This is a genomic window from Streptomyces sp. NPDC091282 (genome assembly GCF_044757385.1).
GTDB classification, from domain to species: domain Bacteria; phylum Actinomycetota; class Actinomycetes; order Streptomycetales; family Streptomycetaceae; genus Streptomyces; species Streptomyces gramineus.
The window spans coordinates 1-57,368 of the sequence record NZ_JBIVUX010000017.1; the positions used below are offsets into that span (position 1 = coordinate 1).

At 72.7% G+C, this 57,368-nt stretch carries 48 protein-coding genes (1 of these 48 running past the window's edge); 10 read left to right on the forward strand and 38 right to left on the reverse strand.

The annotated features are described in order from the left end of the window. Positions 1-1,396: 1,396 nt before the first annotated feature. From ACIQOE_RS41030 to ACIQOE_RS41050, 5 genes are all read left to right on the forward strand, one after another. The gene (locus tag ACIQOE_RS41030) at positions 1,397-1,849 is read left to right on the forward strand and encodes a hypothetical protein (RefSeq protein WP_401417170.1); all 453 of its coding nucleotides are present in this window, start codon (positions 1,397-1,399) and stop codon (positions 1,847-1,849) included. 29 nt (positions 1,850-1,878) lie between these two features. Further along, positions 1,879-2,361: a hypothetical protein gene (locus ACIQOE_RS41035; protein WP_401417171.1), complete on the forward strand. Its 483-nt coding sequence runs from the start codon at positions 1,879-1,881 to the stop codon at positions 2,359-2,361. 57 nt (positions 2,362-2,418) lie between these two features. Further along, the gene (locus ACIQOE_RS41040) at positions 2,419-2,886 is read left to right on the forward strand and encodes a hypothetical protein (RefSeq protein WP_401417172.1); all 468 of its coding nucleotides are present in this window, start codon (positions 2,419-2,421) and stop codon (positions 2,884-2,886) included. 98 nt (positions 2,887-2,984) lie between these two features. Further along, positions 2,985-3,467, forward strand: a complete 483-nt coding sequence (locus tag ACIQOE_RS41045; RefSeq protein WP_401417173.1) for a transcriptional regulator — start codon at positions 2,985-2,987, stop codon at positions 3,465-3,467. A gap of 95 nt (positions 3,468-3,562) precedes the next feature. Then, positions 3,563-3,859: a hypothetical protein gene (locus ACIQOE_RS41050; protein WP_401417175.1), complete on the forward strand. Its 297-nt coding sequence runs from the start codon at positions 3,563-3,565 to the stop codon at positions 3,857-3,859. A gap of 111 nt (positions 3,860-3,970) precedes the next feature. On the opposite strand, the gene ACIQOE_RS41055 is transcribed toward ACIQOE_RS41050, so the two are convergent. Together ACIQOE_RS41055 and ACIQOE_RS41060 are read right to left on the reverse strand one after the other, a co-directional pair. Continuing rightward, positions 3,971-4,507 carry a flavoprotein gene (locus tag ACIQOE_RS41055; protein WP_401417274.1) on the reverse strand — a complete coding sequence of 179 codons (537 nt, stop codon included), beginning with the start codon at positions 4,505-4,507 and terminating at the stop codon, positions 3,971-3,973. Positions 4,508-4,509: 2 nt separating this feature from the next. Next, complete coding sequence (locus ACIQOE_RS41060) at positions 4,510-5,748, reverse strand: helix-turn-helix domain-containing protein (RefSeq protein ID WP_401417176.1); 1,239 nt, start codon at positions 5,746-5,748, stop codon at positions 4,510-4,512. A 78-nt stretch (positions 5,749-5,826) separates the two neighbouring features. Here ACIQOE_RS41060 and ACIQOE_RS41065 point away from each other — a divergent pair, with 78 nt between their 5' ends. Further along, positions 5,827-6,291 carry a hypothetical protein gene (locus ACIQOE_RS41065; RefSeq protein WP_401417177.1) on the forward strand — a complete coding sequence of 155 codons (465 nt, stop codon included), beginning with the start codon at positions 5,827-5,829 and terminating at the stop codon, positions 6,289-6,291. Then, positions 6,288-6,692, forward strand: a complete 405-nt coding sequence (locus ACIQOE_RS41070) for a restriction endonuclease (RefSeq protein ID WP_401417178.1) — start codon at positions 6,288-6,290, stop codon at positions 6,690-6,692. Before ACIQOE_RS41065 ends, ACIQOE_RS41070 begins: the two co-directional genes overlap by 4 nt. 197 nt (positions 6,693-6,889) lie before the next feature. On the opposite strand, the gene ACIQOE_RS41075 is transcribed toward ACIQOE_RS41070, so the two are convergent. The 8 genes from ACIQOE_RS41075 to ACIQOE_RS41110 all read right to left on the reverse strand — a co-directional run bounded on the left by ACIQOE_RS41075 (position 6,890) and on the right by ACIQOE_RS41110 (position 13,707). Next, on the reverse strand, positions 6,890-8,119 hold the full coding sequence (locus ACIQOE_RS41075) for a hypothetical protein (protein ID WP_401417179.1): 1,230 nt from the start codon (positions 8,117-8,119) through the stop codon (positions 6,890-6,892). Then, the gene (locus ACIQOE_RS41080; protein WP_401417180.1) at positions 8,119-8,502 is read right to left on the reverse strand and encodes a hypothetical protein; all 384 of its coding nucleotides are present in this window, start codon (positions 8,500-8,502) and stop codon (positions 8,119-8,121) included. The genes ACIQOE_RS41075 and ACIQOE_RS41080 overlap by 1 nt, the downstream gene beginning before the upstream one ends. 136 nt (positions 8,503-8,638) lie before the next feature. Continuing rightward, positions 8,639-9,136, reverse strand: a complete 498-nt coding sequence (locus ACIQOE_RS41085; protein WP_401417182.1) for a hypothetical protein — start codon at positions 9,134-9,136, stop codon at positions 8,639-8,641. Next, entirely contained in the window at positions 9,133-9,945 is an 813-nt protein-coding gene (locus ACIQOE_RS41090; protein WP_401417183.1) for a ParA family protein, read from the reverse strand. The genes ACIQOE_RS41085 and ACIQOE_RS41090 overlap by 4 nt, the downstream gene beginning before the upstream one ends. Positions 9,946-10,183: 238 nt before the next feature. After that, positions 10,184-11,716 carry a 3'-5' exonuclease gene (locus ACIQOE_RS41095; RefSeq protein WP_401417184.1) on the reverse strand — a complete coding sequence of 511 codons (1,533 nt, stop codon included), beginning with the start codon at positions 11,714-11,716 and terminating at the stop codon, positions 10,184-10,186. Then, positions 11,713-12,264 (reverse strand): hypothetical protein, encoded by a 552-nt coding sequence (locus tag ACIQOE_RS41100; protein ID WP_401417186.1) that lies wholly within the window; start codon positions 12,262-12,264, stop codon positions 11,713-11,715. Before ACIQOE_RS41100 ends, ACIQOE_RS41095 begins: the two co-directional genes overlap by 4 nt. Positions 12,265-12,463: 199 nt before the next feature. Further along, positions 12,464-12,667 carry a hypothetical protein gene (locus ACIQOE_RS41105; RefSeq protein WP_401417187.1) on the reverse strand — a complete coding sequence of 68 codons (204 nt, stop codon included), beginning with the start codon at positions 12,665-12,667 and terminating at the stop codon, positions 12,464-12,466. After that, complete coding sequence (locus ACIQOE_RS41110) at positions 12,667-13,707, reverse strand: hypothetical protein (RefSeq protein ID WP_401417188.1); 1,041 nt, start codon at positions 13,705-13,707, stop codon at positions 12,667-12,669. The genes ACIQOE_RS41105 and ACIQOE_RS41110 overlap by 1 nt, the downstream gene beginning before the upstream one ends. 423 nt (positions 13,708-14,130) lie before the next feature. Here ACIQOE_RS41110 and ACIQOE_RS41115 point away from each other — a divergent pair, with 423 nt between their 5' ends. Then, on the forward strand, positions 14,131-28,506 hold the full coding sequence (locus ACIQOE_RS41115) for a hypothetical protein (protein ID WP_401417189.1): 14,376 nt from the start codon (positions 14,131-14,133) through the stop codon (positions 28,504-28,506). A gap of 63 nt (positions 28,507-28,569) precedes the next feature. Here the strand turns inward: ACIQOE_RS41115 and ACIQOE_RS41120 are convergent, their stop codons facing one another. From ACIQOE_RS41120 to ACIQOE_RS41170, 11 genes are all read right to left on the reverse strand, one after another. Further along, positions 28,570-29,538 (reverse strand): recombinase family protein, encoded by a 969-nt coding sequence (locus ACIQOE_RS41120; protein ID WP_401417190.1) that lies wholly within the window; start codon positions 29,536-29,538, stop codon positions 28,570-28,572. Then, complete coding sequence (locus tag ACIQOE_RS41125; RefSeq protein ID WP_401417191.1) at positions 29,531-29,887, reverse strand: hypothetical protein; 357 nt, start codon at positions 29,885-29,887, stop codon at positions 29,531-29,533. The genes ACIQOE_RS41120 and ACIQOE_RS41125 overlap by 8 nt, the downstream gene beginning before the upstream one ends. A gap of 325 nt (positions 29,888-30,212) precedes the next feature. Then, on the reverse strand, positions 30,213-30,650 hold the full coding sequence (locus ACIQOE_RS41130) for a hypothetical protein (RefSeq protein WP_401417192.1): 438 nt from the start codon (positions 30,648-30,650) through the stop codon (positions 30,213-30,215). Between the two features lie 122 nt (positions 30,651-30,772). Then, entirely contained in the window at positions 30,773-31,372 is a 600-nt protein-coding gene (locus ACIQOE_RS41135) for a DUF4913 domain-containing protein (RefSeq protein WP_401417193.1), read from the reverse strand. Then, positions 31,362-33,101 carry a type IV secretory system conjugative DNA transfer family protein gene (locus ACIQOE_RS41140; RefSeq protein ID WP_401417194.1) on the reverse strand — a complete coding sequence of 580 codons (1,740 nt, stop codon included), beginning with the start codon at positions 33,099-33,101 and terminating at the stop codon, positions 31,362-31,364. Before ACIQOE_RS41140 ends, ACIQOE_RS41135 begins: the two co-directional genes overlap by 11 nt. Beyond that, positions 33,098-34,696: an ATP-binding protein gene (locus ACIQOE_RS41145; RefSeq protein WP_401417195.1), complete on the reverse strand. Its 1,599-nt coding sequence runs from the start codon at positions 34,694-34,696 to the stop codon at positions 33,098-33,100. The genes ACIQOE_RS41140 and ACIQOE_RS41145 overlap by 4 nt, the downstream gene beginning before the upstream one ends. A 16-nt stretch (positions 34,697-34,712) precedes the next feature. Further along, complete coding sequence (locus ACIQOE_RS41150; RefSeq protein ID WP_401417196.1) at positions 34,713-36,161, reverse strand: PrgI family protein; 1,449 nt, start codon at positions 36,159-36,161, stop codon at positions 34,713-34,715. Next, positions 36,158-37,711, reverse strand: coding sequence for a hypothetical protein (locus ACIQOE_RS41155; protein WP_401417198.1), 1,554 nt, complete (start codon positions 37,709-37,711; stop codon positions 36,158-36,160). Before ACIQOE_RS41155 ends, ACIQOE_RS41150 begins: the two co-directional genes overlap by 4 nt. Then, entirely contained in the window at positions 37,708-38,508 is an 801-nt protein-coding gene (locus tag ACIQOE_RS41160) for a hypothetical protein (RefSeq protein ID WP_401417200.1), read from the reverse strand. Before ACIQOE_RS41160 ends, ACIQOE_RS41155 begins: the two co-directional genes overlap by 4 nt. Before the next feature lie 13 nt (positions 38,509-38,521). Then, a complete protein-coding gene (locus ACIQOE_RS41165) occupies positions 38,522-38,809 on the reverse strand; it encodes a hypothetical protein (protein ID WP_401417202.1) in 288 nt (95 codons plus the stop codon). A gap of 8 nt (positions 38,810-38,817) precedes the next feature. Beyond that, positions 38,818-39,297, reverse strand: a complete 480-nt coding sequence (locus tag ACIQOE_RS41170; protein ID WP_401417203.1) for a hypothetical protein — start codon at positions 39,295-39,297, stop codon at positions 38,818-38,820. A 505-nt stretch (positions 39,298-39,802) separates the two neighbouring features. Here ACIQOE_RS41170 and ACIQOE_RS41175 point away from each other — a divergent pair. Beyond that, positions 39,803-40,864, forward strand: a complete 1,062-nt coding sequence (locus tag ACIQOE_RS41175) for an NlpC/P60 family protein (RefSeq protein ID WP_401417204.1) — start codon at positions 39,803-39,805, stop codon at positions 40,862-40,864. A gap of 67 nt (positions 40,865-40,931) precedes the next feature. Here ACIQOE_RS41175 and ACIQOE_RS41180 read toward each other — a convergent pair whose 3' ends face one another. From ACIQOE_RS41180 to mobC, 3 genes are read right to left on the reverse strand one after another with little or no spacing between them, the layout of a single operon-like run. Beyond that, on the reverse strand, positions 40,932-42,068 hold the full coding sequence (locus tag ACIQOE_RS41180) for a hypothetical protein (RefSeq protein ID WP_401417206.1): 1,137 nt from the start codon (positions 42,066-42,068) through the stop codon (positions 40,932-40,934). 17 nt (positions 42,069-42,085) lie between these two features. Next, positions 42,086-43,855, reverse strand: coding sequence for a relaxase/mobilization nuclease domain-containing protein (locus ACIQOE_RS41185; protein ID WP_401417208.1), 1,770 nt, complete (start codon positions 43,853-43,855; stop codon positions 42,086-42,088). Then, positions 43,852-44,244 (reverse strand): plasmid mobilization relaxosome protein MobC, encoded by a 393-nt coding sequence (gene mobC, locus ACIQOE_RS41190; protein ID WP_401417210.1) that lies wholly within the window; start codon positions 44,242-44,244, stop codon positions 43,852-43,854. The genes ACIQOE_RS41185 and mobC overlap by 4 nt, the downstream gene beginning before the upstream one ends. A gap of 287 nt (positions 44,245-44,531) precedes the next feature. On the opposite strand from mobC, the gene ACIQOE_RS41195 reads away from it, so the two are divergent. Then, positions 44,532-44,903, forward strand: a complete 372-nt coding sequence (locus tag ACIQOE_RS41195) for a hypothetical protein (protein WP_401417211.1) — start codon at positions 44,532-44,534, stop codon at positions 44,901-44,903. Between the two features lie 61 nt (positions 44,904-44,964). On the opposite strand, the gene ACIQOE_RS41200 is transcribed toward ACIQOE_RS41195, so the two are convergent. From ACIQOE_RS41200 to ACIQOE_RS41265, 14 genes are all read right to left on the reverse strand, one after another. Then, the gene (locus ACIQOE_RS41200) at positions 44,965-46,635 is read right to left on the reverse strand and encodes a hypothetical protein (protein WP_401417213.1); all 1,671 of its coding nucleotides are present in this window, start codon (positions 46,633-46,635) and stop codon (positions 44,965-44,967) included. A 425-nt stretch (positions 46,636-47,060) separates the two neighbouring features. Further along, positions 47,061-49,583, reverse strand: coding sequence for a DUF6248 family natural product biosynthesis protein (locus ACIQOE_RS41205; protein ID WP_401417215.1), 2,523 nt, complete (start codon positions 49,581-49,583; stop codon positions 47,061-47,063). A 205-nt stretch (positions 49,584-49,788) separates the two neighbouring features. After that, complete coding sequence (locus tag ACIQOE_RS41210; protein ID WP_401417216.1) at positions 49,789-50,388, reverse strand: hypothetical protein; 600 nt, start codon at positions 50,386-50,388, stop codon at positions 49,789-49,791. Between the two features lie 250 nt (positions 50,389-50,638). Continuing rightward, a complete protein-coding gene (locus tag ACIQOE_RS41215; protein WP_401417218.1) occupies positions 50,639-51,058 on the reverse strand; it encodes a hypothetical protein in 420 nt (139 codons plus the stop codon). A 67-nt stretch (positions 51,059-51,125) separates the two neighbouring features. After that, a complete protein-coding gene (locus ACIQOE_RS41220; protein WP_401417219.1) occupies positions 51,126-51,728 on the reverse strand; it encodes a hypothetical protein in 603 nt (200 codons plus the stop codon). 97 nt (positions 51,729-51,825) lie between these two features. Next, the gene (locus ACIQOE_RS41225) at positions 51,826-52,401 is read right to left on the reverse strand and encodes a hypothetical protein (protein WP_401417221.1); all 576 of its coding nucleotides are present in this window, start codon (positions 52,399-52,401) and stop codon (positions 51,826-51,828) included. A gap of 87 nt (positions 52,402-52,488) precedes the next feature. Beyond that, positions 52,489-52,707, reverse strand: a complete 219-nt coding sequence (locus ACIQOE_RS41230; protein ID WP_401417222.1) for a hypothetical protein — start codon at positions 52,705-52,707, stop codon at positions 52,489-52,491. Between the two features lie 86 nt (positions 52,708-52,793). Further along, positions 52,794-53,105 carry a hypothetical protein gene (locus ACIQOE_RS41235; protein ID WP_401417223.1) on the reverse strand — a complete coding sequence of 104 codons (312 nt, stop codon included), beginning with the start codon at positions 53,103-53,105 and terminating at the stop codon, positions 52,794-52,796. A 530-nt stretch (positions 53,106-53,635) separates the two neighbouring features. Further along, positions 53,636-55,102, reverse strand: coding sequence for a DUF2637 domain-containing protein (locus tag ACIQOE_RS41240; protein ID WP_401417224.1), 1,467 nt, complete (start codon positions 55,100-55,102; stop codon positions 53,636-53,638). Between the two features lie 146 nt (positions 55,103-55,248). Next, positions 55,249-55,506: a hypothetical protein gene (locus ACIQOE_RS41245; protein WP_401417225.1), complete on the reverse strand. Its 258-nt coding sequence runs from the start codon at positions 55,504-55,506 to the stop codon at positions 55,249-55,251. Next, positions 55,503-55,802 (reverse strand): DUF6247 family protein, encoded by a 300-nt coding sequence (locus ACIQOE_RS41250; protein WP_401417226.1) that lies wholly within the window; start codon positions 55,800-55,802, stop codon positions 55,503-55,505. Before ACIQOE_RS41250 ends, ACIQOE_RS41245 begins: the two co-directional genes overlap by 4 nt. Next, entirely contained in the window at positions 55,799-56,146 is a 348-nt protein-coding gene (locus ACIQOE_RS41255; protein WP_401417227.1) for a hypothetical protein, read from the reverse strand. Before ACIQOE_RS41255 ends, ACIQOE_RS41250 begins: the two co-directional genes overlap by 4 nt. Before the next feature lie 69 nt (positions 56,147-56,215). Next, the gene (locus tag ACIQOE_RS41260) at positions 56,216-56,794 is read right to left on the reverse strand and encodes a hypothetical protein (RefSeq protein WP_401417229.1); all 579 of its coding nucleotides are present in this window, start codon (positions 56,792-56,794) and stop codon (positions 56,216-56,218) included. A 26-nt stretch (positions 56,795-56,820) separates the two neighbouring features. Next, a protein-coding gene (locus ACIQOE_RS41265; RefSeq protein ID WP_401417231.1) for a hypothetical protein crosses the window boundary here: on the reverse strand, positions 56,821-57,368 show its 3' portion. Its footprint extends 13 nt past the window's final position; the window shows 548 of its 561 coding nt (coding positions 14-561); its start codon lies off the right edge, out of view; it ends in the stop codon at positions 56,821-56,823.

Genomic DNA, 57,368 nt, shown 5'->3' on the forward strand with positions numbered 1-57,368 from the left:
GAGAGAACACAAAAGCGCCTTGCGGCGCGTGCGCCGCTGGTGACGCCCGGAGGGCTAGCTACCGGTAGTAGCGCGCGAGCGTGCGTGAGGCGGCTCCGCCGCGGCCGACGGCGCCACGGCGCCGAACCAGTTCGCTCCTCCCCCGAAGAGATCCACCCGGCGGCCGGTGGCCGCGGACCAGCTCGTCACCGAGCGGGCCTCGGTGGGCATCCGCCCCCCTCGACCCCCTAACAGGCCGATGCGCCCGCCGTCTCCAGGACCTCTCTCCCCGGTACGAGAGAACACAAAAGCGCCTTGCGGCGCGTGCGCCGCTGGTGACGCCCGGAGGGCTAGCTACCGGTAGTAGCGCGCGAGCGTGCGTGAGGCGGCTCCGCCGCGGCCGACGGCGCCACGGCGCCGAACCAGTTCGCTCCTCCCCCGAAGAGATCCACCCGGCGGCCGGTGGCCGCGGACCAGCTCGTCACCGAGCGGGCCTCGGTGGGCATCCGCCCCCCTCGACCCCCTAACAGGCCGATGCGCCCGCCGTCTCCAGGACCTCTCTCCCCGGTACAGGGGCTCATGGCACCCTCACCGCCGTTGCCGGAGGGGACCCCCCGACGTAGAAAGCGCAGGTCATGACCGCAACCACGGTGAAAGCCGCAGGCTCATGACAAGCGGAGCGACGGCGCAGCGCCGCTCTCGGGCGCCTGGGCCTGTTAGGGGTTAGAGGAGGGGGGCGCGGGCCCGTCACCCGTTGGGGTGAAGGCCGGTTCCGGGGTGACGGCATCGTCGTGGCTGAGGTGATGACGGGCCCGCGCCGTGGGTGGCTGGCCTGAGTGCGTACGTGCAGGTCAACCCATAAATAGGACGCCCCTCCGGGGCGACTCAACGCAGCCCAATCGGCTCCGCCGGGGGCGCCACGGGCGCCCCCGACTCCACCGATGGGACAGCGGACGCCCTACGGGCGGCGACCAGAAGAGGGAGTCGGCGCGTCCCTGAGCGGTCCTGTGCGGCTCTCAGGGCTTGATCGGCACTCCCGGGCCTCCGCGCCGGGAACGGCGCCCCTGACCCCCGTCAGGCCCGTTCTCGGGGGCCTTCCGTGGCGAGGGGGGCGGGGGGTTCCGTCCGGCCGGTGCGCCGCTCCCCTCCCCGCGACGTCCACCGCCCCGTCCCGCCGGCGGACCATGCACCGGTGGATCACAGAGTCCGGAAGTCACGGAGTGCCGTACTAACGGACTCCCGGACTCTGTGATTTCGCGCATAAATATGCAGCTCAGAGGGCCTGCGCGGTGACGACCGCAAAGAATCTTGAGGCGCCTTCTTGTGGGGGTGTACGGAAGTCCGTACATTTCTAGGTGTACGAAGTCCCGTACAGCAGACCGGAGGAGAAACCGTGACTGTCGCTCTCTTAACCGCCGTGATCGCCGTCCTCGGCACCCTGCTCGGCTCCGTGGTCACCGGCCACTTCCAGCAGCGGGCCACTGAGCGCGGCGAGGCAGGGGCCCGCCGGCGCGAACTGCGCAAGGAGCACCTGACCGCCGTCACCGCGCTCGCGGAGGCCATCAGCGCCCACCGCAGCATGATGTGGCGCCGCGGCGACGCGAAGTTCAAGGGCGACCTCGACCGCTACGAGGAACTGCGCGTCCGCTCGCACGACACCCGCGCCGCGGTGACCGCGCCCCTGGTCGGGCTGCGCATCCTCATCACCGACCCGGCCGTGCGCGCCGCCGCGGACCGCATGGTCGACACCACGTTCGGCATGCGCCACCAGGACACCGACGCCGACACCCTCAACGAGGCCCGCGTCGCGGCCCTGACCGCGCACGACGAGTTCGTGGACGCCGCCGCCCGCTACATGCAGACGGTCTGACCCCGCCCCGGCCAGTGAGGGAGAGCACCATGCTGTTCGGCAAGTCCCGCGCCAAGAGCGCCGCCCGCCCGGCCCCCGCCCCCTTCCCGCGCGTGGAGTACGTCCCGATGAGCCTCGCCGAACTGGCGGCGTACGAGCGGGTCATGCTGCACGCCGCCGACCGCGTGGCCGCCCGGCGCCCGGACATCGGCTACCGCAGCCACCACCAGGACGTGATCGGCAACCTGTACCGCAGCGCCGGGGCCGCCTCGGTCACCGAGTCCGACCCGGAGAAGGTGCGCATCCCGATCCAGAAGGCGGACTTCCTGTCGCTGGAGCACGCGATCTGGGACATCCAGACGTACGGCGGCAACCCGGAGATCGCCCAGGTGGCGCGTCACCTGCTCAACCGCTTCAACGCCCTGCTGGGCCAGCAGCGCGCCGTGGTCCACATGGGCGGCACGCCCGTGTTCGACCCCGACGCCCCGGCCCCCGTCCCCACCGACCACCCGGCGCTGCCCGGCTGGCAGTGACCGCCCGCCCGCCAACCACACCCACCCATCGCACGACACCGAGGGAGCACGCACCCGATGAACGCCAAGGACCCGATCGCCTTCGTCCCGTCCAAGGAATCCCGGCTCGGCGGCGGTGACATCGTCATCAGCCTGACCCCCGAGCAGTCGCAGAAGCTCGGCATGGACGTCGGCATGCTGGCCGACTGGTTCCACAGCGCGCTGTGGGCCCTGGCCACGCTGCGGAGCACCGACCCGGCCGAACAGACCGTCTCGCCGAACAGCTGGCACACGATGATCAACGACGTGGACCACCGGCTCCTGCCGCGCCTGGAGGGCATCCGCGACGCCCTGATCCGCGCCCACGCCGCCAACGGCGGCAGCGTCGGCGACCTGGCACTGGCGATGGACGTGGCCCGCAGCACGGCGCAGTACCGCCGTGACGTCCTGCGCAACGCCAACCCGGGCACCTTCGAGCAGTGGGCCGTCGGTGGCGGCCCGCAGCGCGGCGGCGAGGCCGCGCACGACGACCGCGGCGGCCAGTAGCCGCCGCGCACCCGGGAGGGCGGGCCGGTCCGCCGGCCAGCAAGAGCGGCCCGTCCCCCGGGGCTCACCCATCCATCAGGGACAGGAGAACCCCCATCATGAACCAGCTCGACACCGCCGCCGTCTTCGCCGCCGTCTTCGTCACGCTGTACGTCGCGCACAGCGTCGGCGACCACTGGGTGCAGTCCAGCTGCCAGGCCGCTACCAAGGGCCTGCCCGGCTGGACCGGTCGCCTCGCCTGCGGCCGCCACGTCCTGGGCCTGACCATCACCAAGGGCCTGGCCCTGGTCCCGGCCGTCTTCGTGCTGCACCTGCCGGTCACCGCCCTGGGCCTGGTCCTCGGCCTCGGGATCGACGCGGCCACGCACTACTGGGCCGACCGGCGCACCACGCTCAAGGGGCTCGCCGACCGGTGCGGCAGGGCGGAGTTCTACTCGCTGGGCACGCCCGCCCACGCCGGGCACCCGGTGACCGCGAAGGGCGAGTACGCGCCCACGCTCGGGACCGGGGCCTATGCGCTCGATCAGAGCTGGCACATCCTGTGGCTGTTCGTCGCGGCCCTGCTGATCGCCGCCGTCTGACGGCCCCGTGTGCTGCTGTGCCCGGGCCGCCGCCCGGGCACAGCGGCGCGCAGGGCCGGACAGCCCGGCCGCGCTCGACCGACCGAAGGGGCCCGATGATCCGCGACGCTGCAACCTGTGACCGGCTGTACTGCCTGGCCATCTACCTCGAACCCGACGACCTCCCCGAAGAACGGCCGATCGAGACCGCGTTGGAGGCGGCGGGCTGGGTCCGCGACGACGCCGCCGGCCACACGTGCCCCGGATGCGTGCGCGGCACGGGGCCGGTGCTGGAACGGGGGGAGTGCCCCCGCTGCTGCGGTTCCACTGTCGACCGCGCGGACGGGGCGGTCTGCCACTACTGCGGGCACGTCAGCCCGCACCCGCCCGAGGACGACTACGACCTCGACTGACGGCGGGGCGGGCCGGGAGTGCGGCAGTGCCGGAGTCACAGACTCTGGGACTGCCACACTTCGGCATTCCGGGAGTCCGGTACTCACGGAGTCCGGGTGTGTTCGCGCTGGTCAGGCCGGAAGGGCGTCGATCGCGGCCTGCCACGGATAGGCGTCCAGGTCGCCGTGCTTGGGCTTGTGCGGGGTGAAGGCGCCCTCACCGAGCAGCACGGTGACGCCCGCCTCGCGCAGGAACTCGACGTGCCGGGCGACGGCCGGGTGCGCGGCCTGGGCGTCGTTGAAGTGCGGCAGGGCGACGATCGGCACGAGCGCGATGCCCTCGGTGATCAGCCCGAGCGCGAGGGTGTCGGAGACGGCCGTCGCCCACTTCGCCAGGGTGTTGTTGGTGAGCGGGGCGACGAGCATCGCGTCCGGCGGCGGCAGCACGTCGGGCTGGCTGGGCAGCTTGTACTGGTGACGGACGGGGTGGCCGGTCAGCCGCTCCAGGGCCTCGATCTCGCCCTCGGCGTCCTCGGTGAGCCACCGGTGGGCGGACGGGGTGAGGATCAGGCAGACGTCCCATCCGGCCTGCTGGGCGGCCTTGATCGGTACGGACAGGCGGCGGGCGGGAGGCGCGGCGCAGGCGATGACGTACAGGGTGCGTTTCATGGTCACCGGGGAAGTCCACAGCGCTCCGCGAGGCTGCGCAAGCGTCCCTCGGCGCTGCCCGCGCCCAACAGCCGCAGGTCCTCGACGAGGGCCTTGGTGCGGGGGCGGCACACGACCTCCTCGGGGGCGAGTGCCTCCGCCTCCAGCAGCGTGGCGACGGCCTCCTCGCGCATCCCGGCCTGTGTCTCGCCCCGGGCCCGGTCGGCCAGCAGGTGCGCGCGCCGCTCGCGGGGCAGGGCCTCCAGCCCGGCGGCGGGGATGTCCTTGGCGACGGCCACGGCGTCCGCGCCGGCGCAGAGCTGGACGTGGGCGGCGACCCGGTACAGCCCGCAGTTCGTCGCCCCGAACGACGTCCACAGCTCGTTGCCGTCCGCCCCGAGCTGGGCGGCGTACTCGTCGGCTTCGTCCAGGAAGACGGGCACCACCCGGGCCGCGGCGTCGGGGCTGCGGTCGTCGGCCTCGGCGACGGCGGCCTGGGCGAGGGCCGCCTTGAGGAACAGCATCCCGAGCACGCTCAGCCCGAGCGGTCCGCGGCGCAGCAGCTCCGGGCGCAGGCGTTCGGCGGCGGCGGTGGCGAACGCCACCGCCGCTTCGGCCTGGCCGTGGCTGGTCATCGCGTCCGCGAGGTGGCGGGCGGCGCTGGCCATGATGACGGGGTCCTCGGAGCGTTCGGCGGCCGCGACCGCGCGGTGCCCGGCCACGACGGCCAGTTCGGTGTCGCCCCACTTGATGGCGGCCGCCTCGGTCAGCTCCAGGGACAGCGACAGCAGACGGAACGCCTCCTGCTGGTCCTCGCCGCGGTGGCGTTCGGCGGCCCGGGTCGCGTCGACCAGGAGCGCGGGGATCTGCGTGCCGAGCCGGGCGAAGTGACCGGCCTGGAAGCCGGTGCGGGCGTAGACCAGTGCGTTGCGCAGGGAGGCGACGGGGACCGGTTCGACGTCGGCGGCGTCGGTGCGGCCGGTGATGATGTCGTGGCGCTGGAGAACGGCGCGCACCGCGTCGATCTCGGAGTCGGCCGGGCACAGCACGACCGGGTCGTACAGCAGCCGGTCCACCGTGACGTTGAGCCGGGAGGCGATCTCGGTGACGACCGACAGGTTCGGGTCGGCCTGGCGGCGGCCGCCCTCCAGGTCCTCGACCCAGCGCAGGGAGCGCTGCATCAGGTTGGCGAACTCCTGCTGGGACAGGCGGCGCCGTCCTCGCCAGTGGGCGACGCGGCGGCCGAACTGGATGCGGTCCATAGGGTGCTCCGAGAAGGAGTCGATGACCCACGCACTTCGCGTGGGTCACCTCGTGTATACCGCCCCTACGGTCCTGATATGGCCCAGTCCGCCAAGACCTCCAGCCCAACGTGGCACCGGCTCGCACAGCCGTCCGAACGGCTCCGTGCGCAGTGGGTGCGCGGGGACGACCGCACCCGCTGGGTGGCGTGCGGCCGGACCTGGGACGCGGTGGCCATCTCCCCGATATCGCGCGGCCTGGACGCGCTGGTCGCCATGCGGGTGGGCCCGCGCCGGGGCTATCCGGTGCTCGCCGACCACCTGCGCGACCAGCTGTACGTCCTGGTGCCGCCGGGCAGCGGCGGGGCGGCGGCCGGTCTGCCCGGCGTGCGCGTCCTCGGCGACGGCTTCCAGCTCTTGATGCCCGCCGGCCACCACGGCAGCCCGGTGGCGCACTGGATCAGCCCGCCGCGCGAGAGCGCTCCGCCGCTGATCCGCCCCGATCGACTCACCCACCATCTGCGAGCCCTGGCCCGCGAGCAGCAGGAGGCGGCCACCTCATGACCAGCACCTACGACATCCTGCACGACCCGGAGGGACGCCTCACGGCGGAACTGCCGCCCGACCGCACGGTGCACGAGCAGGTGGTGCGCACGGCGCTGGCGTGGTCCTCCCCGCTGGACGTCCCGGCCGCCGACGTCGCCGCGATCGGCCACCTGCTCGCCGGCGCGGCGCGGGTGGTCGCCGACACGGTGCGCCTCTACGCGGACCGGCTGCCCGAGGACGACGGCCGCCGCCTGTTCGCTGAGGTGATCCTGCAAGAGGCCGACGGCCGCCTGTCGCAGCCGTGCACGAGCCTGAACCGGGTGCACAACCGGGCCCGGCTGATCCGCGCGCTGTACGAGCGGCTGGACCGGCTCGAAGCTGCCGTGCCCGTCGACGAGTCGGCGGCCGCGGCCCCCTGAGCCGTCTCCCGGCGCCTCCCCCCGTGGGCCCGGGCGACGCACGAAGCCCCCGGCGGCTGCTCCTGCACCGAGCGCCGCCGGGGGCTTCTCCACGTCCGCGGCCCCGGCGCGCGCTCGCGTACCTGCCCCTGACGCCGGGACGGAAATACGGGAGTCCCGGAGTCACAGACTCCGGGACTCGGGACGGGCAGGCGCAGCTAGAGCGCCTTGGACTTCGAGGGGCGCCCCCAGCCCACCGCCCGCTCGATCGCGGTGAGCAGCGCGGGCTCCCATCCGGCGGCCGCCAGGTCGGCGTTCTCGGTCAGGCCCGCCTCGGCGAGCGCGGAGAGCTGCATCGCGTGCTCGATCCCCTCGGCCCACGCCGCCCGTACGGCCTTGCGGCAGGCGAGGCGCGCTTCGAGTTCGTCGTCGGTGTCCGCTTCGCCGGAGCGGCGCGACTTGGCGAGGGCCCGTCCGCACGCGGCGACGTCGTCCAGGAGGACGACGGCCTGTTCGGCGTCCGGCTGGAGGGGAGCGGGGGAGGCTTTCGGGCTGACCCCGCGGCGCAGCTGTTCCATGCGGGTGGGCAGCGGCACCCACGAGGGCTCGCCGGCCATCTGCGCGTTGGTCTGGTCGACGGCCCGGGTCCAGGCCCGGTACAGCCCGCGCGGCTCCAGCGGCGTGCCGGGCGGCACCGTGTACTCGCCGCGGTGGTTGGCGCGCAGTCCCACCCACAGCGCCGTGGTGGTGCCCCGGACCCGTTCCAGCAGTGCGTGCCGTTCGACGAGCCACCGGCGCAGCGCGGTCCGGGAGAGCCCGGACAGGTCGATCAGCTCGACGTAGGCCTCCGACGCGCTCCATCCCTGCGGCCTGCGCACGATCCGGACCTTGTCGAGCGAGGGGGCGAGGTCCTCGATCCGGCACGCGCACAGTTCGCCGGAGCGGGCGCCGGTGTCGACGGCCGTCGCACCGAGGGCGAGCATCCGGATCTGCCCGGGCAGGGCCTCGCCCCGGTCGGCGATCTCTTCCAGGGAGGTCCGCAGCAGGGAGCGGGCCCGCTTGGGCACGGGCTGCTTGCGGGCGGGGTCGGGCTGCGGCGGCAGGTCGGCGTACACCCCGGCCGCCTTCGCGAGCAGCGCCAGGACCTCGATGCGGGTCTGCCGCGAGTTGTCGGTGCTGGCCCGCTTCTTGTCGACCGCGCGGGCCCGCAGCTCGCCGCGGGCGGCGAGGTCCAGGTAGGTGTCGACGGCGGCCCGGCGGAACAGGGTGCGGGCTTCGGCCTCGCTGTCGAGCGGGTGGTCGGCGCGGGCGAGGGCCCGGCCGTACTCGCCCGCCACCCACCGCACCTGGCGGCCGCGGGCCTCGGAGATCTCCTCCTCCCACGAGCAGACCTCGGCGGCGGCCGCGCGCAGCAGCTCGGCCCCGGTGAGGCTCCGGTCGACGGGCATCAGCGGGCCTCCCCGGCGGCGGGTCGCCGTACGGCCTGGCGGACACCGCGGGCCGCCGGGGACCACGACAGTGCGTCGCCGCCGTGGAACTGCCGGAAGGCGGTGTCCTTCGACAGGCTCGCCGCGCCGCCGATGTCCGTCCAGGTCGCGGCCTTGCCCTCCGGTCGACCCTCGCCCCGCAGGGCGCGGCCGGCGGCGTCGTGCGCGGCCCGGCCCGCCGTGTCGGCGACGAGCATCACCAGTTCGAGCTGGTGCAGCGGGTCGACCGCGAGGCCGACCGCCTGCGCGAGCAGCTGCACGCGCTCGGTCGGAGCCGTCTCCTCGGCGTTCGCCTGCCGGATCAGATCGGCGATCTGTTCGGCCATCATGTCGACGTTGTCCACCCGGATTCCTTCCGTTGTGCCGGAACAACGAACGGCGGCATCCTAGCGGGGTTCCGTTGTGTCGAGACAACGGAACGGGCGCGGTTGGCGAGAACCGCGCCCGTTGGCCGAATCACAGACTCCGGGAGTGCCGGACTTACGGAGTCTGGCTCCGCTCGACCTTTCCCCCGCCGGTCCGCCGGGCCCTCCTCGTGCTGGCCTCTTCGGCCTTCTCCGGGGCGGGTTCCTCCACTGCGGCGACGGCCCGGCGCCGCGGCAGGACGGAGGCCAACAGGGCCTCCTCCGTGTCGCCGTGGAGCCGGTGGGCGTGCCCCTGCAACAGCAGGTCGACGGCAACACGGATCAGGGTGTTGTCGGTGATGATCTCCGAGCGGTCCCGGCGGTGGGCTCCCAGGTGGCGCCGGAGATCGGCAAGGTCGGTGAGCTGGTCGGACCGCAGTCGGGCCTCCTTGCGCTCCAGCGTCGCCCACTTCGGGTCGCCGGAGCGGTGCGGCTCCGGCGACCCGGTGGTCCGGGACTCTGCACCCTGCTCACCCTCACCGAGGATGGGCTCGACGGAGGGCGTCAGCGGCTTGCGCCCTGCCCCTATGCCGGAGTCGGGGGAGACCACGGACCGGGTCCTCGGCGGTGTCACACGAACTCCTTGATCATGCGTTCTGCGGAGGCCTTGTAGACCTCGCGCATCTCGGTTGCGCGGCTGCCCTGGGCAGAGAGCGGCTGGGCCTCGTCGGCGGCGTCCTTCACGACGGACCGCAGCGGGATCGGCTCCCAGACCATCTCCTCGCCGAAGATGCCCGGCAGCGTTCCGAGGTGATGGGTGTGCGCGGCGAGGCGGCCGTCGACGAGCGAGGGAATGGCGGCCGCGAACCGGAGGTCCAGGTTGCCCATCTCCATGCGGTTGATCTCATCGTGGATGAAGTCCCGGAAGCGGACCGCGCCGTCCACGCCGTCGTACTCCGGCTCGACCAGGGCGACGCCGTAGTCGGCGGCCGCCAGGGCGAGCTGGGTGAGGTGCCCGAGGGAGGGCTGGCAGTCGAACAGCGTGAAGTCGTAGTCGTCGTCGACGCCCTCAAGGGCGCGGGCCAGGCGCTGGCGCGCGCCCATCACGGCGGCCTCGGAGATCCGGTTGTCCAGGTCGAACCGGCTGGGGATGAGGTCGATGCGTTCGGCGTAGATGCCGCCCCACCCGCACGGGATGATCGCGTCGGCGGCGCACCCGGACTCGTTCGCCTTCACGACCTCGGAGACCGTGACGATCGGTGCTTCCTTGCGGTAAGGGCGCCCCATCCTGCGCGAGAGGTTCGCCTGCGGGTCGACGTCGACCACCAGGACCCTGCGGTCCATCTCGGCGAGCGCGCCCGCGACCATCTCCACCCAGCCGGTCTTGCCGACGCCGCCCTTGTTGCTGCCGGCGGCGACACGCTTGTTCCTGCGCTGCGGCATGGGCCTCTCCTTTCTCGGTCCGTGACTCTGTGACTCCGGCATCTCCGGAGTCTGTGACTTCGGCAGTCTGGCAGTCGTCGGGCGTCTTCTCGTAGCGCAACCGCCGACGCCACCGCCCGTCCGGGCGTTCGCCCGCCGGGGGCGCCTGTCCGCCCAAAACGCAGACTGCCGGAGTCTGTGACTCCGGCAGTCTGTTATTTGAGGTGAAGCGTCCGCAGTTCAGGCGGACGTGTGGAGATCAGGCGTGCGGTACGACGGCGACCGCGAGGACCGTACCGGCGGGCGGGCCGCTGACCGGGTCCCCCGGCGCGGGCGGGGTCGGCGTGAACGCGGTGCCGCGTCCCTTCGAGATCTCGATCAGGACCTGCCGGGCGGACTCGCAGTCGCCGGCGGCGCGGTGGCTGCCGCCGAGCCGGAGCCACCGGCGGGAGCCGAGCCAGTCGGCGTACGCGTTCATCAGGCAGTACCAGCTGTCCCAGGGCTCCAGGTGCATCGGCTTCTTCCCGGCCCGCGCGACGTCGCGGAGCACGACGGACCTGTCGAACTCGGCGTTGTACGCCAGAACGACGCGTCCCTTGGTGACCTTGCGGAGCCGGGGGAGCACCTTCTCGAACGGCCGCTTGTCGGCAACCATCTCGTCCGTGATGCCGTGCACCCAGCGGGCCCCGTCGCTGATCTCGGCGTCGCCGGGGTTGACCAGGGTGTCCATCAGCTTCTTGCCGGTGGCCGCGTCGATCACGGCGATCTCGACGGTGTAGCCGGACAGGTCGGTGGTCTCGGTGTCGAGCACGACCGCCCGGCCCGGCTCCAGCAGATCCCGCGCCTCCCGGGTGATCTCGCCCCACGCCGGGCACAGCTCGATCTCACCCGCGTACGCGCCCGCCTCGGGGTCCTCGGCCAACTCCCGCCGCACCGTGGCCTCGGCGGGCAGGTCCTCGATCCGCTCCCAGTCCAGCTCCCAACGGTCGGTGTACGGCGAGTGCCAGGCCCAGACGGTCACGCCGTGCCGGTCGGCGAGGCCCTGCGCGAAGCCGCGGACGGCGGCGGCCCGGGTCGGGGCGAGCCGGGCGTACTCGCGCAGCGGGGACGGCGCCCCCTTCGGCAGGCCGCGGACCGCCTCCCAGTCGACGCCGGGCAGCTCCAGCAGGGCGCGGACGTCACCGAGCCGGTAGAGCGAGACGGTGACCGTGCGGTAGCGGCCGACCTCCTTCTCGTAGGCGTCCGCCGGGCGGACCCACCCGGCGGCCTCGACGTACTTCCAGTCGCTCGCCCGGATCTCCAGCACGTCCGTGGCGGCGGCCTGCGCGGTGACGTACTGCTCGCCGTCGGCCTCGGCGGCCATCGTGTCAAGGTCGGCGATCAGGTACCGGCCGCCACGGCCGGTGGTGATGCGGCCCTCCTCCCCCATCCGCACCAGATCGCTCCAGTGCCAGCCAATCCGGTCGGCCGCCGCGTCCCGGGGCAGGCTCGCCGCCTCCCACGCCAACCGGTCGGCGACGACCGGCCGCACCAGGTCGACATCAAGGGCGAGCGCGGCCGCCGTGGAGTACATCGGCCAGCCCTTGTACGAGTCGCACTGGACCATGTGGTTCTGGTCGACCAGCGCGTCGACGTCGGCGGCGGTGACCGGCTCGCCGGTGTGGTCGGCGAGTAGGCCCGCGATGCGCCGGGCGCCCAACGCCTCGGGAAGGGGCGGTTCCTGCTGCGGGACCACCGGAGTGGTCTCGGTCGCGGCGGTCTCGGTCGTCGTGCCCTGCATGGTGTCCGTCACGGTCGGTGCTCCTTCGTGGTGGTCATCGTGCGGTGGTCTTTCTGGGTGCCGAGCCGGGCGACGGCGTCGATCTCGGCGGCGAGCCGGGTACGGGCCCGGGTGAGCTTCTGTTCTGCCGTGCGCTTCGCGGCCCGGGTGCGGGCCAGCGCCTTCCCCTGACGCTGCTCCCGTTCGGTGAGCGTGCGCACCATCTCCTCGTAGTGCTCGGCCTGTTCGGCCGCGATCTCGGCGCCCGGGCGCTGCGGGCTTCTGGGGCCTGACCGGTCGCGCTCCTTGTTGCGCTGGTCGCGGGCGAAGGCGACCAGCTCGACGGCGACGGCCCACTTGGTCCGCTTGTGCGGCGGGCCGGTGAGCAGCACGAGCGGCGGGAACTCCTTCGGGTACCGGTTCTGCCAGTTCGAGACGGCGGACGCGCTGACGCCGACGAGCCGGGCGCCGGCGGCCAGGGTGACCAGCTCGCCCTGGCGGCCCTGGTACTCGGGCCGGAGCCAGACCACACCGTCGGCGCTGGCTTCGGGCTGTTCTACGGGTTTCGTTTCCTGGTACATCTGCGGGTCTCCTCGATGCGCCCGGGGCCGGGGCCGGTGGCCGCTGGGGGGCTTCGCCGCCCCCCAGGCCCCCGCTCCCCCGGCACCGCCCGGCGCGGTCAGCGCTCCCGTGGTGCGGGTGCGTGCGCGCCGGACGGCACCGGGGCTGCGTGTCCCTGGCCTGGGCAAGTTCCTGTTTTCCGACCGGAGATGAGGCGGGTCAGTCGTCGTCCGGGTCGGCCGCGGTGTTGCCGGTGTCGAGCCGGAGGTAGCTGTATCCGCTGTCGTACGGCTCGGGTTCGGTGATGTTGAACTCCCGGCGCAGGGCTTCGACGACCAGGGCAGTGGTGGCCTCGTCGGCCGCGATGCGGAGGTCGGCGATCCCGGGCAGGTGCTGGCGGGGGCGGCGCTCACGGCGGGCCATCAGTGGAAGCTCACTCGTGCGATGACGGCGAGCAGTTCGCCCGCGTCGCCGGCGGCCTGGAGTGCCTGGTGGTCGGCTTCCTTGACAGGGCCGACCACCAGGACGTGTTGGGCCCGGTCGAGCAGCGTCCACCAGTCCGCGGGCAGGCTCACGGTCTGCGCCGCCCGCCACAGCTCGATGTCGTCCTGGCCGTCGTCGTCGACGTGGACCAGTCCGCTCAGGGAGCGGTCGGCGATGGTGGCGCGCAGTCGCCAGGAGGGGTTCACGTCCGGCATGCCGTGCAGTCCCCAGTGGTCCCAGTCGGTGCGGGCCTCCAGGTCCTCGATCCCGGCGCCCTCGCTCTCCGGGTAGAGGGTGAGCATCGGCAGGGGCTGCCCGTCGGGGGTCGTCGTCTGCCCGACGAACACCCCGTAGTTCTCCGCGAGGTGGTAGGCGTCGACGTCGCCCAGGTCCAGGTCGTCCAGGGTGAAGACGTCGATCCCGGCCGCTCGGAAGGCGTCCATCGGGTCGGTGGTCCCGCGCCGTGAGGCGCCCTCGGCGACCTTCCGGACGGCTTCCGCGAGGACGGGGCCGTCCCCCATCGCCCAGTGGTCGAGTGCGTCGTCCAGGAGCGCGGCCGCGGCGGCCTCGTCCATTGCTTCGACGGCGGCGAACGCCTCGTCACCGCTTCCGGCCTGCATGGCCGTCCGGGCCAGGGGGGCCCATTGCCGGGTCGTGTCGGAGGCGGCGAACCCGACGGTGGGGACCGCGCCGTAGACGGCTCCGGCGAGCGCGGCGAGCGTCGCCCGCTTCTCCTTCACGACCTTCGGGATCAGCGTCTGCTGGCACGGCTGGCACCCGGCCCGGCAGGCGGCGACCAGCCGGGCGGCGAGGTCGAGATCCAGGACCCTCCAGCTGCCGTGCGGCACGAGGGGCAGGGCGCTGAGGTCGGGGAGCGGGGTGTGCGTGTGGGTGGTGCCGGCGGCCGCGGAGCTGTACGCGGCTCCGGTGCGCTGCGCCTTCTTCTTGGCGCGCTGCTTCTTCCCGTGCTTCTTGACCACGAGTTCTCCTCGTCGGCGTGCAGCGGTTACCCATGACCCGATGCACGCGAGCAAGAACGTGGTGAGCTGCGCGGGCATACGGAAGATCCGTCGGGACGGACCGGTGGTGCTCTCGTCGCACTGATGCGCTGGGACCGTGTGGTCCTGGCACCTTCGCCTCAGATCGCTCCCAGTCATGGGCTGAGGCTGGCTTGGGCCTGTGCGTGGCCTTGCTCGAAAAACGATACCCACCCCCACTGACAAAGAACGGCGAATCCGGCCAAGGCGCGGCCAAAGACGGTGTTCGGAAACGCCCGCATTCACCGAACTGGCCCCGGCGTATCTGGATCGAGGTTTTTGACCTTGGTCGGTAGGGTCCGGTGGGGAGAACGTGGCGTGTGCTTGCTGACGTGCCACGGGAGTTCGTGGCACGGGGAGAAGCGCATGGGGGATGAAGTCGCGACGGCGGACACGGAAGCGGGCACCGCGCCCGAGACAGTTCCGCCCGCCTCACCTGGCCCGCTGCCGCTTCCCGAAGGGGCGGAGCCGGTAGCGGCGGTGACGGGCTATCACGCCCTGATCAAGGGCGGCGCGGTCACCGTGTACGGCCCGGACGGCGCCGAGATCGCCTCCGCGCGCCGTGCCAGCGGGTACGGCAGTGCCATCGCGGGCCGGGTCGGTGACACGCGGCTGGTCGCCGACGGGATCGGAGACGGGCGGCTGACGACGTTCGCGGAGCTGGCCGCCCGTCATCACCGGGCCGTGGCCGACCCGGGCGCCCGTGACCGGGTGTGGGTGCGGTGGGAGGAAGACGGCGTCGCCGCGGTGTTCGGCACCGAAAAGAACGACGAGGACGACCGGCGGGCCGCGAAGGCCGGGAACCTGTACTGGTCGGGGCAGCGGCAGGCGTGGGCGACAGGCAGACCGTGGAAGCCGGAAACCCGTGACCGCAACCTCGCCGCGGTACTGAAGGCGTTCGCCCGGCAGGACCGCAACCTCGTGGTGCTGGGGCCTGGCCAGACGCTGGAGGATCTGCCCACCTCGCCAACACCGGCCGCCGTCCCGGCGCAGCAGGCCCCGCCGGCGGCCGCCCCGCCCGTCACCACGCCGGAGCCCGCGCCGGAGCCGGAGCCAGAGCCGGAGGACTTGACCGGTCTCTCGTACGAGGACCTGGTGGCGGCGGAGGACGTCGCCGATACGGAGCGGTCGCGGCGGTGGACCAGCGGCGCCGATGCGGCAGAGGTCCGGTACCAGCGCCTGCGCCGGGAGCGCGGCGGGCGGCTGCTGGACCGGGTGGCGACGGCGGCGCCGGTCACCGAGCTGGACGACGAGGAGCTGGCCGCCGAGAGCGAGTGGTGGAAGGAGACGATCCACAAGACGCCGTTCCACTCGGCCGACGAGAGCTACCGGACGCTGGAGCGGCGCCGCAACGAGGTGACCGTCGAACAGAACGGCCGCATCGCCCGGGCCCTCATGGCGGGCCCGGCGGCCGCCGACCTGGACGATGAGGCGCTGGAGAGCGCCTTCGAGCGGATCGGCCCCTCGTGGACCCGCCTGCCCGGCGGCACCGAGCTGAACGAGCAGGTCACCGCCTACCGCAAGAGCCTCCAGGACGAACGGGTTGCCCGGCGGGCGCGGTCCTACGGCGAGCGGACGCCGGTCGGCGAGATGACGCTGGAAGAACTGATCGCCGAGAGCGCCGACCTGGGCTCGCACCTGGCGGCCCGCAACGAGCAGTCCGCCTACTCCTACAGCGAGGCGGTCAAGGACGCCCGCGCGGCGCGACTGCGGGTCGTGGACGACGAGTGGGACCGGCGGGGTCTGGAGCAGAACCCGGACGCCGCCCGCGCGGTCATGGGCGACAGCATCGGCGGCAAGCGGCAGGTGCTGATCGACGGCTCGGAGCGTTCCTGCGCCTATGGCTACGTGGAGCGCCACGGGAAGAAGTTCCGGGCGCTGGCCGGTTGGGACGAGCGCAGCAGCGTCGGGGACTTCGACTCCGGGCCTGCGGCGATGGCCGCGCTGGTGCGGCGCTACGACCAGGACCCGGAGACGCTGCCGCGGCGCACCTGGGGCAACACCCGGGAGGTGGACCTGCCGAGCAGTTCCTACGATCCGCTGGTGTCGTGGCTGCGTCGCAGGCCCTCGGAGCTGTCCCGCGAGTACGACCGGGTGCTCGACCTGCTCACCCCGTACGAGAAGCCGACGCAGACGAAGGTGATCAACCCGCTCACGAACCAGGTGATGCGGGCCTACCCCTTCTACTTCGAGGAGGGCCTGCTCGGGGAGCTGGCGCGGATCGCGGAGCGGACAACGGAGGACCTGCGCGAGCAGTCCCTCAACGAGCAGCTGCCCAAGCGGGAGCGGGAGGCGGCCAAGCGGCGCATCCCGGCGATGGGCGCCGCGCTCATCGGCATCAACGCGGTGATCGAGCAGGTACGTGCCGCCGGCGGCGACGTGGAGCGGCGCGGTGTGGATCAGGGACGGCTGGCGGCGCAGATGGCGGCGCTGGCCGGTACCGTCGACGAACGAGAGGGAGGCGAGAGCGATGGCGGCGAACAGCCAGTACGTGACGCTGCTGCGGCGGCACTGGGAGGAGTTCCGGCCTCGGGAGCTGGCGGCGATGGAGGACCCGGAGCGGTTCTTCCGGACGCTGGGAACGCAGATGAGCGAGGCAATCGCCGTGGCGGAGGAGGACCTGGAGGAGAGCCTGGAGCCGGAGACGGAGTACCAGGCCCGGGTCGGGCAGATGGCGCAGATCTCGGCGACGGCGCGGGAGCAGGTCCTGCGCGAGATGCTGCCGCCGCCGGAGGACGCGGAGGACCAGGCGGCGCCGCTGAGTCCGGAAGCGGTGGAGCTGGCGGCGATCCGCAGGGAGCTGGAGAACCTGTAGCGATCCGGCGGTTCCGTCCTGACCCGGCGGACCTGCCGCGCGGCCCGATGGCCCGGGCTGAGGCGAACCTCGCAGCGATCAAGGTGCTGCGGACGCTGGAGCGCGAGAACCGCGGCACCACCGTCGGTGAGGCGCGGACCCTGGCCCGCTGGTCGGGGTGGGGCTCGGTGCCGACCGTGTTCCTCGACGAGCCGGACCCCGACGAGCCGATCTACGGGCCCGGCGGGGACCGTGAGGGCGGCTTCGAGACGGATCACGCCACCTGGGAGTCGTACTCCCGGGTGCGCGGGGAACTGCGGGACCTGCTGGACCCCTTCGAGTGGCGGGCGGCATCCCGGGCCGTGCTGTCGGCCCACTACACCCCGCAGTCCGTCGCCGAGTCGATGTGGCAGGGCCTGGCCGCGTACGGCTTCGACGGCGGGGAGGTACTGGAGGCCGGGTGCGGCTCCGGCGCGTTCTTCGGGGTCGCCCCGGCGGCCGCGCGGCTGACCGGTGTTGAGCTGGACCCGACCACCGCGGCGATTGCCGGGCGGATCTACCCGCACGCCAACGTACTGGCGGAGTCGTTCACCGACACCGACGTGCCCCTCGGCACCTTCGACGCGGTGATCGGCAACGTCCCCTTCGCGCAGGCCCCGTTCGGGGAGCGGCGCTACCGGGCGGGCGGCCACTCCCTGCACAACGGGTTCATCATCAAGCAGCTCGCGCTGCTGCGGCCGGGCGCCTACATGACGGTGATCACCTCGCGGTGGACGCTGGACGGCGAGGATGCCGCCGCTCGCCGCGACATGTCCCGCTGGGGCGACTTGGCGGCCGCCTACCGGCTGCCCAAGGGCACCTTCGGGGAGACCGCCGACACCGACGTCGTCGCCGACGTGCTCGTGTTCCGGCGCCGCGCTGAGGGCGAGGAACCGCGCGACCTGGGCTGGATCGAGGCGCCGGAGCGGGAGCTGGGCGGCCACACCGTGGGGGTGAACGCCTACTTCACCGAGCACCCCGAGCACGTGCTGGGGCGCCTCACAGCGGAGATGGGCCCGTACGGGCCGCGGGTGACCGTGCAGGGCGACCCCGGGGAGGCGCCCCGGCTGCTGCGGGAGCGGATGGAGGCCACCGCCGCCGCGGCGGTCGCCGACGGCCTGGGCTACGTCCATCACGAGGACTGGCCCCACCGGGAGCCCCTGCTCCTCCAGACCGCCCGGCTCAAGCACGCCACCGACTTCACCGGCCGTCTCTACAGCGACGACAACGGCGCGATCTGGCAGCACGTCAACGGCGCGGACCCGGTCCGGGTCATCACGGCGGACGGCGTCTCGGGCACCAATCAGCTGCGGACGCTGCTGGCGCTGCGTGACGTCGCCGGCGAACTGCAAGAGCTGGACCGCACCGGCCAGGACCCGGACCGGGCGCGCGAGGTCCGCGACCAGCTCGCCCGGCTGCACGCCTCCTACACCGCCAAGCACGGCCCGCTCTCACGCCCCCGGCAGACCCGGCTGGCGCTGCCGGGCGAGGAAGCGGCGGCCGCCGCCCGCGCGGCCGGCGTCGAACTCGACGGCGAGGACCGGCTCCCCACCGGCTGGGGTTGGTTCCGCCAGGACCCGCACGCCGCCGTCGTCCTGGGCCTAGAGCACTGGGACCGGGCGAACGACCGGGCGGTCAACTCCGAGGTCCTGACCCGACGTCCGGGCGCCCGGCGCGGCGACCTGGAGCCCACCGACGACCCGAAGACGGCGCTGACGGCCGTGATGGGCGCCACCGGCCGCGTGGACCTGCCGCTGATCGCCTCACTGCTGGGCACCACCGCAGACGAGGCCCGCGCACGGCTGGGCACCGAGGTCTTCGACAACCCAATCACCAAGAAGCTGGAGCACGCCGGGGCGTACCTGTCGGGGGCGGTGCGCGAGAAGCTGGAACGAGCGCGCGAGGCGGCCACCACCGATCCGAAGTACGCGGTGAACGTCGCCGCCCTGGAAGTGGTGCAGCCGCCGCCGAAGCGGCTGGGGCAGTTCACCGCCCAGCTCGGCGCCCACTGGATTCCCGCGCCGCTGGTGCAGGGCTTCCTGCGCGAGTACCTCGGCGACCCGACCCTCCAGGTCAGCCACAACGAGCGCTACGGCTGGTCGCTGGCCGCGGGGAAGGTGCCCGACGCGATCAACGCGCTGAAGGGCACCGAGCGGCGCTCGGCGGTGCACATCGCCAAGGCCCTGCTCGGGCGGGCGTCGATGGTCGTCAACCGGCTCGACGGCGACGGCGTCGACGAGGACGCCACCCGCGCCATGCGGTACAAGGCGGAGGCGATGCGCTCCGCGTTCGAGGAGTTCTGCACCGCGAGCACCCAGCGGGTCACCCTGCTGACCGACGCCTACAACCGGCAGATGAACGGGCATGTCGTCCGCAGCTACGACAGCCTCGCCCCGACCCTGGAGGGCTTCACCACCGAGCGGACTCCGCACCCGTGGCAGCTGAGCGGCGCCGCGCGGATGCAGTTCGAGCGGGGCGTGATCCTGGCGCACGAGATGGGCCTGGGAAAGACCACCACGATGGTCATGGGCTCGCAGGCCCTCAAGGCCTCCGGGCAGATCGGCAAGCCGTTCGCCGTCGTCCAGCCGGGCCTGGGCAGGCAGTGGCTCGATGAGGCCAAGCTGCTCTACCCCAACGCCGACATCCGCCTCATCACCTCCGACGACCTCGCCGACGACAACCGGCGGCCGGTCCTGGAGTGGCTGCGCGCCAACTCCCCCGACCTGGTCATCTTCACCGAGGGCGCGTTCGGGTCGATCCGCATGAGCCCTGAGCGCCAGGAATTGTTCATCTTCCGCGAGCTGGAATCGCTCAAGGAACAGCTGGAGCGCGAACGGGGCATCCCGCACAACGCGTTCGCCCTCATGAAGCTGGAACAGCGCCTCGCCACGGTGGAGGCCCGCATCCGGCGCAACGACGCCCCGATGCGCACCCCCGGGGAGGTGTACTGGGACGACCTGGGGTTCGACTACGTCATGGTCGACGAGGCCCACCGCTTCACCGCCCTGGGATTCCGCTCGAAGGAGGCCGGGGGCAGCAGCGCGAGCATCCGCGCGGTCGACCTCTACCAGAAGGTCGACTGGCACCACCAGGTCGCCGAGGCCGACGGGGGCCGCCCCACCGTCACCCTCGGCACCGGCACACCGATGGAGAACTCCATCGCCGAGCAGTACGACTGTCTGGAGCTGGCGACGCCGTGGCTGCTGGACCAGTTCGGGGTCCACGGCCCGGATCTGTGGGCGGAGACCTACGGGCAGAAGGTCCAGCGCATCGAGATGGCCCCCGACGGCAGCGGCCTGACGATCGTGGAACGGTTCTCCCGGTTCATCTCCAAGCAGACGATGAAAACGATGTGGGGGCTGGCCACCGACACCAAGACCGGTGACGAGGTCGGCATCGAACGGCCCCAGATCGCTGGCGGCGCCCCCCAGCTGGTGCTGGTGGAGCCGACCGCCGACCAGCGGACCCGGCTCCAATCCCTGGTCGTGCGGGGGCAGGCAATCCACGCCGGAGACGTCAGCCGCGACGAGGACAACATGCTGGCCGTCTCCGGCGAGGGCCGCGCAGTCGCCCTCGACCCCCGGCTGGTGGACGCCGACGCGCCCGCGGGCAACAAGCTCGCCCAGGCCGCCGACATCATCGCCGCCGGCTACCACGCCCATAAGAACGACATCCACCTCGACTCCGACACCCCCGGCGGCCTGTTCTTCGTCTTCGCCAACTCCGGCACCCCCGGCGGTCAGAACAAGGGCGACTTCAACCTCTACGGCGAGCTGCGTGATCTGCTCGCCGCCCGCGCCGTCCCCCGGGACATGGTCCAGTTCGCGCAGGACCACCGGACCCCGGAACGGAAGGCCGAGATGACCCGGGCCGCCAACAACGGCGGCATCGCGGTCCTCATGGGCTCCAGCGAAGTCCTCGGCACCGGCTTCAACGGGCAGAGCCGGGCCTACGCCCTGATGCACCTGGATCAGGACTGGACCCCGGCCATGATGATGCAGCGCAACGCCCGCGCCCTGCGACCGGGCAACCAGTACGAGGAGGTGAGCATCTACTTCCTGGCCACCAAGGGCAGCATGGACGCCTGGCAGGTCGGGCTGCTCACCTCGAAGGCCGAAGGGCTGCGCGACATCCAGCGCCCGCCCGGCGTCGGTGACGACGACGGCGACAGTGTCGAAGAGATCGGCGCGAGCGACTGGGACTACGCCACGATGGCCGCCGAGATCGGCGGCAACCCCTACATGCGGCAGTTCATGGAAGCCAAGATGCATCTCCAGGGTCTGGAGGCCGACCGCCGCAACGCGGCCGCCGACCGGGTGCGCCAGATGGAACTGCTGGGCACCAAGGAAGGCGAACTCGCCGGTACCCGGGCGGCCATCGCGGCCCGCGAGAAGGCCCTGCCGAAGATCACCGAGACGATCCGCGGTGACGCCTTCCGCATCCGTATCGGCGGCCGCGAGTTCGAGAAGTTCGGCGAGGCCGCCCCGATCCTGCGCCAGGTCGTCACCGAGGCCGTGCGCGCCCACCAGCGCGAGGGCATCGGCCCGTGGAAGAAGCTGGGCACCTTCGGCGGCCTCGACTTCGCCGTCCAGCCGGAGGTCGCCTACGGCAGCGGCGAGGTCCGCGCGTACGTCGGCTTCCCCGAGCTGCGGCACAGCGAGTCGCGGTGCTCGGTGGAGGACCTGGTCAAGGGCAACATCGGCGCCACCATGCTGGGCCGCCTGGCCACCGCCCTCGAAAAGGCGGAGGACCACCAGCTGATGGACCGTGAGCGCCTTCCCGGCCTGGAGAAGGAGGTGGCGGTGCTGACGGCCCAGCAGGAAGCGGTGAACTTCGGGCCCGCCATCGAGCACGCACGGCGCCGGGTCGAGCTGCTCGACGGGATCGTCGGCGCGATCACCGAGCGGGACAAGATCCCCGAGCTGACCGAGTCCATGCTCGACCCGAAGAAGCACGCCACCGAGAACAGCCGCAAGAAGGCCCTCCAGGAGAACACGGAGAAGCGGGCACCCCACCAGGCCAACGTGGATGCGGCGGCCGCACAGCTGGCCGCATTCGACGCGGAGAACCCCGCCCCCGAGCCCGTGGTGCTCGTCAACACCTTCACGGAGGACAACGACACCGACGAGGCCTTCGAACAGTGGCGGGAGCGGCAGCGGATCATCGTCCAGCAGAACCGGGAAGCCGGGCTGGGCGCCCCGACCCCCGAGACCGAGCCCGCCCCCGCACCCGAGGACGGCGCTGGCGACACGGCGGCCGCCGAGCCCACCAGCAGCCCCGAGGAGAGCACCGAGGACCCGGCGCAGGCGGCGGAGCCAGAGGGCGAGAGCACCGGGGAACCGGCGGAGGAGACCGGCGAGCCGTCCGGCGACGCGTACGGGACGGCCGACCTGTACGACGAGTTCGGCCTCGCGCGGCCCGAACGCGTCCCGGCCCCGGCACCACAGGACGAACCCGAATCCGAAGCGGAGGAAGACGAGTCCGCCGGAGTTCCAGAGGGGCAGATGAGCGTGGAAGAGGTGGACACCGAACCCGCGCCCGCCGCCGTCCCGCAGGCCCCGCCGGCCGATGCCGAGCAGCAGCCGGAGAACCCGGCCCCGCCGGAGACGGCGGCCGCGGCGGCCGCCTCGCAGGACCCGCACGACGTCGACCGCGAGGCACTCCAGGGCGGCAACCGGATCACGATCGTCGTGAGCGGCAGGAGCGTCGAATGGGACGGGGAGGCCTGGGGGGTGCCCGTACCGGCCCAGGTCACCGTCACCGGCACGGTCTACCCCGGGTACCGCGACTACCGCCAGAACACCACGCTGCTCGACGCCGTGATCGTCGACGAGTCCGGGAGGCAGCTGGGCGCCCCGGAGAGCGTCTACATCCGGCAGCTGCCCGCGCGGGCGCAGCTCATCCCGGCCGAACACCGTGACGACCTGCGGCCGGAGCCCCGCACGGTGGCGCAGATCCGCCTGGGCGATCTCATCGCCGACGGCGGCACGCGGGGCGAGGCGGTCACCGAGCTGCGGTTCGGCAACAACCGCCGAGGCAGCGTCATGGGGTTCTCGACCCGCGACGTGGCCAAGGGCTCCCCCAACGGCTTCGCCCTGGACTTCACGGACGAGGTCCAGGTCGTACCCCGCGAGCGGCGGGCACCGCAGGACGTCGCCGACGTCTTCGGCCGCCACAGCAGCCGCAACCAGGTCGCACTGGAGACCCGGCGGGCCTTCGAACTGCACGCCGCGGTTACAGAGGTCACCGCCCGCGTCTGGCCGGACGGCGCCGGACCGCAGACCGAGATCCAGGAACTCAGCAGCGCGATCGGGGCGATCGACGCCGCCCCCAAGGGCGTGGACGCCTACCGGGCCAACGCCGCGGCGATGGAGGCCGCCGACGCTGCTGCGGCCGTGCTGTTCGCGGCCACCGACGACGACATGCTCAACAACTACGTCGGCCTGCCGCTGCACCGGCTGCGTCAGCACCTGGACGTCCTGGCCCAGCGGCTGCACGCGGATGTCGCCTACCTGACCGAGCGGGCGGCCGCCGCGCCGGCGGCGGCGAACACGGACACCGCCGACGAGCCCGCCCCGGCCGCCCCCGAGGAACAGGGCGCGCAGGACCAGCCGACCGACACCCAGGAAGGGGACGACGTGGCCTCCCAGGGCACGGGCGAGGTGGAACCGCTCGGTCAGCTCGGGTTGTTCGGCGATCCGACGGAGAGCCCGGCGGAGACGAAGACGGACACCGGCAGCGGGGCCGTCCCCGCTGATGAACCGCCCGCCCAGTCGGGGACGACCGAGGGCGGGCGAGAGGCACAGCTCCGGTCGGCGCTCATCGAGGGCGAGACGCTCACCCCCGTGTCGTTCACCGACCGGCGCGAACCGGCGGCGGGTTGGGTCCTGACGACGGCGGCCGGGCATGCGTTCCGACTGCGCCCGGTGACGTACTCCGGCCCTGATGAGGACCAGTGGGAGGCCGGGCACGACGTTGACGGCTCCTACTGGTGGAACGCGAACCTGGAGGACCGGCCCCTTGAGGCCGTGCTGGCGCGGGTCCGCGAGGACACCGCGACCCGTACCCGGTTCGAGTCCCTGTGGGCCCAGTACGGGCACCTGACGATGCAGCCCCCGCAGTTCGGGACGACCGCAGACCGCGTTGAACTTGAAGAGGGCGTGGCCCTGGTTCGCCGGTTCGGCCGCGTCGGCCTCATCGCGTCGTGCCGGTGGGGCTGGGAGCACCTGACCGACCCGGACGGCGCGCAGGGCCACACCGGTGAGGACTGGTCCCGCAAGGGCCCGGACAATCGCCGGTACGTCGCCGAGTGGAAGGTCTGGCACTCGGCCCAGGAAGCCATTCCGGCCGCACGGCTACGCGTCGTGTCCCGGCTCACGGACGACATGGCCGACACCCCGGACGCGTACTGCGACGCGTCGGCGCCGTACGTCGGCAAGTGCAGCGCCAAGAGGTCCGGGGCCCGGTACACGGTCGCCGTCGACGATGACCAGGGCAATGAGCTTGGCTGCTACACCGTGTGCGCGCGGTGCCTGTCTCACCGGCTCCTGGACGACGAGGACGGACTGTTCGGCTACCGCGACGTTGAGAGCCTGGCGGGCACCCTGGCCAAGGGTGATCCGAAGGTGGTCGACCTGCACTGGAACAATTGGTCCGACCGCGCCGCGGAGCTTGCCGGGCAGATGCTGTCGACCGCTCTGGATGCCGGAGAGACCGCCCCGTGGCCCGCTCAGGCTCTGACGAGCCAGCTTCTCACCGAGGCGTGCGAAGCCGGTGACGACCGCGCCAGGCGTGAAGCGCGGGCGGCGGTGAAGGCGACGGGCGGGAACGCGACGGCACAGAAGCGCGCGGCGGATGAGGCGTTCGCCGACCGCCAGGACCGGGCCGCGCTGGTCGCCCGGCGCGGCGCGACCCCGACGGAAGCGGCAGCCGAGTCCGACCGCATGACTGCCGCAATCCTCGGGCTCGCCGGCTGGGGGACGGCGGACGGCGACGCGGCGCCGGAGCCTGCTGAGGGGGCGGCACCCCAGGCCGTCGACGTCGACGCGCTGACCGTCAGCCCGCGGGTCCTCAACGGGGAACCGTCCTCGTACCAGTTCACCGTCACCGGCCCCGGGCTGACCGTCGGCGAGTACCACATCTCCCACGACGCCCAGGGCAGGGGCGCCCGGGGAATCATGTGGCAGGCCTGGTGGCACGGTGTCGAGCCGTCGGGCCGGTGGGACGTGATCAGCATCGGTTCCGGCGAGGGCGAGAGCACGGCCCTGGCGGCCGTCGCCGAACATGCGGCCAGCGCTGGCGGGGACGTCGCCGCCGGGTTCAACGTCGCCCGCCGCATGCACTACGACGCCGGACTGTGGCTGCTGCCGGAAGTCGGGGAGTCGGAGGCGATCCAGTACCACCCTGACGGCTCGTGGACGATCACCGCCGAGACCGGCGCCCCGTACACAGTCCGCCGGGAGTGGCGAGGCCGCACCGCCTCCGGTGACCTGGCGCCGCTCCTGATCGAGGACCAGGCGGGGACCCTGGTCGCGTCCTGCACCGCCGTCGACAGCTACATGTCCGCATGGGCGCCGATGCTCGACCGCCTCCGCCTCCACGCCACGGCGGTCGCTGACGGGGTGCAGCACGCGACGGCCGTTACCCTCGGCGGCCCGACCCAGGAGTGGGTTGAGGCGTGGTGTGTGTGCAGCTGGACCGAGCGCGCCGACGTCGCCGGGTACGCCGACCGCCTCCCCGCCGGCGAGGCAATGGCCCTGGCGCACCGTCAGGAGATGTCAGCGGCGGCTGAGGCACCGGCCGCCGCTGAACTGCCGGAACTCGACGTGGTGCTCCTGGACGTGGACGTGCCGCCGCTCGACCCCGCCGAGCCGTACGACACCGACGAGGAAGTGCAGGCGGACATCGGGCGCCTGGGCGAGGCGTTCGCACGGTGGGACGCCCTGCCCACGGTCCAGCGCTACTACGAGGCCGACCGGCAGCAGCGTCCCGACGGCACCGGGACCCCGACCAACCCCGTCGCGCAGCTGGCGGCGGCGTACCGGGACGCCGTGCAGTCCCTGCGCGACGGCCCGGCGGGCTCGCCGGACGACCTGGTGCGTCAGGTCCACACGGTGGCGGTCTGGAGCGACGCCCTGGAGCCCGTGGTCGACGAGGACCTGCGCGGTCCACTGAGAGAGGTGCGGGCGGCCGCGACCCTGCTGGCCTCCCGTTCGCAGGCGACGGTGGAGGCCTTCGAGACGGAGCTGGCCGCCCTCTCCGAGTACCCCGCAGAGGAGACGGTCGCCGAAACGGCGCCTGCCGAACAGGTCCCCGTGGCCGTCGACGACGATCGGCAGGCCCCGGAGGACACCACCGAACCGGGCCCCGACGAACCGGTTGCCGATGCCGGTCCTGCGGAGCCGACCACGACGGCCCCCGATACGGACGGCATCACGGACGACGAGCCGGAGCCGGAAGAAACCCCGGAGCCGCCGGCCGCCGCGGCGGACAGCGATCCGGAGCCGGACCGCGCGCCGGACCCCCGGGAACCCGCAGACGCGGTCCCGGATGAGGGGATGCACGAGGCACGGCGCGGAGCGGCGTTCCTCGAGCAGGACCGCCCCCGGCCGACGGATGGCGATCAGCAGACACCGGAGCCCGACACGGCGGCCGCACCGCAGCAGCCGGACCCGGCCCCGGCCAACGAGGCCGCCCCCGGTGACGAGACGGCGCGAGACGCTTCGGAGGAACCGACCATGACCACCCCGCCGACCCCGCAGACCGACGCGCCGCCGCCGGACGAGCAGATCACCGAGGAGCCGCCCGCACCCCAGCGCTACGTCGACACCGTCACCCTCGCCGGGGACCCGGGCTACCGGATGCGCCTGTCCGGGCTGGACGGTCAGCCGGTCGACTCCGGAGACGTGCTGCGGGGCGACCTCGTCATCGCCACGCTCCACCCGGGCCCCGAGGGGGGATGGTTCGCCCGGCTGGACGCCGAGCCTCTACCCAATGACGTCACGTACCTGGCCGACGCACCGCAGGACGCCGCGACCCAAGCGGCGGTCATGCACTCCGCGTTCACCGGCGCTCCGTACGGTCCGGCGCCCGGGGCGGCCGTCGGCGACGAGACCCGTCAGCGGGTGGACGTGCTGCGGGCCGACCTGCGCGACGCCGCCGTACGGCACCGCGACGCGGTGACCGGTGCAGCCACCCGGGCCTACCCCGACCTCGGGCAGAACGAGCACTTCCAGGCGCTGGTCGGCCACCTCGACGGCCTGGCGGCCGCGGTCTCCGACGCCCACGGATCGCAGCAGATGACGCAGCACCTCAACGGCGTCCAGGGAGCCGTCAACGCCTGGGGCGGCGCACTGCCGAACGACCCCGGGCACCCGGAGCGCCGTCAGCTGGCCTTCCCGCTGGCCCATCTGCTGTACGACGCCCGGCGCATGCAGGACCAGGTGCAGGCCACGCTCGCCGCGATGCAGGCAGAGCGGGAGACCGCCCGGGCCGAAGAGGCTGCGGCCGCCGTCGCACTCAACGAGAGCTACCTCGCCGACTACCGGGCCGGGCGCCCGCCCCGCGACGAGGCGGCCGCTGCGGCCTACCGCGAGTGGCAGCAGCTGGACGCGGAGGACCAGCAAGAGGCCCTCGACGCGCGGGGCGAGGAGGACGGGCGCCGGTCGGCCGACGCCGACGAGAAGACCGCCGCGGCGACGGACGCCGGGCCCCGGCAGGAAGGGACAGAGTCCCAGAGTCCCGAAGTCCCGGACTCACAGACCACGGACACCGTTCGCGAGGCATCTCCAGCCGCCCCAGCAGGGACGACGGCGGACGCACCGGCCCCGGAGGATGCGGAGGGCGTCGCAGCTCCCGAGGACGGTGGTCCGGCTACCGACGCCGCCGTCGACGCCGTTCGCCAGGCGCTGGAAGACGCTCTGCGGGCCACCGAGCAGCCGGAGCCCGCCGCGCCGGAGCCCGGTGAACTGCCGTTGTGGACCGGCCCGGAGGCCTCGCCCGCCGACACCACGGCGCCGAAGCCTGCGGCCGGTCCGATGGACGTCCGTGCCGAGTTCCAGGCGGTGCTGGACGCCTGGGACGAACACGTGCCTTCGGTGAACGGCACGGCTCAGGACCTGGTCGCCGACCTCGACGCCGACCTCGCCACGTTGCAGCGGGCGTTCGCTGAGGCGGTCACCCCGCCCGCGCCGGCGGAACCGCCCGCCCCTGCGGCTCCGGCGGCCAGCACCACGGAAGGGGCGGCGGCCGCGCACGTCCCGCAGCAGGCATCGGACGTCAACTCCGCACTTCAGCAGGCCGATACGCACGGCGCCGCGCTCCAGAACCTCCCGGAGTGGCAGAAGATCCAGACGGTGCGCGGTGCGGTCGGTCACCTGTTCCGCGTCATGCGGGAGCGGGCCGGGGAGCACTTCGAGCGCCTGATGGGGGACAACCGCGTCGGCGAGTTCTTCCGCAAGGTCTCGATCAACGCTTGCGAGAAGGTTGCCGGGTGGGCGCAGGCGGGGGCCGACCGGCTCCGGCGCCGGGGCGAGGAGAAGGGGACGGACGCTGCGGCCGCCGATGCGCTGCGGGACGTCGCCGATGCCGCCTCCGCCTACAGCTCCCCCGGCGGCGGCCGTGGCGGGACGCCGCCGGCGGCGCGGGGGACCGCGTCCACCACGGTGGACATCCCGGAGATGCGGCAGCTCGGGGCGGCGCTGTCCCGGCCTCTCCCTGGCGCCAGGGACGGGCGCGGTACGCGCGTCTCCACGGCGGCCGCGCGGGGCAAGTCGACTACGCGCGGCGCAGTGAAGAAGCCGGGTGGCTCCGGGACGAAGAAGGCGGGCGGCTCTGCGGAGCAGGCGGGGCACCTGCGCCGTGGCGGTGCCGACCCGCAGCAGCAGAACCCCAAGCCGTCCCAGCGGTAGGACACGAACAAGGGCCCGGACTGCCGAGTCGGCGGTCCGGGCCCTGGTGTTGCCGGTCAGCGCCTACGCTGACAGGGCCGTCCCAGCGGTCATCCCCCGTGCTGCTGGGGCGGCTTGGACGCGTTCGGCGTACACCCGGTAGGCCTTGCGCCCGGCCGGGGACGCCCCGTCGGCGGCGAGTGCGGCGCACGCCTCCAGGGCCGCCCGGTGGACACCGAGCGGTGCGGCCACCCGCAGCGAGTAGCCCTGGCCCCGGCGGATGGTCCGGCCGCCGCTCAGCGCGTCCCGGAGCGCGACATCGTCCGCGTTCTGCAGGTGCTCGACGAGCAGGCCGGGCACGTCGACGCTCACGACCGGGTCCACGGCCGCGGGGACCTCCGGCTCTGGGCTCTCCTCGCCGTCCAGCTCCCCCAGCAGCTCCCCGAGGTCGGCGGGCACCTCGCGCGCTCCCACCGAGTCCAGTGCACGCCGGATCGTCTTGGGGTCGACGCCGTGCTGCCGGGCCAGCGCCTTCACCGCCGCCCCCTCCTTCTTGTAGGCCTTCACCACGGCGGCCGCCGTGCCCTCGTCGAACGCGGCCGGGCGACCGAGCACCTTGCCGGAGGCCTCGGCGCCGGCCACGCCCTCCTTGGTGTTCTCCGAGATCAGGTCCCGCTGGAACTCCAGCACCGCGGCGAGCACCTGGATCATCATCTTGGTGCCGGAGTCGTCGGCCGCGAGGTCGATGCCGGAGAGCAGACCCGATTCCACGCGCAGGTGCAGGCCCCGCCGGATGAGGACGGGCCGCAGCGCGAGGACGTCCGCGACGGAGCGGAACAGGCGGGCGGCGTCCGCGATCCGGATCGTGTCGCCCACGGCGGCCTCTTCGAGCAGCTGCTTGAAGCCGGGCCGTTCCAGGGACAGGACCCGGGTGGACGTCGCCGGGTCCTCGTACACAGGGGCGCCGCCGTCGATGAGCTTGCTGAGCGCATGCCGCTGACGGGCGTTGGTCTGCTTGTCCGTGCTGTGGCGCAGGTACAGCCGGTCAGTCACGGCCGTCCGCCTCGCCCTGGTGGTCGCGGTGCCACGCCCGTGCGATCAGAAGGGCCCGCCGGGCGGTGGTGGTCCCCCAGGTCGGCCGTTCGGTGGTGTCGTCCTGCGGCTGGAGTTCGACTCCGCCGTCCACCTCGTTGGCACCTTCCAGCATCCGGGCCTCCGACGACAGGAAGTCCGCAACCTCGGAGTGGAAGGCGCCGCTCGCCGCCCTGATGCCATCGACGGCGGCCCGGATCTCGGCAACCTCCTTCCGTACGCGCGTGACCCGCTGCTCGTACCGGACCCGATCCGCGTCGGTGTAGGGGATCTCGTTTTCCTGCCAGTCGACCTGCTTGAGCAGCGCCATCGGATGCCTCTTCCATGTTGGTCGTGGACCGGCGCCAGAATGGCCCCAGTTGCTCTACACGCCACCCTAGGGAGGCGAAAAGGGGAGGCGCAACTACGGATTGGAATCCATTGGACAGAGGCCCGGTTTTCACCCTTTTGCGCGCCTTGCCGCATTGGATTGGCTAGGGGAGGCGGAAACGACCGTTTCCGCCCCCCCATCGGAATGGAACTCCCGCCCTCCCGCCGTTGTGTCGACGCAACGGCGGGGGCGACGGGCAGGGTTGGCGTTGCGTCGACACAACGAAGGCCGCCGGGGCGTCCGGCGGCCTTCGACGGGAGAGGGGTCAGGATGCGGCGGCGGTCTCCTTGGCGGCCGCCGCGGCGGGAGCGCCGATCTGGGCGAGGGCGGCGCCGTAGGTGTCGGTCCGCCACCGCCAGGTGGTCCCCTCGTACATGGCGCGCACCACCAGCGGCTGCCCCTCGCCGGCGGCCCGGAGGCGTGCCGCCTCCAGTGCCGAGATGAGTTCCAGGTGGAACTGGGCGGGAAGAACGGGGCGCGTGGTCGCGCCGTTCACCACGCCGGAGAAACGGGCCGATGCTGGCTCGGGACCGCTGTCGACGAGCGGCACCCACCCGTCGCCGTCCGGGGAGCCCGGGAGCTGAGCCACCAAGCGCGGCCGCGGCTTTCCGACGAGCCGCAGGTGGCGCAGGTCGTCCGCGCGGAGCAGTCCGTACATCTCGCCGTCGTCAGTCAGATTCGTCGCTACCCACACATCGGACATGCCCCGTCCTAACTCCCGTACGTGTTCAAGCCGTTCAATTGAAAACTAGTCGGGATTGATCACGAAACCCACCTAGTTTTCTCGTAACTCCCCCACCGGCCAGCAAGTTGCGGCCCCTCGCGTCAGGCGTCCTCGCGGCGCCACGCGCTGGGGACGAGACTCGGCATCCGGTGGATGACCTCGTGTTCGCGCTTGGTGCACCCGGCGAAGGGGCCGTTGGGTCCGCGTAGCTCCCGGACGCACGGGTCCAGGTGGTCCCTGTGCCACGTGCTGGGTCCGGTGTAGCCGCAGCTCGCGGGATCGGTGAGTTCCTGCCAGGCGAGCCACAGCGCGTGCAGCCGGGCGACGGCGGGCGTGTGCTCGAACCAGAGGTGGCACCATCGCGCGTCGGAGGCGGCCTCCCCCAGGTATCCGGGCACGAGGACGCCCTCCACCCACTCGGTGAGGGCGCGCAGTTCGTCGTCGTACGCGGGCGAGTCCAGCAGCAGGATCAGCGGCGGGTACTGCTCGCCCTCGTCCTCCTCTTCCTCGTCGACGTCTCCCTCGCCGGCCGCCGCCTCGTCCTCGGCGGAGGCCTCGCCCGGCTCCCCTCCCCCACCGCCGGTGAGGGCTTCGAGCTGCGCAGTCAGCCGGGCGACGGCGGCCTTCAGGTCCTCGACGTCCTCGAACATCGTGACCGGCACGTCCAGCTCCGGGTTGTCGCCGCCGTGCTCATCGGCCACTGCGTGCCGCCTTCCGCTCCTCGTACGCACCCACGGCCCGCTTGGTGATGGCGGCCTCTTCCTCGCGCATCTGGGGGCCGATGTGCGCCATCTTCTTCTCCGCGTACCAGGGCCTCAGAGCGATCTGCGCGACCGGCATGCCGGTGGACAACAGCAGCGCGCTGCCCTTGCGCATGGCGCGAATCTCGGCCGGGTCGAGCACCTGCTCGCGCTGCTCGGACCAGGACCGTGACCCGCCGTCCTTGCTCTTGGAGTACGAGCCGCGCTCGACGTAGTGGGCGCCGGTCAGGGTGGAGACGTCCTGGGCGAACTTCGCGTCATCCAGACCCACACCGATGATCTTCTTGGTGCCCGCGCTCCACATGGCGTCCATGCCGACCTCGCCCCACGCGGCGACACCCTGACGGTAGGACTGGAGGATCACGAACGGTGTGATGCCCCGGCTTCCCAGGTGGGAGTACAGGTCGGGCAGGTCCTTGATGCGGCAGATGTTCGCGGCCTCGTCCAGGATCGCGCGCATCGGCTCCGGCAGGCGGCCGCCGTACCGTTCGCCCGCCTCGGCGGCTGCGGTGAACACGGCGTCGGCGAGTGCGGCGATGACGGCCGACGCGGGGCCGCCCTTCTTGGACAACAGGTAGAGGGTGTCCTTGCTGAGCGCGAACGCCTCGGGGTCGAAGCGGGGGTAGCGCTTGTCGGGCGTCACCCAGGCGAGCACCTTCTCGTCGCGCAGTGCGCTGACGGCGGTCCTCGCGTTCTGGTAGATGCCGCTCTGCGTCTCCTCCGCGATGTTGATCGAGCTGTCGACCTGTTCGGCGAGTACCGGTTCGTGCGTGTAGAGGATGTTGAGCGGGGCTTTTTCCTTCGGGTCACTCAACCACTTCATGACGTCGCGGACGCTGCCGCCGTCGTGGTACGCGGCCCGGAACAGGCCCACCAAGAGGTCGCCGGCGGCCTGACTCCAGAATGGATCGGCTTGATCGCTGGTGATCTGGTTGACGAAGTGGCTGGCCAGGCGCTCGGCGCCCTCCAGCGTCTCCGCCTGGGCGATCATGTCCCACCACATCTGCCGCTCGACCTGGGCGACGCCCTGGGTGTCGAGCACCCACGTCTTCCCGACCTTCGAGCGGCTGCCGACGGTGGCGGCGTACACGTCGGCCTTGTTACTGGTCATCAGCAGTGCGCCGGGGGCCTCCTCCGCCACGGGGATGGCCAGCGACGTCGACTTGCCTGCGCGGGGCGCCATGATGGCGATGTAGGTGTCCTCGTCGCTGCCGCGCAGCTCGACGCCGGAGGGCATGTGGTCCCCGAGCAGCACGCCGCGGTCACGCGGCGGGATCTTCGACGGCTTGGTGCCCTTGAGCGAGGACCGGAGCCGGGCTGCGGTGCTGGCGGCGGCCTTCGGCGTCAGCTCGCGCACCTGGTGCAGGGTCGCGAGGCTGCTGGGGTTCCGGAACCAGCGGAAAGCCCAGCGCAGACCCCAGACGATGAAGACCACCGCGGCCAGGTCCCCGACGGTGGCACCGACGATGGATGCGGTCTGCGCGTGCGGCCACACCGCCGACCATTCGGTGGCCATCCGGAAGACGGTCAGCGGGGAGGCGGGTGCCACGTCCTCGCCGGTCACCAGCGCACCGGCCGCCGCTCCGGCCCACGTCGTGGCGGCCAGCGTCACCGCCCCGCCGGCCACGATCCCGCCGAACGCCCACGCCCGGTCGTTCTCCGTCATCATCGGCTGTCGCCCCCCACGCTCGTCGTCGTCCGGCGCCGGTTGGTGTCCGTGCGGTAGAGCCGCAGCTCGGTCTGCGTCAGCTCCAGCGAGGCCGCGATCCCGGGCCGGGTGCCAATCTTGATCAGGTACTTGCCGCGGCCGGGGTGCCGTGCGCCCTCGTCCTCCAGGGCCACGTTGCTGCCGTCGGCGTCGTCGAAGGTCGGGTCGATGTCGAGCCCGGTCGACGTCGCCGACGACCACGAGCCGATCATCATGCGTTCCTGCTCGGTGAGGGAGCGCTTGCCGGTAACCCGGGTCAGCTCCTCCTCGGAGGACGCGCCGATCACCCACGTGTCGCACCGGTCCATCAGGCCTCTGGCCTTGGCCCGGTCCTGCTCCGTCGGCAATGCCTCGACGTCCAGCAGCGAGTGCGTGACGTAGATCGTCACGTCGTTCGTGGTGCGGTTCAGGCGGCTGATGGCGTCCATCGCGTCCACCAGGCCGGGCCCGCTCCTGAGCGCGCGCCACATCTCGTCCATCGGCAGCACGAGGGAACGGTCCATGAGGCCGATGCTGCGGGCGGAGTCGATCGCGGAGTAGGTGTACGCCCAGGTGGCGATCATCCCGGCCGACACAACGTCATTTCCGCGGGCCCGCAGGGCGGAGATGTCCACGGACACGGCGGGCGCCGAGATGTCCAGGGGGGTCGTCGTCGGGCCGTCGAAGAGGCCCTTCAAGGGCCCGCCGATCAAGTTGTCCAACCCGGCGATCACCGACCGGGTCAGGTCCTGGTAGCGGTCCCCCTCGGCGGCCAGCTTCGTGCGCAGTTCCTCGGGCGCCGCGCGCAGGGCCCGGACGACGTCGGCGACCACGGGGTCGCTGCCGGACTCCTGCGCGGCGGACGCGACCTGCACCGCAGTGTCGAGCGCCGACCTCTCGATCTCGTTCGGGGACCTGCCGAGTCCGTGCTTCGTGGACAGCAGGGCGACCAGGGTTTCGAGTCTCCTGCCGTTGAGGACGTCCAGCAGGGACTCGCGCCGGTCGACGGGCAGCGTGTGCACGCGCCCCTTCAACGGGCCGCTGTCGAGCGGGTTCAGGCGGCCGATGCCGTCGCCGATCCGTACGACGGAGCCGCCCAGTTCGCGGATCAGGTCGCTGTACTCGCCCTTGACGTCGCCGGGGACGCAGACCATGTGCCCGTATGCCGAGTAGACCAGGCACACGCGCTTGACCAGCGCGCTCTTGCCCGCGCCCGGCTGGCTCATGACCCAGACGCCCGGGTTGGTGGTGAGCTTGCCGGTCCATCCGCTGGGGTCCACGCACACCAGCTCGCCGGTGAGCACGTCCCGACCGACCGGCACGCCGCGCGGCGGCAGGCCCGACCCCAGAAGGAAGGGGTAGATCCCGCCCGCCTGCGAGGTCGGGCCGGTGTAGACGGTGCCGGTGTCCTCGACCGGCGAGCGGCCGCCGAACCGCCCGCCCCATCCGAGCCGCGGGGCGAACCGCCCTTTCAGCTTCTTCTCGACCCGTCGCTCCTCGCGGGTCGGGGCCTGCTCGACCACCCGGACCACCCGCTTGGGCGTGGTCACCGGCACCTGCTTGGGCTTGCGTGCCATCGTCGTCAGCCCTCTCTCACTTCACGAGCGGCGAGTAGCCGATCGGCAGTCCGGCCGCGAACACGGCGGCCTGTGCGCCGAACGCGCTCCGCATCCGGATGCCTCGGGTCGCCTTGACCGCGCGGGCCAGTTCCTGGCGCGCGGCGGGCAGGTCGGCGGTGCGGCGAGCGGTGGCGGTGACCATGAGGGTCCAGTCGACCACCTGGGAGCCGCCGGCCACCTGCGCGGCGGCCCGCTCGGCGCGCTGGAGGTCCGCCTTCTGGCTGTACTTCGCGCGGCCCTTGACCTCGGCGGTCGCCCGCGCCCGGTCCTGAGCGTTGCTGATCTCGCGCTCCAGCACCGCCTCGCCCTCGTACGGGTCCAGGACGCGGTAGCTGAGCGTCAGGCGTCGCTGGTAGCGGCCGGGGGCAAGCAGCGGCAGCAGCACGGAGTACGGCAGGGGACGGCGCGGCATCTCGCGCAGCACCCAGCTGATGGAGACTCCGCCGTCGTGCGCGTACTCCTCCCAGCCGTCGTCGGCGGCCTGCGGCCCGCACTCTGACCAGCTCAGCTCCTCGAACTCCTTGTCCCTCGCGTTGAACACGTCCGGGTCGTAGGCGGACCTGACGATCCGGCGCAGGTCGACGTCGGTGGCCCGTCGCTCGATGTCCGTGCCGGTGCCCGACAGGTCGAGCGAGTCGACGACCCGCAGCGCCTCGGCGACCTGCTCCGCGAGGTCCGCCGGCGCGTTGACGGTCGCGTTCGGGTCGACGGTGACGCTCATCCACGGCGCCACGCTCGCGGTGGCGTGCGGCGTCGTGCGGACCAGCTCGTCAATGATCTTCTTGGCGAGCTGCGGAGCATTCGGGTCCTTGCGGACCGCGACGTCGTCCCCGAGTGCCTCCCCCGCTCCCGGGGTGATCTGGATGGTGACGGATGCGCCCTTGACCTGCTCGTCGGTGCTCATCGCGTCCAGCACGGACGACCAGGTGCGCAGGCTGCTCTGCACGGCCCCGGTGGGCGCCATGAGGCTGCCGCCCGGGGCGAGCAGGGTGGTGATGGTCATGTAGCCGGTCGCCCGGTCGTGGACCACGCCGACGGGTCGGCCGCTGGTCGGATCGTGCGCCTTGATCAGGGTGGAGCTGGCGCCGACGCCGGGCAGGTCCAGGGCGTACGGGTGCGGCAGCAGCAGACGCCGGTAGGAGGTGGCGTCGAACTTCGCCGCCCGCTTCCAGGCGACCTTGGCCCAGTAGTAGTTCAGCGCGGACATGCCGTGCCGCTTGGCGGCGGCCAGACCGAAGATCGCAGCGGTCACCGGCAGGGTGATCAGCAGGGACAGCGGGACCTGGGTGGCGATCAGTCCGTCCGCCATCAGGATGGCTGCCGCGAAGATCGTCGCGTTCCGCGACAGCCCGCCGAACCCGAAGGAACGGCGGGCGCGGAAGCCCTCGACCATCAGCGTCTTGGGCACTTCGTGGGTGGTCACTGGTTCTCTCCGCCGATCTGTCCGCTCGCGCCCTGGACCGCGTCGTTGACGCCGTCCAGGACCTGGATACCGGCAGCGACCGCGATCCCGGCCGGGCCCGCGGCGGCCGCGGCACCGCCTCCTCCTGCGGCTGCCGCTCCTCCGGCTCCGGCACCTGCACCTGCCGCACCCGCTCCGGCGCCTGCCCCGGCTGCCGCACCTTCGGCGCCGGCGGCGCCTTCGGTTCCGGCCTGCCCGGGCACGCGGGTACCGGCCTCGTTCCGGGCGGCCTGCGCCTGGGCGTCGCCGCCCTGGCCGCCGTTCTCGCCGGAGCCGCCGTCACCGCCGCCGCCGTTCTGGCTGCCCATGCTCTGCTCGACGTACCGGGCGTGCTCGACCGCGCTCGACGGGCTGTCGCCGCCGCCGCTGTCGTCGTCGCCTCCGGCCTTCCCGGCGAAGTAGCCCGCCGCCGCGGTGAGGGCCCCTCCGGCGCCGCCCGCACTCATGCCCGCGCCAACCGCCGCCCCGAACGGGGCGAAGATCTTAGTCAGCGGGCCGGGCGCGATGACCGCGAGGAGGAGCGTGGCGCAGCCGCGCAGCCATTCCGGGAGGGTCTTGGCGTGCCCGAACTCGGCGAATCCCGTGCAGATGATCACGGCGACCATCGGCTTGTACGCCACGATGACCATGCCGGAGGTGATGAGGGTGGGCGCCCACTTGCGGGTGACTTCGCCGCCGGTCCGGCCGCCGCCGGCCACGGGGATCAGCAGGCAGATGATGGGGATGGCGCTCTGCCGAAGGAAGATCATCACCATCAGGACGAAGCCGATCAGCAGCAGCACGCCGACGACGCACAGCAGGGTGATCGGGTTCGAGACCGCGGCGGGCAGCAGGACCGCGATGATCCGCTCGTAGGCCTGCCCGTCGTCCTTGAACGTGGCGTTGACCAACCCGGCACTCAGCGCGTCCCCGAGCGTCAGCAGGAACGCGAACAGGCTCACTCCGAGGGCGGAGAGGAAAAGGTTCTCCACCCATCCCCGCATCGCCACTCCGGCGTGCTGCGCCTTGCCGGTGACGGCCATCTTGGCAAGCTGCCAGATCACCCCGGCCGCGGCGATCACCAGCCCGAGCCAGACGAGCATGCCCGCGAGGGTGGCCTTGCCGGTCCACAGGCCGGTGCCCTTGAGGTCCACCGACGGCCCGAGCAGGGCGAACGTCAAGACCTTCTTGATGACCCACTTGGTGACGTCCTGGGCGGACTTGATCATGTCGCCCAGCACCGAGTCCCAGACGTTCTTCCAGGCCTCCTTGATGGCCTTCTCGCCCGCGTCGCCGACCGCGTCGCACATGTCCGAGCCGGTCAGGCCACCGATGCCGGTCAGCTTCCCGCCCGTGTGCAGGATCGTCCCGAGCACCGGCCCGGTGCCGATCCGGCACGCTCCTTCTATCGTGTTGCCGATGATGCCGTCGGCGCGCGCGGGCTGCGGCGCCGAGACGGAGACGCCGAACACCGCGACCAGGGCGAGCAGGATCGCGGCGAACCGGCGGCCCACGACTCCCTGGCGGCTCACGATGCCTGCCTTATGGCCGTCCAGCCGGAGCTGTTGAAGTCCGCGTCACCCGGCGCGACGATGTGCGGCTGGGGCTGGCCCTGGACGTCGCTCTGCGCGCGGGCGGTGGCGTCACCGGTGAGCTTCCAGTCGCCGCCCTCCCACTGGGCGCCGGCCAGAGTGCGGGTGTAGGAACCCTTCTCCTTCGCCGTCTCGCCGTCCTTCTGGACGACGCGCGACAGCAGCCACGCGCTGACCTCGGTGTCCGACTTCTTGATGACCTTGTAGCCCACCACGGTGCTGCGGACGTACGCGCCCGACGGCAGGGGCTGCCCGGCCGCCACGCCCATCTGCTTGGCGAGGGCCTTGTCGCTCTGCTGGCCGTTCAGCTCGATCTGCTCGGCGTTCTCCGCGGACTGGTCGGCTTTGCCGATGTACGAGCGATAGATGCGCAGTTGCTCATTCGTGTTGGTCTTGTCGCCCTCGATGTCGGTCGAGTTGGCCGCGAGCATCATCGCCACGGCCCCCTCGGTCGTCTTCGGGAACCCGACCTGGCTGCCGTGGTCGTCGGTGCGCTTCCCCCGCGGAAGCGCCGCCCACGAGTTCGGCTCGGTCCAGTCGTCCGGCGGCGCGTACGTCGCGCTCGGCCCCGGCGACGCGGACGCGCTCGCGCTCGCCCCGCCCTTGCCCGCCGGGGTGTCCCCGCCGTCGTCGCCGCCGCTGAGGACGGCGTAGCCGGTCAGGGCGAGCACGGCCGCGAGCACGCCGCCCGCGAGCCACGTGCCCTTGGTGTTGAACGTCCCCCTGGTGCGTCCCATGTGTCCCCCCGCCTCAGCCTGCGATGCCGTTGAGGATGGCGATCAGGGAGCTGGAGACGATGATGGCCACCAGCCCTCCGCCCATCCACTTGAAGGGCTCGCTGCCGCCGCCGTTGCGGCTCTTGTCCGAGACGGCGAGCTTGTAGACGCCGAAGATGACGCCGCCGACCCCGGCGAGGATCAGCAGCCACAACGCATATCCGAAGATCTCGGAGACCGGGCCATCCATGCCCGGGATCTTCGTCGGCTTGGCTCCGGGGATCAGCCCGGCGAGAGTCACGTCGGCGGCTGCCCGCTCCATGCCCATGATCATTTCCCTTCGATCGTGCGCCGCAGCTTCTCGGCTGCGGACCGGACGTCCTTGTACTCCAGGGCCTCGTCAGGACCCTTAACGGCCCGCAGAACGGGCAGGTACGGCAGCTTCGCCACTCCGGCCAGCCGCCCCTCCAGGGCGCGGACCAGGAACCGGGCGTCCTGCACTGGGCGGGCCGGACTGTCGGCCACCCACACCAGCCACGGCCGGGGCAGCGAGCCCCAGCGCTGGAGGGTCTGCTCGACCATCTGCGCGCCGTACAGCGTCGTGTCGGCAACGAGCACCGGAGAGGCGCCGTACGGGATGTGCTCGCCGTACGCGAGGATTCGGGCCCGGGCGCCGCCGGCGTCGTTGTCGAGCATCTTGGCAACCGTCGCCACTGCAATGCCGACACCCATGTCGACGGGCATCAGCGCGTACCGGAGAGCAACCGGCGCACCGGTGCCCGGGGTTGATGTCACCGATTGGGCGGTCATGCCGCAACTCCCCCCGTATAGCTTCGTTTAAGACGCGATGTTGGGCTCTTGAGATCACTGAGGCTAGCGTGAACCCCCGACAAACCTTGATGGCGTTTTTACCGGAGCCGGAGGTCAGGTCACGGATGGCGCTTCACGGGAGCGCCCGGCGGGGGGAGAGACACCTGCACGGCAGGGGCTGTTTCGAGACGGCGGTTCGAGCACGACCGGTGGAGTCGTCCCTAGTCACAGCGTCAACACGCGTACTCATCAGCCACACCCCCGAGTCGCCAACCGTTCCGTGTGGACGCCTCCGCCGCGCTGTGCGCGGGCAGGAGGGACGCGCTTTCGCTGAGCGAACTCGCCCCACACGAGACTGCTTCCGACCCTACGTGAGCCGTGATCCGTTCGACGGCCCGGCCCGCCTCAATGCAGGCGCGCACGGCGGGCGCCTCGTGATCTAGTACCGCAGCAAGTCGCACAACCGGCACGAGCGAAACGAGAACAAGCACGGGGGGAATGGCACGTGAAGGTGCTGATGGGGGCCGCCGGGGCGGTCATAGGACTCGTCGTCCTGGCGCTCGTCGTGGTGGTGGGCGTGGTGGTGTCCGACGATGACGCCTCGGCCGCCGAGACGACCGGCGGCGGTGGGCTGCGCGGAGTGCCCACCGAGTTCCGCAAGTGGATTCTCAAGGCAGACGACGCCTGCGCCGAGCAGGAGATGACCCCGGCCCTGCTGGCCGCCCAGCTCTGGCAGGAGTCGAAGTTCGAGACCTCGCCGGAGAAGGCGACCAGTGGCGCCGGCGCGCAGGGTCCGGCGCAGTTCCTGCCCTCGACGTTCGCGACCTGGGGACGCGACGACGACGGCAACGGCGAGACCTCGCTGTGGGACATAGGCGATGCCGTCATGGCGCAGGGCCGGATGATGTGCTCCCTGCTGAAGCAGGCGAAGTCCTCGGGCTTCCCGGGCGACGTCCGCGGCCTCGCGCTGGCCGGGTACAACGCGGGCTGGGGACGCGTCGAACAGTTCAAGGGCGTCCCGCCGAAGAGTTTCGCGGGCGGCGAGACGTTCAACTACGTCCAGCTCATCCTGAGCTACCTGCCGCGCTTCCAGGGCCCGAGCCTGATCCAGGTCTCCGGCTCCGGCTCCGCGGCCGACGCACTGCGCAAGGCCGTCGGACGGATCGGCACCCCGTACGCGTGGGGCGGCGGCGGACCGGGCGGCCCGTCACGCGGCTTCTGCGACGGCACCAACGGCTACCTGAACGGCGAATGCGTGGCCTCCAGCACCATCGGCTTCGACTGCTCCGGCCTCGTCCAGTACGCCTTCGCCCCCAAGGCGAATCTGCCGCGCACAGCGTCCGCGCAGTACGGCGCGACGTCCGACCGGCCGGTCTCCAGGTCCGACCTCAAGCCGGGCGATCTGCTGTTCTGGTCGCACGGCGGCAGCGGCTCGATCTACCACGTCGCGATCTACGCGGGCGACGGCAACGTGCTGCAAGCGCCGCGCACAGGCAGGAACGTCGAACTGGCTCCCCTGACCTCCGCGATGCCGGAGCGCGACTACTACGGCGCCACTCGGGTCTGACCCTTCAACACGTGTGCCGCAGACCCCCGGTTGGGGCCTGCGGCACACGTGCTTTCGGGGGTCTCGGCTACTTGGACTTGCCCCGCGTGGGAGCGGGTGCGGGCTGGCGGTGCGAAGCCACTCCGGCCTCCGCGGGTGCTGCGGCCTTCGCCGCCTTAGTAGGGTCCACGCTCGGTGACGTGGCCCTCGCCGCCGCGGTGTTCACCTTCACCCGCGACTCCCCCGGCGCACCGCCCGCCGGACGGCGCAGTGCGTCGCTGGCGGCCTGCACCAGTCGGGTCCCGAGCTGGGCATCGGGCCCCTCCTGCCAGGACGTGTCCTTGGCGAGGCGGGCCAGGTGCTCGCGCACCGGCTGCCCATCGGTCTCCATCTGCGCCATCCGACGGGCCACCAGGGGCCACTGACGGGACGCCACCAACAGGTCCGCCTCCCGTTCGTGGCCTGGCATCGCCTCTCGAACCCAGCGGGTGTACCGCTGGTTCTCCTGCGGCGAAATGGCCAGCTGGTTGAACGCCCGCTCGCGGTCGGACAGGTCGAGATCCCGGGGGAGGTCGAGCCCGGTCGTCAGCGGCCCGTACGACAGCTGGGCGTCCCGACTCATCGCCGGTTCGGCGGCCGCCCCGAGTCCCTTCGCCACCGCCTGGTCGACGGCCAGGACCTCGTTGTGCGCGGTCGCCAGGACCTCGCGCACGTTGACGCCCTTCTCCTCCAGCCGGGCCATCGTCGCGGCCATCTCCGGCCAGGCCGGGGAGTTCAGGATCGCTTCGCGCACGGGTCCCGCCGGCAGCGTCTCGCGCACCGTCCGGACCCACTGGTCGGTGCTCTCCGATGCCTTGGCCGCGACCTGGTCGCGCACGTTCACCGCGATCTCGCCGACGCGCGGCAGGACCTGGTCCAGGTCGACGCCCGCCTTGCGCAGGGCAAGCAGCTGCTGCGCGAGCTGCGGCCAGTCCGCCTCCTCCACCAGCGCCGTGGAGATGTCGGAGGGAAGCAGCCGCTGTACGTCCTTGCCGACCTCGTTCACCGCCTCCTCGGCGGCCGGGAGGTCGTCCTCCTTCCCCTTCTGCTTGCGCTGCTGGTGGCGTCGCGCGGCGTCCGCGATGGCCATGACCAGACGCGCCGCCATGACCGCGGTCTGCACCGCCTCGGCGGCGGACTCCGCGAACGCCTCCCCCGCGCGCTCCTCTGGTGTCGGTGATGTCATCTCGCGCTCTCCCCTCGTTAGCGGCCCCGCTTCGGGCCCTTGCGCTGCTGCTCCTCGCCGGGCGGCCGCCGTGTCGGTGACGGCGCCCCCTGCTTGCGGGCCGGGGCGCTTCGCCCGGTGCCGCCGGCGGGCGCGGCAGTTGTGCCGCTACCGGAGGCGGCGGCCGCCGAACTGCGCTGCCGCTGCCATCCGTCCAGGCGCCATACAAGCACTTCGGCGACCGAGTCCGCTGAGTTCAATTCCCTGCGGGCCGCGACCGTCGCCAGGACGTCGCCCGGATCGTCGCCCGCCTTCTCGACCTCGACCAGACGGGCTCTCAGGGCGGGCCACGCCGGATCGGCCAGGACCTCCCGGGCGTGGTCGGGGATGGCCTCCTGGACCGTGCCGACCATCGGCCGGGTTCCCGGCGCCGTGACCGCGCGCCGTCCGGTCCCCGCTCGGGGTGCGGTGCGCTTGGCCCGGGGCTTGTACTCGCGTGCCGCGTTGACGCCGACGGTCACCTCGACTGCCTCGTGCAGCAGTCGTCCGGCCCGTCCGGCGGCCTCCGCCTGGACGCGGTGCTCCTGCGCCTGGTGCCAGCGCCGGGAGGCCTCCACCGCAGTCACCAGGGCGAGCAGCAGACCGAGGGCGGCGACCGTGTCGTTGCGGCCTACGGCCGACACAGACCGGGCGAGGACCTGGTTCGACTCCCGGTACAACTGGCGTGCCTGACCATCCATCTGGCGGGCGGCCGGGGCACGGGATGCCCGCTCGTACTCGTACGCGGCCTTCCGCATCTGGCTGCGCACCAGGTACGGGGACACGACGGCGGCCGTCACGATCAGGTCTCCGAGCGCGGCCACGTCTCCGGCACCCTCGTGCAGTCCTCCGGCACCGAGCTGGTCGGCGGCGGCACGGACCTTCTCCGCCGCCGTGCGCCACGCATCCGCCGGCGCGGCCGCGGGGTTCACCGGCGGTCCGCTCCAGCGTTCGCGTACGCGCGGCAGGGACAGGTCCGGGGCGAGCTTCGTGCCCGGGAAGAACACCGGCTTCTGTCCGCTGTCGCGATCTCCGGGCAGCGCCACGGAGTAGCCGGTCGTGTTGCCGTCCGGGGCGATCCGCTGCTTCACGCGCAGCCCGGCCGCGGCGAGCCGGGCGAAGAAGTCGGCGTCGCTCACGGCGGCGGCCGCCGCCTCGCGCACGGTGCGCTGGAGCGTCTCGCGGACCGGCTCGGACAGCCCCCGGCGCGTTGCCTTGTCGGCCTCTCCGGTCTTCGACCACCTGCGGGCGGTTCCGTCGGCGTGGGTCAGGCGGCGCAGACCGAACTCGATCTCGAACCCGCGCGCGGCTTCCTGCATCCGGAGCTTGCTCCAGCTCGTGTCCGGCTGACGGTCGTCCTCGCGGGCACGGGTCGCCACGATGTGAATGTGGTCGTCGGCGTGGCGCACGGCCACCCACCGGCACCCCTGGTCGTCGGTGTGCGGGGCGATGCCGGCGGCGTGCATCATCTCGCGCGCCACCCGGGCCCACTCCTCGTCCGTGAGGAGTCTGTCCTCCGGCGGGTTGCGCACCGCCACGTGGAAGACGTGCAACGGCGGCTTCCTGCCCGTCAGGGCGCGTACGGGTGCGTCCAGCAGCATCGCGAGATCGGCGATCGAGAAGTCCTCCGACTTCACCGGATCGGGTACGAAGGGGTCCCACGCGGCGACCATGTGCGGGTCCACGTGTTCGTCCCGCTTGCCCGGCCCGTACAGGTAGTAGAGCAGTCCGGCGGTGTCGTCGCCGGGCGCTGCTTCCTTCGGAATCATGAGCGCGGCCGCCGCTCTCTCATCACCTGGAGGGTGGCCTCGTCGACGTGCCGGACGGTCTCCTGGACCAGCGCCAGTACGGCCCTGATCTGAGCGTTGGTCACCTCGCCCTCGGCGTTCAGCACGTGGGCCACCTGGTTGAGGTTGTTGCCGACACGGCGCAGCTGTGCGCGCTGCCGGATGAGTTCCTGCAAGACCGCCTTGGAGTCCGCCGAGACGGGGACCACCTGTTCCGTGGCGACGGCCAGCGACGCCTGGCCGACCCACGCGGCCAGTGCCTGGTTCTCGCGGTCGGCGGCCTCCTGCACAATCGCCAGTTCGGCGTCGTTGAAGGAGACCTTAAAGCGGTGCGACCGGGTCCCGCCCGGCTCGCGCCCACGGCGCCGCACCGGAGGACGCGACGCCCTCTCATCCACCGGCGGCTCGTCCACGCTGGCGCCCCCTCTCCTACCCCTCCCGGTCCATCCCTGGACCAAGATCGATGACGGCCAACCTAGTGCAGACCGGCCAGCGATATCCGGTTACTGGGCCCAGTAACCTACAACTCGCTGCCTGTGGTTAATGCCTCCCCGAAAAGCGCGGCTATTCGTGACGCGCGGTCAAAACTGCTGCTGCCTGCGGCATTTCCGACCGGATATCGAGCGGCCACCCGAATGACGAACGCTACGATCACCGCATGCCAAGCGCTGATGAGATCTTGCAGAAGATGATGGAAGTCCAGGAACGCCGGATGGCCGCTGCGGGCCCCCTGGTGGAGGTCCTGTCCAAGCGGAGCGGCCTCCTGGAGCAGCTCGCCGAACTCGACGAGCCGTACGGCAAGGCGTACGTGGACGCCGAAGCGGCGGGCTGGACGGCGGATGAGCTGACGAAGCTGGGCGCGGACGAGCCGGTGAAGCGGCCGCGGAAGCGGTCCCGCCCGGCGGCGAGGAAGGCCAATGCGCAGGCTCCTGCGGTCCCCCCGGCGGACGGCTCGCCGGCGGGCGCCATCCCCTCGCAGGACGGCGCCTCCTCGGCTGACGGCGTGACGTCGGGCGCGGCCTCCGGCTGACCCCCGGCCAGACACAGAGAAGGGGCCCCGCGGTGCGGGGCCCCTTCGTCGTGTGTGCCTGTCAGGCGACGGGCGACCGGCCGGTGTTCTGCGCCGGGATGCGGTGGGCGAACAGCATCTGCAAGAGCATCTGTCCGCTCTCCTCGACCTCCGTCGGGCGGTACAGCCCTTCGACGTACGCCCGCGTCTTGGCCTCCCACCGGGGGTCTCCGAGGATGCGTCCGAACAGCGCGGCCGCCACCATCGGGCAGACGATGTCGGCGCGCTGCTGGGTGAGGTTCCGGATGCCGCGGCCGCGGCCGACGTGGTGGGCCGGGTAGTCGCCGGGGAGTCCGACCAGGCGGCTGATGTCCTCCAGCGTGATCCGCTCGCCGGTCTCCGCGCACGTCCACCCGTAGGCGGTCGCTGTGATGCACGTCGACGGGAGGTCGGCGCTGCGGGAGCTGCCGCCCTTGGCGCGGCCGGTGACCGGGTCCAGGGGGCGGTTCCCGCGCGTCAGGTAGTTGCGGCCGGTGGGCCATCCGACGACGTCGGCGAACGTCGTGACGGGGAACGGCTCGGTGGGCGTCAGGTCGACGAACGGGCGCTCGCCGCGGTAGGCGGCCATCAGGCGGCGCTTGCGGTGCGAGGCGGAGCCGTAGTCGACCGCGTCCAGCGTGAACGCCTCGGTGGTGTGCCATCCGGCCTCGCTCAGGCGGTTCATCAGTGCGGCCTCGATCCGGGCGGGCAGGGCGCTCGACTGCTCGACGGCGACCCACTCCACGCTGCCGCCGCGGGCGAGCATCGCCAGGGGCCAGATCACGACCTCCGCCATCAGTCCGGCGCGGGCGTCCTCCAGCTCCTCCAGCGGCTCGCGGACCTCGTCCCACGTCATCCGGGAGCGCGGTGCGTAGCCGTCCTCGCACCCGGGCGCGACGTCGCCGCCGTCGGGGGTGACGACCGGGAAGAACCCGGCGGCCGCGGCGGCCTCCAGCACGGTGCGCTCGATCAGCTCGATCGCGCCCGTGTAGTGGCCCTTGCGCAGACCCGAGGGGTTGTACGCCTGGCATGGCGGGGTGAGCGCAATCCCGGTGACGTGCTGGAGGCACGGGTGCTCGGGGTCCAGGTCGGTGACGTTGGCATGGATGGTGCGGTACCCGGCGGCCGTCGACGTCGCCACGGCGCCGCGGTCCAGGTCGACGCCGACGATGTCGACGTTGGCGCGCAGGATGCGCAGGATGCCGTGCGTCAGTCCGCCCGGGCCGGTGAACAGGACCACGATCCGGGGGCGGATCACGCGGCCCTGGCCGTCCTTCGCCGGGGGGAACAGCCACTCCACCGGCCACGGTCCCGCGTACCACTGCAACAGCTCGTAGGTCTCGCGGTCCAGGGCCACCAGGCGCTCGGCGGCCGTCTCGGCAGTGCCCTGGGACTCCAGCCGGTCCAGCGCCATCGCGGCGCGCTCGCCCTTGGCCGCGCGGCCGCACTCTGCGGCCTCCTCGTCCTCGCCGTCGACGACCGCGTATGCGCACTGGATGACGCGGAGCATGGCCTCCAGCGCCCACCCGTCGGCCTCCTCGTCCGGGTGCGCCTGCGCGAAGTCGACGAGCAGATCGGCCGTACGGCGGCACTCGATCAGGTCCGGGTGACCGGCCGCCTGGTGCAGCGCGGCCGCGTCCTCGTCCTGGTCCTCCGCCACGTCGGCGAGCCACTCGGGCAGCGCCGCCCGCTCCCCCGCTTCGGTCTCGATCATGTGCCCCTGGTCCTTGTCGTTGAGGTCCTCGGTGGTGCCGGTCCGGGATTCCCGCCCCGTTCCGACACTGCTAATTCAATCAACTTTTGGGGGTCGGGTCAAGGCGTTCGCGCAGGTCACATGGTGTTTTCGCTCCGGCGTCGGAACGCCGTACGACGACCCCGGTCGGGGGGCTCCCTCGTCGGTCGGGCAGGCGTCAGCCGCCGCGGGCCGTGTCGGGGTGCCGGGCTCGCCGGAGGCGACCGCCGCAGGCGGCTTGGCCTGGCGGCCCGGCGCGGGCTGTGGCCCCCTCGGGGTGCCCGTCCGGCGAGGGAGTCCCCCGGCCGCCCCCGCCCCCGCACCACCCACTCACCACCAGGTCGACATCCGTCCCCCCGCCCCCTTGGAGAGAGGGCCGGGGGGTGTGGGGGGCAGCGCCCCCCGCGTCACCACAAGGCGGCCTGCACCGCGTCCGCCTCGGGTGCCCGGGCGGGCGCGGCGGCCTGCGCGAGAGTGGGCTCGGGCGCCGTCTGCGGACCGGCCGGAACGGGCTTCTTCTTCCTCGCCGGCCGGGCCGGTGCAGGGCCGTCCTTGGGGCACTCGCACCGGCACCACCACACGCACGGCTCGCCGCCCGGCCGGGGGATGAACTCGGCGACGGTGCGCCCCTGGTGGTTGGTCACCCAGTCCCGGTTGCTGTCGACGCTCGGGCCGCCCTTCTGCCGGTGGACGCAGATGTCGTGCCGCCCGGAGAGGCAGTTCCAGCAGGTGCCCCGCTCGCACATGCTCCACCGGTGGAACCCGAATGGGTAACGGTCCTCCATCTCCTGCCAGTGCGCGGGCCAGGCGTGCTCGCGCACCCACGCACCGGCGTCCTCCGACATCGGCGACGCGTTGGGAACCGGGTCGGTGATGCCCATGATCAGGGCTCCCTGGAGGTTGAGCAGTGGCATGTCCTGCACCCGCTCGCGCTCCTCGGGAGTGAGCACGCGCTGCGGGCGCCGGATGGCCGTGCGGGCGGCGTGCGCGGGCTGCTGCTCGGGGGCGGCGCGCGGCGCGAACAGACGCCGCAACAGGGGCTGGTCGGTGCGCGCCGGCGTCGTCACCGGCTCCGGCGCCGCTGCCGGAACGGCGGCCGCGGGAACGAGTGCGGTCTCCGTCGGGGCCGGGTCGTCCGGGCGCCGCTCCTCGCCCTTGAAGTAGCGGCCCTCGGAGAGCAGCGGGTAGCCGCCGCTGCGCTTCGGGATCGGGGCGAGCCGGGCGTCCTTCGCGGCGGCCTCGGCGAAGCCCTGGCGCTCCGCGCTCAACACCAGACGGGCCACCCGGCGGCCGGTCGGTGACTTCACGAGACGGCGGCGGCCGTTGCCGTCCAGGTGCACGTCCAGCAGTCCGGCGGCCCACAGGCCGGTCACCCGCGAACGGGCCACGCGCTTGTTCACGTCCCAACGGTCCGGGACGCAGTCCAGGGCCCAGAAACCGTCTTCGTACTCGGCCAGTTCGGCGTGCTCCGCCCAGTGCAGCACGGTGCGCTGCGCGGCCGACAGCGGCCAGCGTTCCACCTCCGCGATCTCCTCCGAGGTGAGCAGATCGTTGTACGAGCGATGGGCGCCGTCGAAGTGCTCGCGGGCGGCCTCCGCGGCCTCGTACTTGTCGTGCCACTGGCCGGACAGCGTGGCGCGGTCGCCGTGGCAGCGGCCGCACTGGATGCCCCACCACTCGCGGTACCGGGTCGACACCAGCGGCAGGAAGTACATCCCCGGCGGCAGGGACGGCCCGGCCGTGACCGGCGTCGCGGCGGGCTCGGCGGCCGCCGCCGGCGCGTCCTCGACGCGGGGTTCGCCGCCGGGGCGGAGTCCGCTGCCGGGGCAGTCATCGGCCGCGACGCGAGTGGGCTTGTGGGGCGCGAGGACACCGGACACGGTGGCCTTGCGCAGACCGCAGCAGGGGCACCGTGCGGTGCTCTCCACGACGGGATCGGGGGTCTCGACGCCGGGGCAGTAGCCGCCCTCGTCCTCCCACTGCTCGGTGGCCTCGCGCGCGGCGCGGGCCTCCTGTTCGGCGAGCGTCACCGGCCGCTGGTACCGGCGCACCGTGCTGCCGTCCATAGCCGGGAGACGGCGGGCGGCGGCCTTCTTGTCGTCCATGCGGCGGTGCCGCTTCGCTACGCGGGCGTAGCGGGCCTCGTACGCCGCCTTGTCGCTCTCGTACAGGCCCGCCGGGTGCAGCCGCGCCAGTTCCAGGGCGACCTGGCCGCTCGGGGCGGGCACGAGCACGCTGACGCCGTCGGCCGCGTCGACGGCGGCGAGGTACCCGGCGGCGCGCAGGTCCTGCGTCCGTTCCCGGCTGACCTTGCGGCCGCCGCTCCACACGCCGTGCGCGGCGGCCTGCCGGACCTGCCCGTCGCGCTGGTACAGGCGGCCCGTCTCCGCGGCCTCAAGTACCCGCACGTGCCCGGCGGTCCAGCCGAGTGCGGGAACGATGCTCTCGGCGAGGTAGGCGTTCATCCGGGCCAGGTGGCGGTTGTCGGCGTCCATGCCGGTCTCGGCCCGCTCCTCGACCTCCTGCTCGGCCTCGGCTCGGCGCTGCTCGCTCTCCCGCTCGGCGTGCTCCTCGGGCGTGAGCCTGCGCTCCAGCTCGGTGCGCAGTTCGGCGGCCGTCACCTCGACCCCGGCCGCCTCCTGGGCGCGCACGGCGTAGTCGACGGCGCCGCGGGCGCAGTAGCGCAGCGCGCTGTCCGGCATGCTCGGGTCGGCCGCCCACTGCTCCGCCCGGGCGGCGTGCCCGTCGGCCTCGACGGCCTCCCGGTGCACGGCGTGCATGACCTCCTCGCGGTGGGCCTCGGTGCGGGAGCTGCTGCGGCACGCGGCGTTCAGCGCCGCGTCGTCGGCGGCAGCGGCGAGTGCGGCGGCCGCGCGGACCACCCGGAGGCAGGTCTCGGGGGTGGGCTCCCCCGCCTCGATCTCGGTCATGGGCACGTCCTGTCGTTGGGATTCTCGGTGGCGCCGGTCTGGGATTCCCGCCCCTTTCCGACACTGCTAATCCAATCAAGTTTTGGGCCGTGGGTCAAGGCGAAAGAGCAGCTCAGGGCTGCTTTTCTGACCTTTTCCCGGGCGCTCCGGCGACCGGCGTCCGCCCGGTCGGGACGATGCCGACCGTGCGCGTCGCGGCCGCCGGTCAGCCCTGCCTGCGGGCCTCGGTGACGGCGCGCTTCCAGGTGCTCAGGCCTCCGCCGTGCTGCTCGGCGAGGGCGGCCGCGGTCTCCCCCGCCTTCCGCCCGGGCGCGGCGGCCAGGGCCTCGACCGCCAGGGCGACCTTGGGGTCCGGGCCCTTCACCGGCGTGCGGCCGGCCGCTCCGGCCCGGGGCCCGGCGTCGGCGTAGGCCCAGAGCTGGCGCCGGGTGCGGTACTCGCGCGTGCGGCCGCTCTCCAGCTCCTCCTCGCGCACGGGCGCGGGCCACCCGGGCGGCGGGTTGTCGCGGTAGTGGCTGATCGCGCTGAGGCTGATCCCGAGCACCTTGGCCTGGTCCGCCGGGGGCAGCTCCTCGTCGGGGCTGCCGCTGTAGTCGACGCCGTTGCGCTGCCGCCGGTACTCGGTGTGCCAGCGCTCCCAGACCTCCAGGTCCCAGTACAGGGCGCGGTCGATCCGGCGGGCGGGCGGGTGGCCGTTGCTCTCGCGCTCCGCCCACAGGGCGCGCAGGGTGGCCTCGCCCTTGAACCCGGCGCGGGCGGACAGCTCGGCCCGGGTGGCGTAGGGCCGTCCGTCGATGGTCTTCATGGGTCCTGCTCCTTGGTGTGTGTGGAACGCGTCTACCATGTTGGCGTGCTCGGTTGACGGCCTGTTGAGGGCCTTCGGTGGCTGAGCCGTTGCGGCCGACGGGATTCCCACGCTTTTGCGCCCCGTCGGCCGCCTGCATGTCCGGGGCGGTCCGGCCGAAGGGGGGCGGGGATTTCCGCTCCCCGCTCCCCTCGCCGGCCGGGCCGGGCCCCCGATCAGCAGGGAGCGCGGGCGCCCTGGGCTGGCGGCGTCACCACAGCCGTCCGGCGGTCTCGCGCCACTCGGGCTCCTCGCCGTCCTCGAACGGTTCGATCACGCCCTTCGTGCCGACGTCGCCGTCCTGGTAGTGCAGCTCGCCGTCGAACTCGTGGGCCTCGCCCATCCACCCGGACAGGGCCACGAGACGGCGGTTGATCGAGAACGAGTAGGTCTCGGGGTCGTCCACCCGCAGGTACTTGATGGCCTTCGGGCGGCCCTGGTCGTCGGTGCCGCTGTCGGTGTCGGGTACGAGCACCCACGCTTCGCGCCCGACCAGCGCCGTCAGCTCGCTCTCCGGGATGCCGTGGGGGGCGACGTGGAAGTCTCCGCCCTCGGTCAGCTCCCACAACTGCGCGAGCGGGACGGGCGGGCACAGCTCGACGGTTCCCTCGACGCTGAAGTCGACTGCCATGAGGTTCCTCCTGATGGGGGGCGCCGGGCCCGGCGCTCGTCCGGGCCCGGCTGCCTGCGGGTGGGGGCTACTGCTGGTAGGCGGTGATCAGTTCGCGGACCTTCGCGTCACCGACGCAACCGGCGGGCGCCCCGAACTCCTCGGACGCCGGGTGCCGGTAGGTGCTGGGCAGCGCACCCACCGGGCGGCCGCGCAGGTGGGACCAGTAGCGCGGGCCCTGCCATCCGCACAGCTCGCACTCCATCCAGTGCGGGTTGTCGGAGCCGGGGAACCCGGTGAACGGCCGCCACCGGAACGTCGCGAGCGAAGCCATGACCAACGTCGCCGCGTCGACGTTGCGGGGGCTCTCCGGCATCCGCTCGTGCAGCAGCGGCACCGGGTTCATCAGCACGGGCACCGGGGCCGTCACGGCCTCCAGCGTCATAGCCGTGATGTGACCGGCTCCGTACTGGGTGGCCACGTGCCCGGCCGCGGCCAGGGCGGCGGCCTGCGGGACGCCGCGGCGGCCCTTCTCGGGACGACCAAGGTTGTGCTCGCCGCTGCTGGTGATGGTGAGCCAGTCGCGGTGCCAGCGGAAGACGGCTCCGATCACGGTGTCCGCGCCGGTCAGGACGGGGTAGCGCTGCTCCCAGTCGGGGGCGCCGAGCCGGAACGCCGGGGTCTTGGTCATGTGCGTGCCTTTCGTTGAGGTTGATCGGTGTCGGGCGGCCGGGCCGGTGGCGCGGGCGGGGATTCCCGCCCCCGCCCGCGTCACCGGGGGCCGCGGGTCAGCGGCAGGTGGGGCGGCCGTAGACCATGCACCCGTGCCGCAGGTGGGTCATGAACTCCAGGTGCTCCGCGCACATGGCGGGCGTCCACGGGCACAGCGGGGAGATCGGGAAGTAGGTGCACGCCTCGGGCTGCTCCTGGGCGGCGAAGGCGTCCTCGTAGTCGCCGTACAGCTCGCCGTCGCTGCCGCCGTCGGCGATCCGGATCGCGAGCCACCCGCGCTCGCCGCACTCCAGGTGGCGGTCGATCTCGTCGCCCATGCGGACGGCGGCGTTGAACGCGGCGAACTCGCGGCGGGCGACGTGGGCGGCGTGGCCGTGGCTGACGGCGGTGAGGGCGAGCAGCCGCACCGTGCCCTCGGCGTCCAGGCAGTCGCCCTCCAGCTCGTCCCACTGGAGCTGCCGCTCGACCGGGTCGGCGGCCCGGCGCTCGACGTAGCGCACCCGGCGCTCGGGGGTCCGGCCCGCGCGGACGTCGTCGACGGCGGGGCCGTCGTCCGCGATGACGAGGTACTCGGCGGGGGCCTTGTCGAGCTGCACGCGGGAGGCGGTGGGGATCTGGCTGGTGATGGTCATGTGCGTCTTTCCGGTCGTTGAGGTTCTTCGGTGGTGGGCTCCGGCGGGGGGAGCGGGATTCCCGCCCCGCTCCCCCCGCCGGTCTCGTCACTGCGGCTGGGTGACGTGCTCGATCTCGCGGGCCTGGTAGCGCCCGATGTACCGGCCGCCGAAGGTCACGCAGCAGTACCACTTGGTGGGCGCGTACTCGAAGGTGAGCCAGCCCTGGACCACGCCGTCACGCGGAAGCTCGAAGGGGCCCTCTCCGGCCTGGGTCACCTTGTCGCCCTTGGTGAACCCTTCGCGGCTGTCCATGCGGTCGACCATCGCGCGGTTCCTTTCGTTGAGGTGGTCGGTGGTCCGGCGGGGTGGACGGGATTCCCGCCCCGTCCACCCCGCCGGGTGACGGTCGCTCAGGACCGGCGGGCGATCTGCCGGGTGAGCACGTCGTAGCCCGCGCCGCCCTTGGCCTGGAGCAGTCCGCCGTGCAGGTCGGCGCGCTCGATGCCGGTCAGCGGGCGCACGCCGTGCTCGGCGAGGAAGGCGTCGACGGTGTCCACCGCGTAGGCGGCGGTCTCCAGCCACTCGCCGCTGCCGTGCACGTCCAGGACAGCGCCGTCCTTCCACAGCTCGACGTAGTAGAGGCGCAGCACCGGCTCGAACGTGGGCTTGAGCTGGGTGTTGGCCTCGTCGTCCAGCAGGAGCGGACCGAAGGTGACGGCCATGATGATCCTTTCGTTGAGGGTTCTCGGTGGTGCCGGTCCGGGATTCCCGCCCCGTTCCGACACTGCTAATTCAATCAAGTTTTGGGGTCAAGGTCAACCCGAAACGGCAGCTCAGGCGGTGTTTTTCGGGGTCGTGTCCGGCGTCCGCACGCCGCACGACGGGCCGGTCGGGGGATTCCCTCCGCGGCGGGGCAGGCTCCGCCGACCACGGGCCGTGTCGGGGGGCAAGCCCGGATCAGCCGCGAAGCGGCCCGGGCTTGCGGCCCGGCGCGGGCCGTGGTCCCCTCCGGGTGCCCCGTCGCGGAGGGGAGCCCCCGGCCACCACCCACCCGCCACCACCCACCGGCCGCAAGATCGAAAACGGCGCCCCCACCCTCTGTGGAGGGTCGGGGGGTGTGGGGGGCGGAGCCCCCTGCATCACCACCGGCGGCGGAACTCCGGCCGGACCGGCGCACCCCCACCCTGTTGTGCCGGAACAACGGGGCGAGGGTGCGGGGTGACGGTTTGTTGGGTCGACACAACGAGGGGCGTCAGTCGCCGTGGTCCTCGCGCCACTCCTTCATCGCCTTGGACACGGTGGCGGGTGCGACGCCGACGGTGGCCGCGAACTTCGCCTGCGAGGGCGGCGGCTGCTCGGCGTCCTTCGCCCGGAGGTAGTCCTCCGCGAGGCGCCGGCGCCCGGCGCGGTCCTCGGTGTACCGCTCGGCGGGCTGTTCGTACCCCTCCCCCGCGCCGTCGCCGGCGACGTCTTCGCGGTACCCGTTCGCACCGTTCACGCTCGGCGCGGCCGCGTACGCAGGGGCATTCGCGGTGAGGGCTCCGGCGTTCGCGCCCACCAGTTCACGGTCGCCCTGATCCGCGGAACCGTCCGGGCTGTATGGGGCGGGCACGGTGCTCCTGACGACCGACCGCGAGGGTGCGACCGCGGGCACGGTCGTGCGTTCGCGGTGCGAATCGCGCAGGTCAGAGCTGATCGACGGGGCCGGAGCGGGCGCCGCGACCGGCAGGCGTTCGCTCGCTGGCTCCCAGGACGTTCGCGCTGTCGCCATGTCGACGAGGGGACCGTTCGCGGCCGCCGGGACCGTCGACATGTCGTTCACGGGTGCCGCCTCCTCGGCGTACGCACCCCCATTCGCGCCGTTCGCGGGAGGGCCGCCGGGGGCGAGGGCTTCGCGGTCCCCGTTCGCACCGTTCGCGGTGAGCGCGGGGGCCGCGTTCGCGGTCGGCAGGTCGACGTTCGCGATCAGGTGCGCGGGGATCGACAGGCCCCGGCTCGCGTCGCGCATGGCCCGCAGCTGGCCCGGGTGAGCCTTCTTCCGCCACTTCCTGCCGTGCTCCTTGCGCAGCTCGTCGCGCAGGGTCAGCCGGTCCCGCTCCAGGTCCAGCGCGGCGGAGCGGGTGTAGACCTCCCACAGCCGCATGCGCCGCCACACCCCGAAGGTGGAGACCGGGGCGAGGACCCATCGGGCGATCCCGAGCGGCTCGTACTCGTGGCCGTCGGCGATCCGCGCCCGGCGGGCGATGGCCCGGCGCAGGGCCTCGGTGATGACGACGACCAGGCCGGGCATCGTGGCGTGCGCGGCCGCCTCGACGTAGTCCATCCACCCGGCGGAGCCGTCCGCCGGCCAGCCGCTGGACGCGTTGAAGACGACGGTGGCGACGGTCAGCACCCACGCGAACCACCGCAGGATCGGCGCCGGGGTGCGGATCGCGCACAGGAACAGGTCGGCCGCGATCAGCCCGATGATCCCGACGTCGATGCCGACGGGGAAGACGTACGCGAACCAGCCCCAGCCCCAGTCGAGCGCGAGCTGGCGCACCGAGCGGTACGAGCCGGTGAAGCCGATGACCGCGAGGACGGTGGCGGCGGTGGCGACGACGATCGCGGCGGCCATCAGGCCCCCGCGGATCGGGACCAGGACGTCGCCGTCGGCTGCGGCGCTGCTGGCGGGTATCGGCGGTCGTCGCTCTGCGCCGGGCACCGCGTGCGTGGTCACGGCGGGCACTCTCCTTGGTTTCGCGGTCTGGGGCGATCAGCACGGTACCGAAGTGGGTGACCGGTGGGGCCGCTGATACCGGCGGGCACGAGGAAACCCCCGCCGGCGGACCGGCGGGGGCTGCCCCTGCGGGAGGTGACGGGCGCTCACCCCGCCCAGACGACGTCCAGCACATACAGGTACCGGCGGGGCTCGTTCACGAAGTAGACGACGGTGAGCGGGCCGACGTCGGCCCGGCGCAGATCGGGCCCTTCCGCGTCCGTAGGGTCCCACTGCGGCCAGCCCCACGGCTGGCGGGAGGCGATGTCGAGCACGTCGCGCACCATCTCCTGCACTTCCGGCGGGAGCTGAGCGAGGACGGCGGCCGCGTTCGGGGAGAGCCGGGCGGGCCAGGCCGGGGTCACCCGCGCGACCCGATGATGTCCTCCAGGGGAACGCCGTCGGAGGTGTCCATGCCGCCCGCGAGGAACGCGGCGACCGCCGGGGCGGTGTCCAGGCGGCCGCTCCACTCCCGGATCGCCTCGTGCAGCGGGGTCAGGTCGAAGGTCTGCCGGGCCGTCTCCAGGGCGTGACCCCAGTCCCGCTCGAAGGCGGGCAGCCAGTGCGCGGCGCGGGCGTGGCGGCTGATGCGCTCGCGCAACTGCGCGGCGGCCGCGGGGGACGGCGGCGGTGCGGGCTGATGGACGGGCTGAGCGGTCATCGCACGGGTCCTTCCGGTGTCTGGGTTCGAGTGTGGCGGGTGGCGGCGAGGGAGTCGAGAACGGCGGTGCAGGCCTGCGCGAACAGGGTGGTGAACGGCTCCCCCTCCCCCACGGCCTGCTGGCACTCCCACAGGGCCTCCGCCGCGAGGTCGGCCAGTTCGCCGACGGCCGCCGCGTCCAGGTGCAGCACGCCGCCGGGGCCGGTGCCGCAGCGGGGCGAGGCCTTCGTGAGCCAGGCGGGCAGCGGGTTGGGGTGGTGGCACGCTGCGAGGGCGGCGTGCAGAACGCCGGGCGCCGCCACGGCGACGGTCCCGGGGCGGCGGGTGGTGGCGGTCTCCTCCATGTGCTTTCCTCCCTGGCGGGCGCCGGGGCCGATGACTGCGGCCCCGGCGCCCGCCTCGGTCGGGTCGGCCTACGACGCCCCGAGCAGGTCGGCGACCTGCGGGCCGACGTAGCTGTTGATGAGCCGGGCGGCGGTCTCCACGGCGAGCTGTGCGTCGTCGACCAGCTGCTCGGGGCGGTCGGAGGGGACGAACAGATCCCAGTCCTTGGCGGGCACGAGCATCACGGCGGACGCCAGGACGGCCGTCCGCTTGATGAACGCGGGCGCCCAGAGCTGGGGGTACGACTCGCCACGGCCGTACGGGGCCTCCCAGTCGCCCACCTCGTAGCCGGGGCGGTGCTCGCGGGCGAGGGCCCGGTGGGGCAGCGGCACGGTGACCTTCACGATCGGGTCGCCGTCCTCGTCGCGGTCGAAGGTGATCGACAGGTCGGCGCGGATGTCGATGTAGCCGGGCGACATCACCGGCGGGGTCGCGATGCGCCACGCCCACGCGGTGAACTCGGCGCGGTCGGTGCGGTCCTCGGAGTCGAGTTCCTCCGTGCGGGCGCTGATGTACGAGCCGAACCGGCTGCCGCTGCGGCTGTCGGCGTTGCGGCGGTCGTACTCGCGGTCGACGCGGACGAGGGTGGTCGGGGTCCAGTCGGACATGGTGGTGCTCTCCTTGATGGTGGGGTTCAGCGGCGGAAGGGGTTGCCGAGTTCACCGCGGGCGACGGCCCGCACGAGGGCGGCGACCTCGGCGGCCCCGGCCTTCGTGGCGGGGGCGGCGATCGAGACGACGGTGGCGCCGTCGGCGTTCATGCTGATGTCCCAGCCGCCGTTGGAGTAGATGCCGACGACCAGGCTGGCGTCGCCGTGGTAGCCGCCGCGCGGCGTCTCGGGGAGGCGGTCCACGACCGTCATCGTCCGCGATCCGGGCCGGGCGTTCAGGCCGATCTCGGCGGAGGTCAGGGCCTCGATCAGGTCGCGGCGCAGGGCGAAGACCTGCTCGCCGGTGCGCTCGGTGTCGGGGGTGCGGGTGTAGCGGCTGGCGATGACCTCCAGCGCGCCGCCGGCCAGACTCAGCGCCCAGTCCCACTCCTTCGGCGTCACGCCGTGCCGCTCGCCCGCGGCCCACAGGTCGCTCAGCAGGGCGGCGGCCTCGTCGAGCACGCTCGGCGCGTACAGCGTCCGCAGGCCGGTGGCGGCCTTCTCCACGGCGGCGTACGCCGCGGTGCTCGGGT

Coding starts and splice junctions, on each gene's coding strand:
- ACIQOE_RS41035 (WP_401417171.1), top strand. CDS start 1,879: ATGCTGTTCGGCAAGTCCCGCGCCAAGAGCGCCGCCCGCCCGGCCCCC.
- ACIQOE_RS41040 (WP_401417172.1), top strand. CDS start 2,419: ATGAACGCCAAGGACCCGATCGCCTTCGTCCCGTCCAAGGAATCCCGG.
- ACIQOE_RS41045 (WP_401417173.1), top strand. CDS start 2,985: ATGAACCAGCTCGACACCGCCGCCGTCTTCGCCGCCGTCTTCGTCACG.
- ACIQOE_RS41050 (WP_401417175.1), top strand. CDS start 3,563: ATGATCCGCGACGCTGCAACCTGTGACCGGCTGTACTGCCTGGCCATC.
- ACIQOE_RS41055 (WP_401417274.1), bottom strand. CDS start 4,507: ATGAAACGCACCCTGTACGTCATCGCCTGCGCCGCGCCTCCCGCCCGC.
- ACIQOE_RS41060 (WP_401417176.1), bottom strand. CDS start 5,748: ATGGACCGCATCCAGTTCGGCCGCCGCGTCGCCCACTGGCGAGGACGG.
- ACIQOE_RS41065 (WP_401417177.1), top strand. CDS start 5,827: ATGGCCCAGTCCGCCAAGACCTCCAGCCCAACGTGGCACCGGCTCGCA.
- ACIQOE_RS41070 (WP_401417178.1), top strand. CDS start 6,288: ATGACCAGCACCTACGACATCCTGCACGACCCGGAGGGACGCCTCACG.
- ACIQOE_RS41075 (WP_401417179.1), bottom strand. CDS start 8,119: ATGCCCGTCGACCGGAGCCTCACCGGGGCCGAGCTGCTGCGCGCGGCC.
- ACIQOE_RS41090 (WP_401417183.1), bottom strand. CDS start 9,945: ATGCCGCAGCGCAGGAACAAGCGTGTCGCCGCCGGCAGCAACAAGGGC.
- ACIQOE_RS41100 (WP_401417186.1), bottom strand. CDS start 12,264: ATGTACCAGGAAACGAAACCCGTAGAACAGCCCGAAGCCAGCGCCGAC.
- ACIQOE_RS41105 (WP_401417187.1), bottom strand. CDS start 12,667: ATGGCCCGCCGTGAGCGCCGCCCCCGCCAGCACCTGCCCGGGATCGCC.
- ACIQOE_RS41115 (WP_401417189.1), top strand. CDS start 14,131: ATGGGGGATGAAGTCGCGACGGCGGACACGGAAGCGGGCACCGCGCCC.
- ACIQOE_RS41125 (WP_401417191.1), bottom strand. CDS start 29,887: ATGGCGCTGCTCAAGCAGGTCGACTGGCAGGAAAACGAGATCCCCTAC.
- ACIQOE_RS41130 (WP_401417192.1), bottom strand. CDS start 30,650: ATGTCCGATGTGTGGGTAGCGACGAATCTGACTGACGACGGCGAGATG.
- ACIQOE_RS41140 (WP_401417194.1), bottom strand. CDS start 33,101: ATGATGACGGAGAACGACCGGGCGTGGGCGTTCGGCGGGATCGTGGCC.
- ACIQOE_RS41145 (WP_401417195.1), bottom strand. CDS start 34,696: ATGGCACGCAAGCCCAAGCAGGTGCCGGTGACCACGCCCAAGCGGGTG.
- ACIQOE_RS41160 (WP_401417200.1), bottom strand. CDS start 38,508: ATGGGACGCACCAGGGGGACGTTCAACACCAAGGGCACGTGGCTCGCG.
- ACIQOE_RS41165 (WP_401417202.1), bottom strand. CDS start 38,809: ATGGAGCGGGCAGCCGCCGACGTGACTCTCGCCGGGCTGATCCCCGGA.
- ACIQOE_RS41170 (WP_401417203.1), bottom strand. CDS start 39,297: ATGACCGCCCAATCGGTGACATCAACCCCGGGCACCGGTGCGCCGGTT.
- ACIQOE_RS41180 (WP_401417206.1), bottom strand. CDS start 42,068: ATGACATCACCGACACCAGAGGAGCGCGCGGGGGAGGCGTTCGCGGAG.
- ACIQOE_RS41185 (WP_401417208.1), bottom strand. CDS start 43,855: ATGATTCCGAAGGAAGCAGCGCCCGGCGACGACACCGCCGGACTGCTC.
- ACIQOE_RS41195 (WP_401417211.1), top strand. CDS start 44,532: ATGCCAAGCGCTGATGAGATCTTGCAGAAGATGATGGAAGTCCAGGAA.
- ACIQOE_RS41200 (WP_401417213.1), bottom strand. CDS start 46,635: ATGATCGAGACCGAAGCGGGGGAGCGGGCGGCGCTGCCCGAGTGGCTC.
- ACIQOE_RS41205 (WP_401417215.1), bottom strand. CDS start 49,583: ATGACCGAGATCGAGGCGGGGGAGCCCACCCCCGAGACCTGCCTCCGG.
- ACIQOE_RS41210 (WP_401417216.1), bottom strand. CDS start 50,388: ATGAAGACCATCGACGGACGGCCCTACGCCACCCGGGCCGAGCTGTCC.
- ACIQOE_RS41215 (WP_401417218.1), bottom strand. CDS start 51,058: ATGGCAGTCGACTTCAGCGTCGAGGGAACCGTCGAGCTGTGCCCGCCC.
- ACIQOE_RS41220 (WP_401417219.1), bottom strand. CDS start 51,728: ATGACCAAGACCCCGGCGTTCCGGCTCGGCGCCCCCGACTGGGAGCAG.
- ACIQOE_RS41225 (WP_401417221.1), bottom strand. CDS start 52,401: ATGACCATCACCAGCCAGATCCCCACCGCCTCCCGCGTGCAGCTCGAC.
- ACIQOE_RS41230 (WP_401417222.1), bottom strand. CDS start 52,707: ATGGTCGACCGCATGGACAGCCGCGAAGGGTTCACCAAGGGCGACAAG.
- ACIQOE_RS41235 (WP_401417223.1), bottom strand. CDS start 53,105: ATGGCCGTCACCTTCGGTCCGCTCCTGCTGGACGACGAGGCCAACACC.
- ACIQOE_RS41250 (WP_401417226.1), bottom strand. CDS start 55,802: ATGACCGCTCAGCCCGTCCATCAGCCCGCACCGCCGCCGTCCCCCGCG.
- ACIQOE_RS41255 (WP_401417227.1), bottom strand. CDS start 56,146: ATGGAGGAGACCGCCACCACCCGCCGCCCCGGGACCGTCGCCGTGGCG.
- ACIQOE_RS41260 (WP_401417229.1), bottom strand. CDS start 56,794: ATGTCCGACTGGACCCCGACCACCCTCGTCCGCGTCGACCGCGAGTAC.